Source organism: Pseudomonas sp. 22072 (assembly GCF_052046095.1).
GTDB lineage: Bacteria > Pseudomonadota > Gammaproteobacteria > Pseudomonadales > Pseudomonadaceae > Aquipseudomonas > Aquipseudomonas paracarnis.
Genome location: NZ_JBQEQE010000029.1, coordinates 2841 through 58703 on the forward strand (window position 1 = coordinate 2841; position 55863 = coordinate 58703).

Consider the following 55863-nt stretch of genomic DNA (forward strand, 5'->3'; position numbering starts at 1 on the left):
ACCGCTGGCGTGGTATTCGGTACCAGGTTCTCGAAGTTACCGCCCGTTGCGCCCGTGATCGTGGTGCTGACCGTCGAACCGCTGTTGTAGACGTCGTTAGCTGGCGTATCTACGACAACGCTGCCCGTCGATTCACCGGCCTTGATCGTGATCACCGAGCCATTGCTCAAGGTGACATTCACCGGCGTCTGCGCCGGGTTGGTCAAGGTGGCGGTGTAGGTGATTTGACCGCCTTCGGTCGCGGTCGAACCAGCCGTTAGAGTGACCGTGGTGGTGTCGATGGTGTCGGTGATCTGCGTCACGGCCGGGTTAGGGTCGATGGTCAATACCAGGTTGCCGCCACCGGTGGTGCCCGTAACGCCCACGCTGATCTGGCTCGGGTCGTTGTACGGGGTGTCGTTGGGCGCCAGGGGTACGTTGACCGTACCGGTCAGTTGGCCTGACGGGATAGTAATCACCGCGCCATTGGACAAGGTGACGGTAAGGTCGCTGCTGGATGGTCGCGTCACGGTCGCGGTGTAGGTCAGCACACCACCGGCTTCGGTGATGGTGGGCGTTGCGCTCAGGGACAGGGTCGAAGGCTGCAGCACCAGGTTGCCCGCATCAGCTGAGCCTGGGGCGCCGGTCAGCGCGTTGAGAGCCGAAGTACCCTGTCCAAGCGTACCGGTGGGGAAGCCGATGGTCGGATCGACACGGCCGGCGGTCGCGTCCAGCACCACGAAGCTGTGGCCACCCCCGGCTGCGCCGTTACCGGCAGCGTTTGCGCCGGCGGCAGTGGCTTCCAGGTCGGTGGTCGGGTCGGCGCCAGCGGCGATGGCTTGTTGCAGCTCGGCAACCGATGGCGCGGCTTGCTCGCTGGCAGCGGCGAGGTCGAGGCTGGAGTCCGGCAGGTCGGCGCTCCACTGGGTGTCACGGCCCAGGTCCAGAATGCGACCGTCGGCCAGCTCCAGGCTCACGGCGCCCGACATACCGGTGTCGATCTGGTCGCCCGCGAACAAGCGATCACCTTCAACGAGGACGCGCCGAGCACCTTCCGGAGAAATAACGAAAACTTGACCAACAATGCTTTTGACGATGGCAACAACACTGCTCATTAAAATTTTCTCCGGCGATCCGTTTCGACAAATTCCATTTCGCAGCGCGCTATTAGGGCTGCCAATTGGGAGGGCGTAGTCTATATATGCATTGACGTCAAATAATTGGCTAGATTTTTTAGCTATCTAGTTAGTGCCAAACTATTGACCTTAGGGCCGCCATCCTAAACAATCGGCCCCGTAATGTCACATTGATATTTATGCGGCGAACCGTCCTACATGTGTGTGAAGCAGTTCCGCTTTTTGAACTTTCCGACGTACGGTCATTACGGTAGCCATTATCCGACGCAGCGGTGCCAATCGCTGTGATTTGAGACAAGAAGTCCTAGGGAATTTTAAATGCGTCTGCACCTGTTCAAGGCAATACCGTTCGTTCTCGCCGCCAGTTTCGTACAAGCCCAGACACTGCCCCAAGCCATGCAACAGGCATTGGATGTACACCCGGAAATCCAGGCAGGTGTTAACAGCCGCATCGCTGCCGATTACCAATTGCGCGCCGCACAAGGCGGCTACCTGCCGCGTGTCGACCTGAACGCCGGTTACGGCCGCCAAGGAACCGACAACGCCACCACCCGCGCCAACAATCCTGGCGGCAATCACTGGGACACGCTCAACCGCGGTGAATCCAGCCTGCGCCTGCAGCAAATGATTTTTGACGGTTTCGCCACCTCCAGCGAAGTCGGGCGTCAACAAGCCAACGTTAATTCCCGCGCTTACTCTTTGCTCGGGACTTCCGAGCGCACCGCGCTGACCGTTGCCCAGGTTTACCTGGAAGTATTGACCCGTCGTGAGTTCGTACGCCTGGCCGAAGATAACCTGCGCAACCACGAACGCATCTACGACCAGATCAAGTTGCGCACCGAGCGCGGCGTCGGCAACGGTGCCGACCAGGACCAGGCCGAAGCGCGCCTGGCCCAGGCCCGTAACAACTTGATCACCGAGCAGACCAACCTGGCCGATGCGCAGGTCAACTACCTCAGCGCCGTCGGCCAGATGCCCGACGAACTCGAGCGTCCGGCCCCATTCATGGCCATGCTGCCGGCCGACCTGAATGAAGCGCGTCGCCAGATGCTCGACAACAGCCCGATCCTGCGTTCGGCCGAGTCGGATATCTCTGCCGCCGAGAAGCAGTACGACGCCGCCAAGTCCAACTTCTATCCGCGTTTTGACGCTGAATTGGGTACCAACGCCGACAACAACGTCTCCGGTGATCCCAACCACAGCAATGGTTGGGAAGCCATGGTGCGCATGCGCTTCAACCTGTTCGCCGGTGGTAGCAACAAGGCCGACCTGCAATCGAAGTCCTACCAGGCCAACCAGGCGCTGGACATCCGTAACAATGCCTTGCGCCAACTCAATGAAGAACTAGGCTTGGCCTGGAACGCCCTGAACAACGCCAATGCGCAATTGCCGGTCGCCCAGCAGTACGTGGATCACAGCACCCGCGTACGCACGTCCTACCAGCAACAGTTCAGCCTTGGTCAACGTACGCTGTTGGATTTGCTCGACAGCGAAAATGAATTGTTCACCGCTTCCCGCCGCCTGGAAGAAATCAAGAACATTCAGTTATTTACTCAGTACCGAATCAAGGCGACCATGGGCGAATTGCTCAAGAGCCAGGGAGTGGTTGCACCAATGGCCTCCGTCGTGCAGAACGACGTGAAACCTAAAGTCCAACTGCCTGGGATGAATTGAGCCACCCCAATAGCCCCATCTGTTAGTCGAGAGTGCCCCGCGTGGAACCTGAAGTCAGTCGAGTTCATCTCAGTCATGATCCACGCGCACTGCACGACGACCCGTTACTCGACGGGTTGTTGGCGCTCTGCGCCCTGCATCAAAAACCGGCCAGTGCGGCCATGCTCACCACCGGCCTGCCGCTGCCTTCGCAACGCTTGAGTGCCGAACTGCTGCCGCGTGCCGCTGCACGGGCCGGGTTGCAAGGCCGGCTGCTGCAACGCAAGTTGGAGCAGATCCCGACCATTGCACTGCCGGCGCTGCTGTTGCTCAAAGACGGTCGCAGTACCGTGCTGGTGGGCTGGGAGGGCGAAGATGAAGCGCGGATCCTGCTCAGCGAAAGCGACGGCGGTGAAGTGCTGATCAAGCGCGAAGCACTGGCCGACGACTACATCGGCAAAGTCTTCTTTGCACAGCCGCAGCACAAGTTCGACGTCAACCACGGCAGCCTGATTCCGCGGGCGCGCTCGTGGTTCCGTGACACCCTCATGCGTTCACGCTGGCTCTACACCGACGCCATCGCCGCCAGCTTCCTGATCAACATCATCGCCATGGCCGCGCCGCTGTTCGTGATGAACGTGTACGACCGCGTTGTGCCGAACCAGGCCACCGCCACCCTGTGGGTGCTGGCCGTGGGCATCTGCGGTGCCTACCTGTTCGACCTGATCCTCAAAAGCCTGCGCAGCCTGTGCCTGGACCTGGCCGGTAAAAAGACCGACCTGATCATCTCGGCCACGCTGTTCGAGCGCATCGTCGGCATGTCCATGAAATACCGCCCGGCGCGGGTCGGCAGCTTCGCGCAGAACATCCATGAGTTTCAAAGCCTGCGCGACTTCCTCGCGTCGCTGACCCTCACCAGCCTGATCGACTTGCCGTTTACGCTGCTGATCTTCCTGGTCATCGCCATTCTCGGCGGGCACCTGGTGTGGATCCCGGTGCTGGCGTTCCCACTGGCCCTGGGCATCGGCTACGCCTTGCAAAAGCCCTTGGTCGCGACCATGGAACGCACCATGGCGCTGGCCGCCGAGCGCCAGTCGAGCCTGATCGAAACCCTCGCCGGGCTTGATGCGGTCAAGGTCAACAATGCCGAGAGCGAGCGTCAGTACGGCTGGGAACAGACCATCGGTACCCTGAGCCGGCTTGAGCTTCGGGTGAAGTTGCTGTCGGGCCTGTCGATGAACATGACCCTGCTGATCCAGCAACTGGCCGGCGTGATCATGATCGTGTTCGGCGTGTACCAGATCATCGACGGCAACCTCAGCATGGGCGGCCTGATTGCCTGCTACATGCTCAGTGGTCGTGCCTTGAGCCCGTTGGCCTCGCTGTCGGGCCTGCTGACGCGCTATCAGCAAGCCAAGGTCACCATGACCTCGGTGGACCAGATGATGGAGCTGCCCCAGGAGCGCAACTTCGAAGAGCGCCCCATGAGCCGTCGCACCCTGCAAGGCGCCATCGAGTGCCGGGGCCTGAACTTCACTTACCCGAACCAGCAGAACCTGGCGCTGAAAAACATCAACCTGGTGATCAAGCCAGGGGAAAAAATCGGCATCATCGGCCGCAGCGGCTCGGGCAAAAGCTCCCTGGCCAAGTTGATCGTCGGCCTTTACCAACCCGACTCCGGCTCCTTGCTGGTGGACGGCGTGGACGTGCGCCAGATCGACGTGAGCGAGCTGCGCCACAACATCGGCTATGTCGCCCAAGACATTCAATTGCTGGCCGGCACCCTGCGCGACAACCTGGTCAGCGGTGCGCGCTACGTCGAGGATGAAATGGTCCTGCAAGCCGCCGAACTGGCTGGCGTGCACGAATTTGCCCGTCTGCATCCCCAAGGCTACGAACTGCAAGTCGGCGAGCGTGGGCAGAACCTGTCCGGCGGCCAGCGCCAGAACGTTGCCCTGGCCCGTGCGCTGCTGCTCAACCCGCCCATGCTGCTGCTGGACGAACCCACCAGCGCCATGGACAACACCGGCGAAGAACGCTTGAAGCAACGCCTGCAAGCCGTGGTGCAAAACAAAACCGTGGTGCTGGTCACGCACCGAGCCTCACTGCTCTCCCTGGTTGATCGTCTGCTGGTGGTCGACCGTGGGCAGATTCTCGCGGACGGCCCGAAAGCCGTGGTCATGGAAGCGTTGAAGAAGGGGCAGATCAGTGTTGCTTAATTCCATCAAGAGTGCGGTCGGCCGCTACTTCAAAGGCTCCGATTCGCTGCAGGGCCAGCCGCTGCCCGAGGTCAACAAGGCGCTGATCGAAGATGCGCCACGGGTCATCCGCCTGACCATTTGGGCAATCATCGCGTTCTTTGTATTTCTGGTGGTGTGGGCCGGTTTCTCCCAGATCGACGAAGTGACCCGTGGCGACGGCAAGGCGATTCCGTCGTCCAAGCTGCAGAAAATCCAGAACCTTGAAGGCGGCATCGTCGCCGAGCTGTACGTCAAGGAAGGCCAGATCGTAGAGGCCGGCGCGCCGTTGATTCGTCTCGACGACACGCGGTTTGTCTCCAACGCCGGGGAAACCGAAGCCCTGCGCCTGGCCATGCAACTGCGTGTCGAGCGTTTGAGCGCCCAGGTGGATGACCGCCCGCTGAACATCCCTGACGAGGTGCTCAAGGCCGCGCCGAGCCAGGCCGCCAACGAGCGCTCCTTGTATGAAAGCCGCCGCCAGCAGTTGAAAGACGAAGTCGGCGGCTTGCAGGAACAACTCGTGCAACGCCAACAGGAACTGCGCGAGTTCACCTCCAAGCAGGGCCAATACCGCAGCCAGTTGTCCCTGCAACGCCAGGAAATCAACATGTCCGAGCCGCTGGTGGCCCAGGGCGCGGTGTCGCCGGTAGAAGTGCTGCGCCTCAAGCGCGCCGAAATGGAAACCCGCGGGCAGTTGGACGCCACCACCCTGGCGATCCCGCGTGCTGAATCGGCGATCAAGGAAGTGCAACGCAAGATCGATGAAACCCGCGGCAAATTCCGCAGCGAAGCCCTGACCCAACTCAACGAAGCCCGTACTGAACTGAACAAGGCCGAGTCCACCGGCCGCGCGCTGGAAGACCGGGTCAGCCGCACCCTGGTCACCTCGCCAGTGCGCGGGATCGTCAAGCAGTTGCTGGTCAACACCGTTGGGGGTGTGATCCAGCCGGGCAGCGATATGGTTGAAATCGTGCCGCTGGACGACACCCTACTGGTAGAGGCCAAGATCCGCCCGCAAGACATCGCCTTCCTGCACCCAGGGCAGGAAGCGGTGGTCAAGTTCACCGCTTACGACTACACGGTCTACGGTGGCCTGAAGGCCAAGCTCGAACGCATCGGCGCCGACACCATCACTGATGAAGACAAGAAGACCACCTACTACATGATCACTCTGCGCACCGACCGCAGCCACTTGGGCACCGATGAGAAGCCGCTGCTGATCATCCCCGGCATGGTTGCTTCGGTGGATATCATCACCGGCAAGAAAAGCATCCTCAGCTACCTGCTCAAGCCGATCATCAAGGCGCGGGCCGAGGCGTTGCACGAGCGTTGATCTTCAGCGCCTGTCCGACCTTATCGCAGGCAAGCCAGCTCCCACATTTGAATGTGTTCACCAATCAGAATGTGGGAGGGGGCTTGCCCCCGGTGAGCCGTCAGCATCACGCTACAGCTCAAACCAAACGCCATATCCATATGCGCTAACGGTATTTAAGCTTCCATCCTTATGCCTATAAATTCACTCCCCTGTCCGCCGGGAATGAATCAAATGTCTGCCACCACCGCCCTCCAAACCTTCGACATCCACCCCTTCCCCGGCAGTGTCGGCGCCGAGATCATCGGCCTGGACTTGTCCCGCCCAGTCAACGAGCAGGACTTCGCCCGCATCCATCGCGCACACTTGGACTACCACGTCATCGTGTTCCGCGACCAACGCATCACCCCCGAACAACAGATCGCCTTCAGCCGCCGTTTCGGCGTGTTGCAGATCCATGTGCTCAAGCAGTTCCTGTTGGCCAACCACCCCGAGATCCTGATCGTTTCCAACATCATCGAGAACGGCCAATCCATCGGCCTGGGGGATGCAGGCAAGTTCTGGCATTCGGACCTGTCATACAAAGAACTGCCCAGCCTGGGTTCGATGCTGCATGCCCAGGAACTGCCATCTGAAGGCGGCGACACTCTGTTCGCCGATATGCACAAAGCCTGGGAGCACTTGCCAGGTCACCTGCGCAACGCGGTCGAAGGCCGCAGCGCCGCGCATTCCTACACGGCGCGCTACAGCGAGACCAAATTCGAAGGCAACTGGCGCCCAACCCTTACCCCCGAACAGCTCGCCCAGGTTGCCGAAGTGGTGCACCCCGTTGTGCGCACCCACCCGGAAAGCGGCCGTAAGGCGCTGTTCGTCAGCGAGGGCTTCACCACCCGTATCGTCGGCTTGCCCGATGACGAAAGCCGTGACCTGCTGGCCCAGCTCTATGCCTACAGCGTGCTGCCGGAAAATATCTACCGTCATCAGTGGCAGCCCCACGACCTGGTGTTCTGGGACAACCGCTCGCTGATCCACCTGGCCGCCGGGTGCCCAAGCCATCTGCGCCGCAAGTTGTACCGCACCACGATTCAGGGTGACGCGCCGTTCTAACCCGATAAAGCCTGCTAGGATTGCGCCCAGTTCACTCCCAACGGACCACGAGTGCTTGGCATGCAACTACCAGACATGAACCTGCTGGTCGCCCTCGACGCGTTGCTCGACGAGGGCAGTGTGGTGGGCGCCGCGCGGCGGATGAACCTTAGCCCGGCCGCCATGAGCCGCACCCTCACGCGTATCCGTGAAGCGGTCGGTGACCCGATCCTGGTGCGTGCCGGCCGTGGCCTGGTGCCGACGCCCAAGGCGCTCGAGTTGCAAGGCCAGGTGCGCAATGTGGTGGAGCAGGCTGCGTTGCTGTTCCGTTCGGCGGACCAAGTCGATCTGAGCACCTTGCGCCGCCGCTTCAGCGTGCGCGCCAATGACTTTTTCATCGGCGTGTATGGCGGGCGACTGTTCGACACCATGGAGCGCATGGCGCCGCTGTGCGAGCTGCGCTTCGTGCCCGAAGGCGACACGGACGATGAAGCCTTGCGCGAAGGGCGGTTGGACTTGCGGGTGAGCAACACCATGCCTGCCAGCCCGGAAGTGAAGGTGCAGAACCTGTTCTCCACCACCTTTGTCGGCCTGGCACGACAAGACCACCCGCTGTTCGACGAAGAAATCACGGCGGCACGCTTTGCCAGCTACTCCCACATCAGCATCTCCCGGCGCGGCATCGCCCGTGGGCCCATCGATACCGCGTTGAATGCCCAAGGCCTGGAGCGCCGTGTGGCCATGATCGCCCCAGGCTTTCACGGTGCGATGTTCATGCTGCCCGATTCCGACCTGCTGTTGCCGGTACCCAAGGAAGCCCTCCTGAGCGCCAAGCGTCTGAACCTGCCACTGCGCGCATTTGCCTTGCCGATTCCACTGCCAACCCTGGTCCTGGCGCAATCCTGGCACCCACGCTTCGACAAAGACCCGGCGCACAAATGGCTGCGTGAAACCATGCGCGAAAGCTGTCATGCCACCTGGCTAGAAGCCCAGCCGGTATAAAGCGAACGCGGATGAATGTGGGAGCTGGCTTGCCTGCGAAGGCGGCGTGTCAGTCACTGAATCTCTTACTGAACTGGCGCTATCGCAGGCAAGCCAGCTCCCACAGGGTTCAGTGTTGATGTTCAAAGTTGCGCCTGGCGCACTTATAACCTGCCAACAAGTAACTTTTTGTCATGAGAGTGCCTGATTAAACTGCTCGGGTATTTCTCATTCCGAGTTACCTGTTCATGACGTCCCTCGCTGCCCCCGTCCTCCAGGCCGCAGCCAAACCTACGGCCCCGAGCCCACCCGTGTTCGGCCCGCGCATCATCATCGGCTTGCTCGGCGTGTTGCTGGCGGTGCTGGTCTCCGGTCTCAACGAGATGGTCACCAAGGTTGCTCTCGCCGATATCCGTGGCGCGCTGTACATCGGCTTTGATGAAGGCACGTGGTTGGTCGCCGCCTATACCGCCACCTCCGTGGCAGCCATGGCCTTCGCGCCGTGGTGTTCGGTGACGTTTTCCCTGCGTCGCTTCACCCTGTGCGCTATCGGTTTGTTCACCGTGCTGGGCATCCTTTGCCCGTTTGCGCCGAACTACGAAAGCCTGCTGCTGCTGCGTACCGTGCAAGGCCTGGCCGGTGGCGCGCTGCCGCCGATGCTGATGACCGTGGCGCTGCGTTTTTTGCCGGCCAACGTCAAGTTGTACGGGTTGGCCGGTTACGCACTGACCGCCACCTTCGGGCCCAGCCTGGGCACGCCGCTGGCGGCGTTGTGGACCGAATACGTCGGTTGGCAGTGGGCGTTCTGGCAGATCGTCGCGCCGTGCCTGCTGGCCATGGCGGCCGTGGCCTATGGCTTGCCACAAGACCCGCTGCGCCTGGAGCGCTTCAAGCAGTTCAACTGGCGTGGTTTGCTGTTGGGCTTCCCGGCGATTTGCATGCTGGTGATCGGCCTGTTGCAAGGCAATCGCCTGGACTGGTTCGAGTCGGGCCTGATTACCTTCCTGCTGTGTGGCGGCACAGTGTTGCTGGTGCTGTTCATGCTCAACGAATGGTCACAGCCGCTGCCCTTCTTCAACCTGCAGATGCTCGGCCTGCGCAACCTGGCCTTCGCCCTGATCGTGCTGGCCGGCGTGCTGATGGTGCTGACCTCGGTGATCATCATCCCGTCCAGTTTCCTCGCCCAGGTCCAGGGTTACCGGCCGCTGCAAACTGCGCCGGTGATGCTGCTGATGGCGCTGCCACAGTTGATTGCACTGCCGCTGGTGGCGGCGCTGTGCAACCTGCGCTGGGTCGATTGCCGCTGGGTGCTGGGCATTGGCCTGAGCATGTTGGTGCTGTGCTGCATCGGCAGTTCTCACCTGACTTCGGCGTGGATTCGTGACGACTTTTACGGCTGGTACCTGCTGCAGATTTTCGGTCAGCCGATGGCCGTGCTGCCGCTGCTGATGCTGTCCACCGGCAGTATCCAGCCCATCGAAGGGCCGTTTGCCTCGGCCTGGTTCAATACCGTCAAAGGCCTGGCTGCTGTGATCGCCACTGCGGTGCTGGATACATTGACCACCCAGCGCGGGCATTTCCATTCAACCATGTTGGTGGACCGCCTGGGCAATTCGCCCCTGGCCGACGCTGACGCGCCGGGCCTCGCCCATCGCTTGCACGAGCAGACCGTGGTGCTGACCTCTTCGGATCTTTACGTCGTCATGGCCGGTGTCGCGGTGGCGTTGATCCTGCTGATTTTCTGGATGCCCACGCGGATCTATCCGCCTCGCGCTCCGGCCTGACCACAAGGACTCTCCATGAAACGCAAAGACAAAATTGCCGTCTCCGTTATTGCTGTATTTGCCGTCGGTGTGCTGGTTTACCTGGTTGCGCCGGGCGTACTGGGCAGCAAGCACCAGACCACCAACGACGCCTTCGTCGCGGCGGATTTCACCCTGGTCGCTCCCCGCGTTGCCGGCTTCATCAAGGAAGTGCTGGTGGAAGACAACCAGCGTGTCAAAGCCGGGCAACTGCTGGCGTTGATCGACGACCGCGATTTTCGCGCCGCCGCCCAGGCCGCCGATGCCGACACCCTGGTCGCCCAGGCCCAGCTGAAAAACGCCAGCGCGACCCTGGAGCGCCAAAGCTCGGTGATCGCCCAGGCCCAGGCCACCGTGGCAGCAGATCGCGCAGAAGTGGCGTTTGCCGAGCATGAACTGAATCGCTACAACCACCTCGCTGGCGTCGGTGCGGGCACCGTGCAGAACGCCCAGCAAGCCAAGACCCGCATCGATCAGGCTACCGCGCGCCTGGCCAAATCCACCGCCGTGCTGGCCGCCGAACGCAAGCAGGTGGAAATCCTCACCGCCCAGCGCGACGCCGCCGAAGGTGGGCTCAAACGCGCCCAGGCCGCGCTGGAAATGGCCAGTTATCAGCTGTCTTACACGCGCATTGTCGCACCGGTGGATGGCATGGTCGGTGAGCGTGCGGTGCGGGTCGGCGCCTATGTGACACCGGGCAGCAAGATCCTCGCGGTGGTGCCACTGGCCGAAGCCTACGTGGTGGCCAATTTCCAAGAGACCCAACTGTCGCATATGCACGCGGGGCAAGCGGTGCAAGTCAGCGTCGACAGCCTTGACGGCGAACTGCTCAAAGGCCATCTGGAAAGCCTGGCGCCTGCCACCGGGGTGACCTTCGCCTCGGTCAAGCCCGACAACGCCACCGGCAACTTCACCAAGGTGGTGCAGCGTATTCCGGTGAAGATCGTCCTCGAACCGAACCAGCCACTGACCGAGCGTTTGCGCGTCGGCATGTCGGTGGAAGCCAGCGTCGACACCCGGCCGGTCGCGCAACAGCGTGAGGTGGCCCAGCAATGAAACATCTCGCCTGGCTCACCTTGAGCCTGATCAGCCTGAGTGCCTGCACGGTCGGTCCCGACTTCCAGCGGCCCGAGAGCCCGCAGATCAATCAATGGAGCGAACCTCAGGGCCGACAAGCTGCCAGCCGTGCCGTCAGCGATCCCTTGCAGGAGCGCTGGTGGGACGTGTTCCACGACGCGCAGCTCTCAGCCCTGACACGCCGCGCCCTCAGCGATAACCTCGACCTGAAGTTGGCCAGCAGCCGCCTGCAACAGAGCCGCGCGGTACGTGAGGTAACCACCGCCGAGCGCTACCCGAATGTCGATGCGGGCGGCGGTTACCAGCGCAAGCGCAACAGCGGCAAAGGTTTGAACGACCCTTCCGGCGAGAATGGCCGCGCAGCCTTCAACCAATGGGACATGGGCTTCTCCGCTTCTTGGGAACTGGACTTCTGGGGCCGGGTCAAGCGCGAAACCGAAGCCGCCGACGCCACCCTGGAAGTCGCCGAAAACGACCGTCGCGCCGTGTTGTTGTCGGTACTGGCCGAGACCGCCCAGGACTACATCCAACTGCGCGGCGTACAAAATACCCGCGCCGTGACCGAGCAAAACCTCGACGTCGCTCGCCACAGCCTCAAGCTCTCGCAACTGCGTCTGGCCGACGGCGTCGCGACCGACCTGGACGTGGCCGAAGCCGCCGCTCAAGTCGCGGCTATCGAGGCGCGCCTGCCGGATTTACAACAGCGCCAGGACCAATTGATCAACGCCCTTAGCCTGCTGATGGGCGAGCCGCCCCAGGCCCTGCACGCGCAGCTGTCCAAGGATGCACCTGTGCCGCAAACACAGCGCCAGGTCGCGATCGGCCTGCCATCGGAACTCGCCGAGCGCCGCCCAGACATCCGTCAGGCAGAAGCTCGCTTGCACGCTGCCACTGCCAGCATCGGCGTGGCCAAGGGCGACTTTTACCCACGCATCACCTTGTCCGGCAGCCTCGGCTCCCAAGCCATGCAGCTCTCGGATTTCGGCTCCTGGGGTTCCCGCGCCTTTGCCTTCGGCCCGCAATTGAGCCTACCGCTGTTCAACGGCGGGCGCCTGCAAGGCATGGTCGATTTGCGTGAAGCCCAGCAACAGGAAGCGGCGCTGGCCTACCAGCAAACCGTGCTACGCGCCTGGCATGAAATCGATGATCAACTGTCCCGCTACAACGCCAGCCAACTGCGTCGCGACAGCCTGGCCGAAGCGGTGCGCCAGAACCAGATCGCACTGACCACTGCGCAACATCAGTACGTCGAAGGCGTGGCGGATTTCGTCAACGTACTCACCGTGCAAAGCGCATTGCTGGCGACGCAGGAGCAGTGGGTGGAAAGCTCCACCGGCGTGTCGTTGGCCATGGTCGGGCTGTACAAAGCGCTGGGAGGAGGGTGGGAGTCGGTGTACCCGTTGCAGACCGCTGTGCGCTGAGCGAGAAAGAGTTTTTGTCAGTCGCCAAATAAGATGTAATGATAATTGCTCTCAATAACACTTCTGAGCTTTTCATGGGCATCGCGACTGACGGCCAGCAACAGCTTCACATCCTGTACCGCGACCATCATGGCTGGCTGCAAGGCTGGTTGCGCAAGCGTCTGGGCGACCGGGAACAGGCCGCCGATGTGGCTCAGGACACCTTCCTGCGCCTGCTGGTGGCCGGGCGCTTCCCGGGTGACAAAGAAAGCCGCAGCTACTTGGCGCAGATCGCCCGCAACCTGGTGATCGACCAATGGCGCCGCCTGCGCATCGAGCGTGCGTACCTGGAAAGCATCGCGCACCTGCCCGAGCCCGAGTCGCCTTCCCTGGAAACCCGCGCGCTGATCCTCGAAACCCTGATGCAGATCGACGCCATGCTCGACCGCATGCCCGACAATGCACGCCGTGCGTTTTTACTTTCGCAGTTCGAAGGCTTGAGCTACGCGCAAATCGCCGAGCGCCTGGGCGTCACCGTCAGCTCCGTGCAAAAGTACATGACCCGCGCCATTGTCGCCTGCTACCAGGTGGTGTACGAAGAATGAAGCGCGACGCGCCCATCGCCCCCGCGATTGTCGAGCAAGCCAGTGAGTGGTTGATGCTGCAATGGGGCGGCGAGCTCAAGGGCGAGCAGCGCCAGGAGTTTGCCCGCTGGCAGGCCGCTGACCCGGAGCATCGTCGCGCCTGGCAGCGCTTGCAGCAGCTGCAACACACCCTGGGCGGCGTACCTGCCGACAGCGCTCGCGCAGTATTGCGCGACACCCCGGATACCCAACGCCGGGCCGCGCTCAAACTGCTCGGCCTGCTGTTGGTGGCCGGTGGCAGCGGCTACCTGGTGCAACGCAGCGAGCCCTGGCAAGCGGCCTTTGCAGAGCTGCGTACCGCCACGGGCGAAATTCGCCATATGACCTTGAGCGACGGCACGCAACTGGACCTTAACAGTGACAGCGCCGTAGACCTGCGTTTCAGCGCTACCGAGCGGCGTATTCGGCTGATCCGAGGCGAGGTCCTGCTGACCAGCGGCCACGACGCCTCGCGCCCGTTGATCGTCGAAACGCCTGCCGGTGATGTGCAGGCGTTGGGCACGCGCTTTGCGGTGCGGGAACTGCCCGACGGCAGCCGCGTGGATTTGTACGAAGGTCGCCTGCGGGTCACGCCGTTGCAGGGTGCGCCGGTGCATATGCAGGCAGGGGACAGCCTATGGTTCAACGCGCGTCAAAGCACCGCGTTGCCGGCAGTGAGCGCCAATGCCGGCAGTTGGACCGAGCACCGTCTGGTTGCCGAGCGCCAGCCGTTGGGTGAGTTCGTGGCGCAACTGAGCCGCTACCGCCCGGGCCTGTTGCGCTGTGATCAGGCGGTGTCGAAGCTGCTGTTGACCGGCGTGTTCCCGCTGAACGACACCGACGCGATCCTGGCGGCCTTGGAGCGTTCATTGCCCGTGCACGTGCAGGCGGTGACCCGTTACTGGGTAACGATCAAGGCGCGGGTCTGAAAATACTTTGTACAGGGCTTGTCGGTTTCTGCGGCCCGTTCGGGATACCTCTTGAAAGCCAATCAAGAAGCGTTCTCACGGGGAGTCCTGCCATGTCGCACCACCCAATCCAACCTTTGGCCCGCGCGCTGCGTCGTGGCCTGTTTGCCGGCCTGCTGGCAACGGCGCCTGTACTGCCGAGCATGGTTCAAGCCGAAGAAAGCACCGAAGCGCTGCGCAGCTATGACATTCCCGCGGGCAGCCTCGACCAGGCGTTGAACCGTTTCGCCAGTGCCTCAGGCATCTTGCTGTCGGTTGACGCATCGCTCACCGACGGCAAGCGCAGCGCCGGCTTGAAAGGGCGTTACGGCGTAGGTTCGGGGTTGCAGCGCTTGCTGGCGGGCAGCGGTTTGGCGGCGGTGCAATCCCAGGGCGGTTGGTCGTTGCAGGCCCTTTCCGGCGACGGAGCCTTGCAGTTGGGCGCGACCCAGATAAGTGGCCGGCAGGAGCAGGAAAGCGCCTGGGGCCCGGTGGACGGTATTGTCGCCAAGCGCAGCGCCTCGGGCAGCAAGACCGACTCGGCGCTGGTGGAAATTCCCCAGACGATCAACGTGATCACCGCCGCCGAGATCAAGGCACGTGGCGCCCAGAGTGTCACCCAGGCGTTGCTCTATACCCCCGGCATGACGGCCGGCGGCTTTGCCGACCGAGTCAAACTGTTCGACGAGCCGACGTCACGCGGCTTCTCGCCCACGCCGCTGTACCTGGACGGTCTGCACCTGCCTTATGGCGGTGGCAGCACCGGGGGCGCGTTGCAGATCGAACCGTATTCCTTGGAACGCATCGAAGTGCTCAAAGGCCCGGCGTCCGTGCTTTACGGCCAGAACCAGCCGGGCGGTATCGTCAATATGGTCAGCAAGCGCCCCAGCGAAACGCCGATACATCAAGTGGTACTGGAAGCCGGCACCTACGAACACAAAAGCGCGGCCATCGACCTGAGCGGCCCGTTGGACGAGGAGGGGCAGTTTCTCTACCGCCTGACCGGCCTGGCGAATGACGCGCAAGACGAAATCAACTACGTCGAAAACAAGCGCCAGTTCATCGCCCCCAGCCTCACCTGGCGCCCCAACGACGACACCAGCCTGACCCTGTTCGCCCAGTACCAGAAAGACAAAGGCGTGCCCGAAGCCCAAGGCCTGCCGGCGTCCGGCACGCTGTGGGACAACCCCAACGGCAAGATCAAGCGCGATGTGTTTATCGGCGAGCCGGGCGTCAACCAGTACAACCGCGAGCAATACGTGCTGGGTTACGAAGTTTCCCATCGCCTCAACGACATCTGGACCCTCAAGCAAAACGCCCGTTACGCCGAGGTCGACGACCGCTACACCGCGCCCTTGCACGGCTACCGCTTTGTCGCCAACCCCAACACCGGCGTGCAGGACCAACGCTACCTGCAACGCTTCGGCGTGGACTGGTCGCAGACCAACAAAGTGTTCGGCGTGGACAGCATCGCCCAGGCTGAATTCGACACGGGCGCACTGTCCCACACCTTCATCGTTGGCCTGGACTACTACCATTCCAACTCGCAGTTCCATGGCCTGTATGACCGCAACCCGCCGATCATCGACCTGTTCAAACCGGTGTACGGCCAGCCCTTGAACTTCGGCCAACCGTACCGCTGGGACCGCACCATTACCCAGACCGGCCTGTATCTGCAGGACCAGATCAAGCTGGATAAATGGGTGCTGGTACTCGGTGGCCGCTACGACTGGGCGAATGTGGTGAACAAGGAGCCGATACAGGACACCCGCTTTGCCAGCAAAGACCAGGCATTCACCGGCCGTGCGGGCCTGGTGTACCTGTTCGATAACGGCGTGTCGCCCTTCGTCAGTTATTCGGAATCCTTCTTGCCGCTGGCCGGCACTGATGCGAACCGAAAACCCTTCGAACCCTCCACCGGCAAACAATACGAAGTCGGCGTGAAGTTCCAGCCACCGGGCCAGAAGAGCTTCATCCAGGCCTCGGTGTACAAACTGGATCAGGAAAACGTGCTGACCACCAACCCGGTGGACACCACCTTCAGCACCCAAAGCGGCGCCCTGCGCTCGCGGGGTGTTGAGCTGGAAGCCAAGGCCGTCTTGAGCGACGCCTGGGAAGTGGTCGCCTCGGCTGCGCGCAATGACGTCAAATACACCAAGGACAACGATGGCCGCCAAGGTCGCCACCCGGCCGGCATCTCCCCACTCACCGCCTCGATGTGGGTCAACTACACCGTGCTCGGCGACACGCCCTTGGCGGGGCTGGGTGCAGGGCTTGGCGTGCGTTACGCCCGTCAAAGCCTGGGCGACTACTACGAAGGCGCCTTCAACGTGCCGTCCTACAGTGTCTACGATGCAAGCCTAAGCTACGACCTGGGCGCCTCGCCGCTCAAGCTCAAGGGCGTGAAGCTGGCGATGAACGTGCAGAACCTCAGCAACAAGACCTACGTCTCGCAGTGCACCAGTGATCTGGATTGCTACTACGGGGAAGGACGCACGGTGGTGTCGAGCCTGACGTACGATTGGTAACTTAGCGTTTAGGTGATATTTGCTGCGGCGCGCACCCTTCAAGGGTGCGCTCTGTTGCCGCCCTACACCAGGTCCGCTGCAAATCGTGTACACACATTGGAAAGCATGCGTACCTCGGCACCGCTGCAGCCTGCCGCTTCGAAAAAACCGGAGGCTTCTCGCACGACGGCATACATATCCGTGACGATGGACCTTGCTTCATCGGCCCCCAACCCAAAGCGTTCAGGCGTACTCAGCAAATTACTGACAGACGATAACCGGCCTTCATTGCCGATGATGAGCGCCTGCAAGCCTAGTTGGGTAGGGTGGGGCAACACGTCAAATACTGGCGCAAGGGAATAGCCCGAGGCGCTGGTCAGCAGTAGCCCGGTTTGTTTCAGGTGGTCGTCGCTATTGCCGATGAGCACATTGAAAGCCATACGCTTGTAAAGCTCACGCATGTCAAAGGTGGCATCGTCGCTGACCTTCTTCAATACGTCGGCGATCCTGGAGTAGGAAACGGCACCGTCAGCCGCATCAACCCGCATTCTCGGCTTCTCAGTGCTTACCAGAGAGTTGCAGCTGACATAGTGCTCGCGACCAGCGGCTTCATGTCGGTCAAAACGCTCGACCATCAACACCGGTTTGCCGGCGACCTCTACCAACTTGTGCTTGGCTGCGGGTAGACCTGCTGCATCCGCCATTTGAAGGCTGGCGAATTCCGCCCGTGGCTGGTCGAACACATCGTCGCTACGGCCGAGTTTAGCTATCCATTCCTTGCCTTCATGGGTCACGGTGACCTTCGGCCTGGCGCCGCCCATGGAACTCCCAAACTCGAATAACCGTGCGATTTCCGCAGGCAGGTCGACGTCACCCTTCTCGACTCGATCAAGGCCCACCATGATTTTCTCAAGGTCTTCAAATTGCGGGGGTTGGTGCAGGGTTGGCAGCTGACTTCTTGACGCACTGAACAGCAGGCAACCCACTCCTGCTCCCCGCGAGGCAAGCAGCCATTCAACTTCGTTTTGTGGATGCTGTTTGTGGGTCGCCAGCAGAACACGCCGACCCCAATTATCGGGCGTTGCATCGTCGAGCACACCAAACATGCGCGTCGAGGAATACTGGTTAGGGGTCAGTGGCAAACTCAGCGGGTCAATCGCAAATGCGTCGGGCCGCGCGAGCCAACTGTTGGCGTAGCGAAAAACGAATCCATTCCCATGCATGGCCACCTCGCCAACAGGGACCGGGTCACCGACTAAGTGAGCTGAAAAAACAAAGGCATTACCAATCGGCTTCCAGGACATCGGGTTCTCCTTCAGTGCGAATTCGCTCAGGCTCACGGGCGAGGCTCATGGTAATGCCAACCTGGTCAAGTTCTGGTGACGCAATGCTCGCCATACCTTCTTCCAAGTCCATCGCGCTAAGCACATTCATCAGCACGCCGAGGGATACGCCGGCCTCGCCCTGCCTCAGCCGCTGATACGTCTGCCGCGTAATGCCCGCGCGGCTGCATATGGTGGAGATTTTCAACCGGCGACGAATGCGGGCTATTTCGATACCGTTCCCGATACCTCTCATTAGCTCAGCGCTTCTCTCTGAGATGTACCCTTTGTGCGGGTAGGGCTTCGCTGTCTCTTGCATGATATATCACTCTTTAAAGCAATAAAGGTAACTTATATCATCCAAGCCTCTAAGGCCACCTGCAAAAAACCGGCTCGATGCTAAGGCTTTTTGTAGGAGCGAGCTTGCTCGCGAAAAACTCACAGGCGCCGCGTTCAATCAGNCACGCGTTGTCGTTGACGTTTTTCGCGAGCAAGCTCGCTCCTACTGGTGTTACCAAACTTCAAAGGTTCTGCAAAAACACCACATACCCCCGAAACCACTCATTGCCCCGCAGATACCCCGGCTCTTGCCACTCCCCGCCCTGAATCAAGCCAATCTTGAACGGCACGCCCAGCCGATTCATCCGCGGCAAATACGCGGCATAGTCAGGGATGCTGTGCCGCCCCTGATACGTCTGCACCACCACTTCATCCACCACGCCTTTGAGCTGGGCGATGGCGGCCGGGTCGGCGTTGCTGCTCCAGTCCATCAGCCCGGTGATGCTCAGGCGCAGGTCGGCGGGCAGGCGTTGGCGCAGGTCGCGCAGGAAGTCGGCGTATTCGTGCAGGTATTGGGTGCGGGCATCGAAGTCGATCTGGATACCGACCACCGGGTTGCCGGCGTCACGCCAGCGTTGCACCTGGCCCAGCACCTGGGTGTAGACCCGTTCCGGCCAGCGCAGGGTGTGGGCGCGGTACACCACCCAGACGTCGCCTTGAGTAATGCGCGGCACGCTCATGCCCTGGGCGATCAGTTGTACACCGCGCTGGGGTGCGCGGCGCGTGGCGTTGATCTGGCCTTGCAGGATGTACAGGGTTTTTGCCTGCTTGATGACCGGCTGGGGCATGACGCCACTCCACAGCCAGAAGGCGTCGTAGTCGCCTGCGTCAACGGCGCCAAAAGCCGGGCTTGCCAGCAACAGCAAGCCTAGCCACAGCGATTTCACCAGTAGTACTGCAGCGATTTGCCCCACTGGGTATCGGCAAAACCGCTCTTGAGTTGGCGGAACCATGCTTTGCGCACTGCCGGCGCAACGTCTTCGCCGCCGCAGCTGTTGTAGCCGGCCGGCGCGTAGCAGTTGATGGCGCGGAACAACGCATAGGCCTTGTCGGTTTTCGGCGCCTTGGCGTTGGCGATCACCTGTTTGTAGCCGTCCAGGCGCGAGAAGGTTTCACCCTTGAAGTCCGAGGCGGTACTGCCCAGGCTGCCGGCGGCGCGGGGTTGTTCCAACGGCATGCCGTCCAGGCCGTTGCGCAGGATGAATTCACCGAAGCAGTTCAACGCGTGCGGGTTTTTGGCCTCGTTCTGCAGGGTCGCCGCGGTTTGCGCGATGCTTGGGCACGCGTACCCAGATTCGGCCTTGTCGCCGTTCCATTGGAACAGCTTCAAGGTCTGGCCGCTGGTATAGGTGTAGCCCAGGCTGGTGCCGAGTTTGTCGTCAGAGAGCGAGGCCTGCTTGAGGTCATCGGCGAAGGTGGCGTACTGGCCGCGCAGCAGGTCTTTGTAGAGGAGCACGAATTGCGCGCTCTGACGCTCGATCGGGTCGCTGGCGTTGGCGATCTGCTGGCGTAGCAGGTCGGGGCCGGCGACGTTGCGCAGCAGGATGTAGCGCACTTGCTTGGCGCTGATCGGTGAGTCGGCGGCGAACACCTTGGCCAGTTGGCCGCTGCGCTCGTAGTTCATGGCCAATGCCAGCTCCAGCTGGTCACGTTGCAGCGGTTGCTTGGCCAGCGGCAGCAGTTGCAGCCACAGGGCTTCGGCGCCTTTCCAGTCCTGCTTGGCCTCCAGGGCGAGGGCGCGCAGGGTCTGTTGGCTGAAGGCGAAGTAATCCAGGCTCGATGGCACATCCGCAGGCAGGTGCTTCAAGGCCGTGTCGGGTTGGTGCTCGACGTACAGGGCATAGCTGGCTTGCAGGAAGTCAAACAGCGCGGGCTCAGTGGCGAAGGTGCTCTTTTGCTTATCCAGGTCTTCGCGGCTCAACAGCGGCGGGGTGTGGGCCCGCATCGCCATCAGGTCGCTGACCACTTGCAGCATCGGGCTGTTCGCGGCTTTGTTGCCGACCATCAGTAACTTGAGGTCGGCCTCTTCCACCAGTTCGTCCACGCTCACATTGCGCTGGGCGTCGGTGGCCTCGGTGAATTGCCAGGTGAAGTCTTCGGCAAGCTTGGCATCGTCGTTCGCCAGCCAGTGCACACGGCGCAAGAGCCCACGGGCGGAGGCGACGTAATCGCCCTGTGGGTAAGTTTTCAGGTAACCGAGAAAGCCTTGCTCGGCATCGCTCAGGGCCGACTTATCCACATGCTCGCGTTGCGGCATGCCGTATTCGTCGAAGGCTTCGGCCTGGGCCTGATTCAGCGACGTACGCGCAGTCATGTACAGCGCCGTTTCCTTCAGCCACGGCACATCGCTGGTGGCGGCGGCGGCGAACCCGCGCTCGGCGTAATCGAAGCGCCCGCTGTAGAAATCGCCGGCGGCCTGCAAGTAGGTACGAAACAACTGAGCATTGGCCGACGGGGTCAGCTGCGCGTCCACCACCTGGCGGCTCCAGTCACAGGTGCTCAGTAATTGCAGGCGTGCTTTGACCAACACATCGCGCTCGGCGGGCGGCATCTGGGCCTTGATCACCTGGCTGATAAACGCCGTGGCGCTGTCATCGTCATTGCTGCGGCAACGGCTGCCTTCGCCATTCAGGAAGGCCTGGCCTGCGGTCTTGTACTCCTCGCGCTTGATGCCCAGGGGCTGGAGCAGCGTGTCGAGTTCGGCTGTGCGTGAATCGTCAGCCTTGTTGTCAGGCTCCTCATTCGTGGCCGGAGCCGGCACCAGGCGGTACACCGGAAACGGCACCGGGCCGAACCCTTGCGCCAAATCGTCTTCGCCCAAGGCATTGGGGGCCAGGGGCGCTGCTTTCTTGTCGGCCAGCAACAGGCGCAGGTTCACTCGGCTGTCGTTGCCCGGGCTGAGAAAGGGCTGGTTGCTGCAAGGCTCGTAGCTGTCACGCGATACCCGCCAGTCGGGGTAGCACGAGTCGTCAGAACTGGCCTGGGCCGGTAGGGAAAAACCGGCCAGCAGGGCCAGGGCCAGAGGTGACAACAAACCGATGCGCATAACGTTTCCTTGATCCTGAGTCCTTGGAGAAGGGGCAATAATAGCCTGATCCGGCGAGTGCTTCGGTGAAGGCCTACACAAATTGCTGATTTGTCCGATTCCAGCAGCGAGGCCAGGGCTTTTGGCCTAGAGTGGCGGTGTTTGCGCATGCGCAGTGTTTGTCCTGTAAGAGGGCAGTAGTAGCGGAGTCGATATGCGTCGGTCTGTGGTAGAGCAACACGAAAAAGTCGAGGCATTGCCTGCCTTTCATCGCTTGAGCTGGGAGGGCGCCGGCTGGCTCAGCCGTTTATGGTGGGTACCGATCCTGGCGCTGGCCATGGCCCTGCGGTTTTACCACCTCACCTCGGCGGCGATCTGGGGCGACGAAGGCTCCAGCCTGTTGCTCAGCGAATACGCCCTGGCCGACCTGTGGTTTCACGCGGCCCATGATGTGCACCCGCCGCTGTACTTCTTGCTGCTGCGCGGTTGGATCGAGGTGTTCGGCGACAGCATCGGCTCAATTCGCAGCCTGAGTGCGATCCCCGGCGTGGCCGTCGTGGGCCTGGGCATCTGGCTGACACGGCAACTGTCCACCCGACGCGCAGCCGTGCTGGCGGGGATCCTGCTGGTTCTACTGCCCACTGCGGTGCGCTACAGCCAGGAAGTGCGTATGTATTCGCTGCTGGGCGTGTGGCTACTGGGCGCCACGCTGGCGCTGGTGTACTGGGTGAGGCAGCCCGAACGCGCGCGCTATTTGGCTGTGTATGTGCTGCTGATGAGCGCCGGCTTCTATACCCACTACTTCACTGCGCTGTGCGTGCTGGTGCATTGGGCGTACCTGGGGTTGCAGGCGCCGGGTCAGCGCTTGATCACGCGACCTGCCTGGTGGGTCGCCAACGTGGCGATAGTGTTGCTGTATCTACCCTGGCTGCCCAACCTGCTGGACCTGGTGCAGCACGTCGAACAGCTCAAAGTCGGCGGCGACATTGGTTGGGAAGAGCCGGTCAATCTGCTGTCGCTACCGTCGATGGTCTGGCAGTTCCTTTTGCAGGATGACGGTCTCGGCCTGTGGCCGCCGCTGTTCTGGCTGTTACCCCTGCTGCTGGCCGTGGTGGTTGTATCGACGGCCTGGCGCAATAACGCGGCGCGCCTACCGGCACTGTTTTGCCTGCTACCGCTGCTGCTGGTCTATGGCGTGTCCTTTATCTCGCCCGTGTTTATCGAGCGCTACCTCACGGTGTATGCGTTAGGCCTGCCGATAGTCCTGGCGCTTGCCATCGACCGTTTGCCGTCCCGTTTGTCCTGGCTGGGCGTGGCGTTGTTCGCACTGTTTGTTGGCGTAGAACTGCTGGGGTTAAAAAACAACTTCGAGGTGGATGAACACGACCAGTTCAACGTGCCGGTGGAGTTCGTCAATCGCAACTACCAGGAAGGCGACCGCATCGTCCTCAGCGACATGATGTGGTACCTCAGCTACGTGTATTACGACCAGACCGACGCGCAACTTCAGCTCTACACCCCCCCCAAACCCGACGGGACTGCCACTCGCCCGAACGCCTATGGTTTCGGCACACTGGTGGACCAGGACGGTGGCCGCATCTATCTGGACCGCCTCTCAGCACTGCCTGCTCAAACGCGACGGGTATGGTTGATCAGCAGCAACGAAGCCCCGGATGAATTCGCGCCGCTGCCCACCAGTTGGCACGAACTCAGTCGCCAGGACGGCGGTGGCGCCAGGGCGCGGTTGTTCGTGCTATGCAACGCACCGGCGCCGCAACCTGAAGGCTGCCGCTAGACTCACTTCAACCTACTTATGAGGAACCCTCCATGGAATCGCCAGTGCACAGCCTACCGGCTTTGTTCAAACAGCTTGGCTTGCCGCACGACCCGGTCAGTATCGAGCAATTTGTCGCCTCTCATTCGCCGCTCAAGCCGGAGTTGAAACTGGCGGATGCGTTTTTTTGGAGCGACGCCCAGAAGGCATTTTTGCGTGAAGAGATTCTGGATGATGCGGATTGGGCGGTGGTGGTGGATGAGTTGAATCTGATGTTGCGGGGTGGACGAGGGGTGTAAAAAAATATCCAAATAAGGGCGAGTATGTAAAAAAAAATGGTGAGCGGTAAAAAAAACTGGGCTTTAATCGCCTAAGTGAATTTTTTCTGGAAAGCATCGCCATGCCAACAGTCGGATACGCTCATCTGTGTGAGGCGCTGGATCTAAAGGTTATCGCACCCTTGAGGACTGCGATGATCAAGCCGGTGACCAGGATTACCTTGATCGGCGACTGCCTGGCAGTTCCCCATTCGGTGGCGCCCGCCCAACATGCGCTGTTTGAGCATGTGTTATTTGCGCTTAAGCATGAAGGCGTGAACCTGGCGATACTTGCCCAGGTGTTTGAACAGCTCGGCCCAGAACCGTTTTTGGACGCGCTGGCCGACTCGCCTAACGGTGCGTTTATCCGAAAAGCCTGTTTTCTGTGGGAAGGCTTTACCGGGAAAATGCTGGATCACACCCTTCCTGTTCGTGGTCGCGTTGTTCCCTTGTTCGATCCCCAGCGCTATGTAACCGGCCCGAGCATTCGCAACAGTCGTTGGCGAGTGGATTTCAACGGTTTGGGCTCTTTGCATTATTGCGCCACCGTAGAGCGAACGCCTGAGCTGGAAGCGTTGTTGGCGTTTGATGTATTGGCTCGTGCCAAATCCTTCATGGCCACCCTCCCTCCGGAAATGATGGACCGCGCCATCCAGTGGGCATACCTGCACGAAACCCGCGACTCATTTGCCATCGAAAAAGAACAACCCAGCGAAGAAAAATCCCGCCGCTTCGTCCAACTCCTGCGCCAGGCCCACGAAGGCCGGTTGCTCACCGAGGACTACTTGGTCGAGCTGCAAAACAGCACCATCTCCAATCCGTTTGACAAAGCCGTCGCGTTTCGCCACGAACAGAACCATCTGCACAACGGGCTACGCGGCGCAGCCGGTGTGAGCTACGTGCCGCCAGCTCCCGCGCTTTGCCAGGAATTGATGGAAGAGCTGATGGCCTTCGCCAACCAGCCCGTGCGAGACGTCGATCCTTTAGTGGCGGCCGCGGTCACCGCTTTTGGTTTCGTCTTCCTGCACCCGTTCATGGACGGGAATGGGCGCCTGTCTCGCTTCCTGATTCACCAGACGCTCTGCCACTACGGCGCACTGGAAAATGGCTTGCTGCTACCGGTCTCTGTCGCCATGAAGCACGAGGAACAAGCCTATCTGGAGGCACTCAAGACCTTCTCCCAGCCGACTCGGGAATTCTGGAACGTCACCTGGCTGGACGCCGACCACATGGCGTTCGACTTCATCGGCCACCCCTCGATCTATCGCTACTGGGATGCGACCCGCAGCGTCGAATTCACCCTGCAAATGGCCCGCCGCGCGCTGGAAGTGGAACTGCGCGAAGAAACCGAATTCCTCGACCGTTATGACCAAGTGATCAAAGCAGTGAACCAACGCTACGACGTGCGCGGCAGTGATTTGTCGAAGCTGGTGATGATGTGCCTGGATAACGGTGGGAAGCTTTCCAAGCACCGGCGTAAGCAGTTTCAATACAGCGTGGCGGATGAGGTGTTTGGTTTTATCGAAGAGGAAGTAGAACGGGTAATCCAGCACCATCAGGATAGCCAACCCGAACAGCAGTCTTGAAATCAACACAAACCCTTGTGGGAGCTGGCTTGCCTGCGATAGCGCTCATCAGTTGAGATGNCTCCGCAATCGCAGGCAAGCCAGCTCCCACACCAATATGTGCGGTGCTGAACATCCCGTGTCCGTGCCAAATTCCGCTTTACTCATTCACAACAGTTCCACCCATCCAAAAAGTTGTTACAAAACTTGACGATGCTTCATGCATCGACCATATTGATAGTTAGCAAACTAACTGTATGCGAACTATCCAGTGCCTCAATCCCTCGAACAACTCCAGATGAGCCTCAGCAGCAGCATGGTGGTGGGCGCCCGTAATTGGCGCAAAATCTGCCAGACCACGCTGGTCAGCTATGGCATCTCCGAAGCCTGCGCCGTGCCGTTGTTGATGATCGGTCGCTTGGGCGACGGTGTGCACCAGGTCAAAGTAGCCCAGGCTTCCGGTATGGAAAGCCCATCACTGGTGCGCCTGCTCGACCGGCTGTGCGGTGACGGTTACGTCTGCCGCACCGAAGACATCCACGACCGCCGCGCCAAGGCCCTGAGCCTTACCGAGCGTGGCCGTGAGCTGGTGCAGGCGGTGGAGGCGCAACTGGTGCGCCTTCGCAAGGACGTGTTGGCGGATATCGCCCCCGACGATCTGCAAGCGGCACTGCGTGTATTGCGCGCCTTCGAAGCGGCCGAGGCTGTGTCGCCTTGAACGGATTTTTTACCGGCTTCCCGCCTGCCCGCGATTGGTTCTACGGGGTGCGTACTTTCGCCGCGTCGATGATCGCGCTGTATATCGCCATGCTCATGCAGATGCCGCGTCCGTACTGGGCGATGGCCACGGTGTATATCGTATCCAGCCCGTTTGTCGGCCCTACCAGTTCCAAAGCCCTGTACCGCGCCATCGGCACCTTGATGGGCGCGGCGGCGGCGGTGCTGTTTGTGCCGATGTTCGTGCAGTCACCCTACATTCTGGTGGTGGTGATTGCGTTGTGGACCGGCACCTTGCTGTTTCTGTCCATGCACCTGCGCACCGCCAATAACTACGCCCTGATGCTGGCCGGCTACACCTTGCCGCTGATTGCCTTGCCGGTGGTGGATAACCCCTTGGCGGTCTGGGATGTGGCGGAGGCGCGTACCGAAGAAATCTTCCTCGGCATCGCAGTCGCAGCGGTGGTGGGCGCGATGTTCTGGCCTCGGCGGCTGATGCCGGTGTTCGATGGCTCGGTGGCCAAGTGGTTCAGCGACGCGCAGGTCTATAGCCAGCGCTTTCTCAGCCGCAAGGTCGACCCGCAAGAAGTCAGCAACCTGCGCGGCGGCATGGTCGCCACCTTCAACACCCTTGAATTGATGATCGGCCAGCTGCCCCACGAAGGCGCACGCCCGCAGACGGTACGCAACACCAAGGAACTGCGCGGGCGCATGATTCACCTGCTGCCAGTGATCGACGCTTTGGACGATGCGGTGTACGCCATTGAGCACCGTGCGCCAGAGTTTCTCGATCAGCTCACGCCGCTGCTGGAAGATGCCAGCGCCTGGCTGCAAAGCACCACCGAAGCCGCGCCACTGGAAAGCTGGCGCCTGCTGCGCGACAAGATCGACGCCGCTCAACCCCAGGGCGAAGCGCTGGATGACCGTCATACGTTGCTGTTCTCCAACGCCCTGTACCGCCTGGGCGAATGGGTCGACCTGTGGCAAGACTGTCGTAGCCTGCAAGCCGCCATCCAGTGTGAAAGCCAGGACACCTGGCGCGCCGTCTACCGCCACTGGCGCCTGGGGCGGCTCACGCCGTTCCTCGACCGTGGGCTGATGTTCTACTCGGCGTTCTCCACCGTGACCGCGATCATTGTCGCCTCGGTGCTGTGGATTTTGCTGGGCTGGACCGACGGCGGCAGCGCCGTGATCCTTGCCGCCGTCGCCTGCAGCTTTTTCGCCTCGATGGACGATCCGGCACCGCAGATCTACCGGTTCTTTTTCTGGACCGCCATGTCGGTGCTGTTCGCCAGCTTGTATCTGTTTCTGGTGCTGCCCAACCTGCATGACTTCCCCATGCTGGTGCTGGCCTTCGCCGTGCCGTTTATCTGCATCGGCACCCTTACGGTTCAGCCACGCTTCTACCTGGGCATGTTGCTGACGCTGGTGAACACATCGTCGTTCATCAGCATCCAGGGCGCCTATGACGCGGACTTTCTCAACTTCGCCAACGTCAACCTGGCCGGGCCCGTTGGCCTGCTGTTCGCGTTCGTGTGGACGTTGATCGCCCGACCCTTCGGCGCTGAATTGGCGGCCAAGCGCCTCACCCGTTTCAGCTGGCGCGACATCGTCAGCCTCACCGAGCCCGCCACCCTGGCCGAGCACCGGCACATGGCCGTACAAATGCTCGACCGCCTGATGCAACACCTGCCGCGCCTGGCCCTCACCGGCCAGGACACTGGCATCGCTCTGCGCGACCTGCGCGTGGCGCTGAACCTGCTCGACCTGCTGGCCTACTCGCCACGCATCCTCGGTGTGCCACGGGTGTTGCTCAACCAGGTGGTGGAAGGCGTGGGCGGTTACTTCAAGGCCTGCCTCAAGGCGGGTGAACGCTTGCCCGCGCCCAGCGGTCTGCTGATGACCCTGGACCGCACGCGTCGCGCCCTCAATGGCCAGGGCCTGCAAGACGAAGACGACACGCGCCTGCATCTGCTGCACGCCTTGGCCGGCCTGCGTCTGGCGCTGTTGCCCGGTGTGGAGTTCATTGGCGGTACAGAGATGCAAGCGCCGTTACCTGATGGAGCGCCTTTATGATCGGTGACCTGGATATCAGCGGGGTGTTCCTGCCCACGCTGCTGGTGCTGATGGGCATTACTTATGTGTTGTTTCTGGTGGTGCACGGGCTGTTGACGCGCATGCACTTCTATCGCCTGGTCTGGCACCGGGCATTGTTCAATGTGGGGCTCTACGCGCTGTTGCTGGGCGCGGTGGACTCACTCAGTCGATATTTGATGACATGAAAAAACCTTTTTTGACTATCGGCCGTGTCGTCCTGACGTTGTTGATCGTGAGTTTCGCGGTCGTCGTTGTGTGGCGCATGGTCATGTACTACATGTTTGCGCCCTGGACCCGTGACGGCCACATCCGTGCCGACATCGTGCAGATCGCCCCGGACGTTTCCGGGCTGATCCAGCGCGTTGACGTGCGCGACAACCAGTTGGTGACCAAGGGCCAGGTGCTCTTCGCCGTCGACCAGGACCGCTTCAAGCTGGCCCTGCGCCAAGCCCAGGCCGCCGTGGCCGACCGCCAGGAAACCCTGGCCCAGGCCCAGCGCGAGTACAAGCGTAACCGTGGCCTGGGCAACCTGGTGCCCAGCGAGCAACTGGAAGAGAGCCAGTCCCGCGTCGCCCGCGCCCAATCGGCACTGGCCGAAGCGCAAGTGACGGTGGACTCCGCCCAACTCAACCTCGACCGCTCGGTGATCCGCAGCCCTGTGGACGGCTACGTCAACGACCGCGCACCGCGTACCCAGGAGTTCGTCACCGCCGGGCGCCCGGTGCTGTCGGTGGTAGACAGCAACTCCTTCCACATCGACGGCTATTTCGAAGAGACCAAGCTCGACGGCATCCACGTCGGCATGGGCGTGGACATCCGTGTGATCGGCGACAACGCGCGCCTGCATGGCCACGTGCAGAGCATCGTCGCCGGTATCGAAGACCGCGACCGCAGCAGCGGCTCCAACCTGTTGCCCAACGTCAACCCGGCGTTCAGCTGGGTGCGCCTGGCCCAGCGGATCCCGGTGCGTATCGCCTTCGATGACGTGCCGGCGGACTTTCGCATGATCGCCGGGCGCACCGCGACGGTGTCGATCATCGACGACAAGGTCAAAGACGGGGACAAACCATGAAGCGGCTTCTGGCAACCGCTTCCCTGGGGTTGTTGCTGTCGGCCTGCCAAGTGGTGGGGCCCGATTACAAACTGCCGGAACAGGCCGCCGTCAACCGTGGCGACCTGCAAGGGCCGATCATGGGCGAGGGCAGCAACGTCGTCTCGGCACCGGTGCCGGCCGATTGGTGGAAGCTGTACAAAGACCCGCGCCTGGACGAACTGGTGCGCCAGGCCATGGCCTCCAACACCGACCTGCGCGTGGCCGCCGCCAACTTGCAGCGCTCGCGTTATCAGGTGCAGCAGGCCGAATCCGCTGGCGGCTGGAGTGCCGGCGTCAAGGCCGAGGCCCAGCGTTTGCAGGAATCTGGCGAGGCCTTCTTGCTGCCGGACAAAGTCCCGGTAGGCAATATCGGTAGCGTCGGGATTACCACGTCCTATCAATTCGACCTGTTCGGCACCTTGCAGCGCGGCATCGAAAGCGCCCAGGCCAGCGCCGATGCCACCCAGGCCGCGGCGGATATCGCCCGCATCACCCTGGTGGCCGATGTGGTGCGCTCCTATACCCAGGTGTGCGCGGCCAACGAAGAACTGGCGATTGCCAACGAGTCCCTCGACCTGCAAGCCCAGAGCACCAAACTGACCCAGCGCTTGCGAGATGCCGGGCGTGGCGATGAGACCCAGGTGACACGTTCGCAAACCCAATACAAATCCCTGCGTGCCGACATACCGCGTTATGAAGCCTCGCGTCAGGCGGCGCTGTTCCGGCTGTCGATGTTGCTGGCCAAACCTGTCGACCAACTGCCAGCCGGCACGGGCACCTGTGCCGAGCTGCCACATATTGCTCAACTGCTGCCGGTAGGCGATGGCGCCACGCTGCTCAAGCGTCGCCCTGATGTGCGCCAGGCCGAACGCCAGCTGGCCGCCGCCACGGCGCGTATTGGCGTGGCGACCGGCGCGTTGTACCCGGATATCAGCATCGGCGCCACGGTCGGCACCGTCGGCCTGCTGGAAAACCTCGGCACGCCTGCCACCAACCGCTGGGGCTTTGGCCCGATGATCAGCTGGACTGTACCGACCAACGGCGCTCGCGCCCGCGTGCATGAAGCTGAAGCCGCGACCCAGGGCGCCCTGGCCCACTTCGACGGCGTGGTGCTCAACGCCATCCGCGAAACCCAGACCGGCCTGGCCCAATACACCGCCGTGTTGCAACGCCGCGACGCCCTGGCCGACGCCGAACAGTCGGCGCGAGAAGCCGCCGGCCAGACCCATCGCTTCTTCCAGGCCGGCCGCGAATCCTTCCTGGCCGACCTGCAAGCCACGCGCACCTACACCGATATGCGTGCGCAACTGGCGGCGGCCAACACCCAGGTTGCCATGAGCCAGATCGACCTGTTCCTGGCCCTGGGCGGCGGTTGGGAAAGCGGACGAACGCAAGGGGAAAAACCCGGCAAACCGTGAGGTGATTGCTATGCTTTCTTGGGTGAGGCCCGCTGGCGCCTCACCCGACAAAGCTCGCGTTTGCTCATGGGGATTCCAAGAATGAAAAACCCTTATGCTCCCGCTTTCTGGTGCGTGCTCTTCGCACTGGTTTTGTTATCGGCCGCGTATTTTTACGGCGTCATGCTCGCCCATCAACTCGACAAGGCCATGGTGTTCCTCGACAGCGCCTGCCTGGTGATCGGCACCTTGTCCATCGGCGTGGTGGCCTGGGCGTCGTATCAAAACCAGCGCGTGAAGAAAAAACTCCTCGAACAGGGCAAGACCCGCGTGGCGATCTGGGACACCAAGGTCGCCCTGCGCCGTGTCGAAACCGTGTTCGATCGCTATTTCTGGGGCAGTTACTGGCAGCCGGGGCGCACGTTCCAGGAAGTCATGGGCGACCTCACCGGCACGCCGCTGGAAAAAAGCCTCGAAATCCTGAAAAAACAATGTGTGCTGCTGGATCGGCAGGTTGCCGACGGTAGGCACTGGCTGGATAACGCGCGGGAATTGTCCGACGTGGCCACGCAAATGGCCCGCGAGCGCTACCAGCTGGACTTTTGCGACCCCAAGGCCGACACCCCCGGCAATGCCGTGATACATCGCGAGTTCGAGGTGCTGGTGTACACCTGGACCGCACGCTTGAAGAGTTTTGATCACCAACTGGATGAAGTCGAACAGGAGTACTCCTGAACTCCTGCTGAACTGATCCCTCTGAAAGGTTGGGCCGTTTACGCCCGCCAGTGCTAATCTTCCCCAGCCTTTGGCCACACGGGCCACGACTGTAGGAGCGAGCTTGCTCGCGAAAGACGCCAACGATAACGCGGGCATTCTGAATGAACGCGGTGCCCATGCGTTGTTCGCGAGCACGCTCGCTCCTACAGGAACCCCTACAGGGTTCAAGGAAGACAGCCCACTTCTCACAGGATTTGATCAGGTCACTTCATGAATAAGCCAGCCGTTGTTTTCTTGGGTTTTGTTGTCGCCGTCGGCGCCGTCAGTGCGGGCGGTGCCTGGTACACCGGTAAACAACTGGAGCCGGTCCTGCAAACCGCTATCCAGAGCGCCAATAAAGAACTGCAGACCTCCATGGCCGGCGTCGATGGCAGCGTGACCCTGGAGCTGGTGTCCCTGGACCGTGGCGTGTTCAGCAGCACCGCGCACTATCGCCTCAAGGGCCAAGGCAGCGTGTTCGGCGAAGACAACCCGAACCCCGAATTGCTGTTCGTCGACCATATCGAACACGGCCCGCTGCCGTTCTCGCGCCTGGTGACCCTCAAGTGGTTGCCGGTCATGGCCACCAGTCACTACGAACTGGAAAAGAACCCCACCACCGAAAAATGGTTCGCCGCCAGCAAAGACGTGTCGCCGCTCAAAGGCGTGGCGAATATCGGCTATAGCCGTTCGGTCAGCGGCAACATCGAATTGCTGCCCCTGGAGTTCAAGGACGCCACTTCCTCGGTGAGCTTCTCCGGCGCCAACCTCAACTTCGACAGCAGCGCCGAAGGCCAGAAGGTCAAGGCCGAAGGCTTCATGAACAGCCTCAAGGTTGCCGCAGTGGACGCCGAAGGCGCACCGTTCGAAGCGGAGCTGGCCGGCCTGACCGTCGCCAGCAACCTGGAAAAAACCACCTTCGGTTTCTACACCGGCCAGAACACCGTGGAGCTGACCGACACCAAGGTCACCTTCGGCCCGCAGAAAGCCGTGCTGACCCTCAAGGGTTTCGAGCAGAAAGACTCCAGCGAAACCAAGGACAACAACCTGGCTGGCCGCGTCGACTACAAGATCGACGAGATCGGCTACCAGGGCAAAGCAGTCGGTTCGGCCGCCATGGCCGTGAGCATGAAGAACGTCGACATTCCGGCGATGCTGGTGCTGACCAAGCTCTACCAGGACAAGATGCAACCGGTGCAAGCTGCCGCTGCTGCCGGTCAACCGGTGCCGGAGCTGCAAATGACCGAAGCCGAGCAAGCCCTTGCGGAAGCCAACGTCAACCAGGTGCTGGCCGCCAAGCCGCAACTGGCCGTGGAAAACCTGTCGCTCAAAACCACCCGTGGCGAAAGCAAGTTCAACCTGGTGGTGGACCTGGCCAAGCCAACGTCCATGGAGCTGCCGCCGGTTGAACTGGGCAAGCAAATGGTCTCGCTGCTGGATGCCAACCTGACCCTGTCCAAGCCGATGATCAGCGACGTGGCGGCCCTGCAAGCCCAGGTGGGCGGCGTGACCGACCCGCAAGCCATCGAACAGCAATCGCAGATGGCGGCTGAGATGGTCAGCAGCATGGCGGTCGGTACTCAACTGGCGACCCTGGTGGGCACCGACGTGGTTTCCAAGCTGCACTACGCCAACAACGAGGTGACCTTCAACGGCCAGAAGATGACCGTTGAGCAGTTCCTCAGCTTTGTGATGTCCAAAGCCGGTGCGGTCAGCGGCGCCCAATAAACCTGAAATGCGATAAAAAAAATGTGGGAGCTGGCTTGTGTGGGAGCTGGCTTGCCTGCGATAGCATCGCCCCGGTCTGGCTGGACGACCGAGGTGCCTGCATCGCGGGCAAGCCCGGCTCCCACACAAACCCGGCTCCCACTTTTGTTTTGTGTGAGGGCAAAAAATCGCGGTCGTACAATTCTGAACAATTGTTCTGAATTGTGCTTCCCCCTACTTCCCTAAGGGATAGTTCCTACAGGAAAGCTAGGTCGGGTCCCGAGACGCCGACACCCTGAAGCGTTTCGCTCAGGACCATCTATCGTTAGAGCTTTCCGTGTGTAAGGAAGCTCACGACATGCTGCGAAACCACCCCTACAGTGCCTCAGGCCGGTTGCGTCTGCTTATCGGAGCCGCACTGTGCAGCCAATTGCTGGTCCCAGGCCTTGCATTTGCCGACCCTGCCTACGACGCCCTGATCATCCAGGCCCGCAACGGTCACTTCACGCCGGCGCTGACCCAACTTCGCCAACTCTCCGCCGAACGCCAGACCCCAGGCCAGGTCAGCGACCACCTGGTGATCGCCGGCTGGGCCGGGCAAGATGCTGAAGTGCTCAAGGTTTACGAGGCGCAAGGCAAGCATCGCAACCTCACCACCCAGGCACTCGCCACGGTGGCGCGCACTTATCGCAATCAAAAGCAGTGGGCTCAGGCCGAAGCGGTCTATCGCCAGGCGCTGCTGCGTGAACCCAATAACGTCGACCTGCAACTGGGCCAGGCCCTCACCCAGGCCGATGGCGGCAAAGCCAACGAAGCGGTACAACGCCTGCGCACGCTGGTGGCGGCGCAACCCAATGACCCCAATCGCCGCATGGCCCTGGGATATGCGCTGACACGTGCCGGCCTGAACTACGACGCGCTGTTCGAATTCGACCAAGCCTTTATCCGGGCGGGCGATAAACCCGAAGTGGCGCGTGAATACATCGTTGCCCTGCAAAAGGCGCGGCTGCCGGAGCCGGCACTGCGCCTCTCGGCCAAGCGCCCGGGGCTGGTGGACGCAGTCACCCAGCGCCGCCTCGAAGGTGACCTTGCCGCCGAGCGTGTGCGCATGGCTGAGTTCGCCACACGCAGCGAGAAGGAACGCTACGTCATCGCAGACCGTGCCCTGCAGGACTACGACAAACTGATCAGTCGCTGGGCGCCGGACGCCACAGCCAAGGACGACGTCATCCGCTGGCGCATTGACCGCCTGGGCGCGCTCAAAGCGCGAGCACGGCATGCCGAGGTGATCCGCGATTACCAGACCCTCACTGGCGAAGGCGTGCAACTACCTACCTACGCGTTGCGTTGGGTTGCCGGCTCTTACCTGGAACAGCGCCAGCCGGAAAAGGCCGAGCCGTTGTACCGCCAGGTACTCACCGCCCCCGACACCGATGCCAGCTATCGGGTCGATGACAGCACGGCGCTGTTCTACGCCTTGTTGGAAAGCGACAAGGTCGAAGAGGCTCGCCAGGTCGCTAACAACCTGGCCAAGGAGCAAAACCCCCGCGTTGAGCTCAAGGGCTTGCCCATTGGTAACCCCAATGACAACTGGATGGACGCCCAACAATTATCCGCCCAGGCCGGTACCTATGGCGGTGACCTGCCCGGCAGCGAAGCCAGCCTGGAAGCCCTGGTGGCCAAGGCACCGGGCAATGTGGGCCTGCGTCTGGCCCAGGCCGACATGTACCGCGCCCGCGACTGGCCGCGTCGCGCCGAAGGCACGCTCAAGGAAACCGAAACCCAGGCTCCCCGCGATATCGGCCTGGAAGTCTCCCAGGCCTATACCGCCATGGACTTGCAAGAATGGCGGCAGATGGACGCGCTCACCGACGACGTGCTCGCCCGTAACCCGGACAACCGTCAGGTGCAGCGCCTGAGCCGCCTGCGCGATGTGCACGACATGGCCGAGTTGCGTGTCGAGGCCTACACCGGCAAGAGCTACGGTGGCGGCAATAACAACGACGCTGGTGCCGTCTCCGGCAGCCGAGACTGGGGCATTGAAAGCGTGATCTACACGCCTCCCATCGACGAAGATTGGCGCCTGTTCGCCGGTGCCGGCTATGCCACCGCCGACTTCCAGGAGGGCACTGGTCAACATCGCTGGCAGCGCGTGGGCGTGGAGCGTCGCACCCGTGACATGACCATCGAAGCCGAAGTGTCCAACCATTCCTATGGCGACGGTTCCAAGCAAGGCGCCAGCGTGTCGATTGCCCGCGACATCAACGACCACTGGCAATACGGCGGCAGCCTTGGCTATTTGCTCAGCACCACGCCGTTGCGGGCCCTGAATGACGGTGTCACAGCCAACGGCGGCAGCGGTTTTATCCGCTGGCGCGCCAACGAAAGCCGCGAGTGGAAACTGACCCTCAGCCCGTCCCATTTCAGCGACGGCAACGACCGCTTCGAAGCCTTGCTCACCGGCCGCGAGGGCCTCTACAGCTCGCCCCATGTGCAAGTGGACCTGGGCCTGGAAGTGGGCGCCAGCCGCAACAGCAAGGAAGACACCGTGTACTTCAACCCGAAGTCGGACTTCACGGTGTTGCCCATGATCAACGTCAATCACGTGCTCTATCACCGCTACGAAACCCAGTGGAGTCAGCAGTTCCAAATCGGCGCGGGTACCTACAGCCAGCGTGACTACTCCACCGGCGGTATTGGCCTGATTGGCTACGGCCAACGCTATCGCTGGAATGACGTACTGGAAATGGGCGCCAACCTCAGCCTGATCAGCCGACCTCATGACGGTGATCGCGAACGCGATCTGCGCCTGCTCGTCGACCTCACTTACCGTTTCTAAAAGAGCCTGACCATGACCGTCCTCAGCCGTTGCTTGTTGGTCCTGGGTGTAATGCTGGCCGCCGCCTGCGCCCAACAACCCGCGCCCTACACTCCACCCGCCGAACGGCCGATAGCGCCCAACGAAGCGCCGTGGCCGAAGAACCACTTTTTGGGCATTGCCTATCACGACGTAGAAGATCGCGACCCCGATCAAGCCGTGGTGGCGGTGCGCACCGAGCGTTTGATCGAGCAGCTGGCGTGGCTGCGTGAAAACGGCTACCAGGCGGTCAGCGTCGACCAGATCCTGGCAGCCCGGCGCGGCGGCCCGGCATTGCCGCCCAAGGCGGTGATGCTCAGCTTCGATGACGGTTATTCCAGCTTCTACACCCGCGTGATGCCGATTCTGCGTGCCTACCACTGGCCTGCATTGCTGGCACCGGTGGGGTCCTGGATCGACACGCCGTTGAACCAACCGGTGGATTTTGCCGGTACGCCACGACCACGGGGAGAGTTCCTGACGTGGCAGCAGATTCGCGAGGTGTCGCAGTCTGGCCTGGTGGAAATCGCCGCCCACACCGACGCCAATCACAAAGGCATCCTGGCCAACCCCCAGGGCAACCTGGAACCGGCCGCCACCACGCGAAGTTTTGACCCCAAAACCAACGGCTACGAAAGCGAAGCGCAGTTCCAGGCGCGTATGCGGGCTGACGTCGCCGCGATTTCGAACAAAATCCGAACCGTCACCGGCAAGGCGCCGCGTGTATGGGTGTGGCCGTACGGGGCCGCCGATGGCACCTCGTTGGCGGTGGTCGGCGAGCACGGCTACGAGATGGCGCTGACCCTGGAAGACGGGCTCGACGACCTCGGCAACCTGATGAACAGCCCACGCTTTCTGGTGGCCTCAGACCCGGACGGCGAGCATTTTGCCAACAGCATGGTCGCCGTGCAGACCAAAGCGCCGATGCGCGTGCTGCACGTAGACCTGGACAACGTGTACGACCCCGACCCGGCCCAACAGGCGCGCAACCTCGACGTGCTGGTTCAGCGCGTGGTGGACATGGGTGCTGGCACCGTGTTCCTGCAAGCCTTCGCCGACCCCAAGGGCGACGGCCTGGTGCATTCGCTGTACTTCCCTAACCGTCACCTGCCGATGCGGGCCGATCTTTTCAACCGTGTCGCCTGGCAGTTGCACACCCGTGCCCGTGCCAGTGTGTACGCCTGGATGCCGGTGCTGAGTTTTGCCCTGGACCCCAAGCTGCCGCGTGTCACCCGCTGGGACCCGGAAACCGGCCAGGTCGGCCCCGACCCGGATCAATACAAGCGCCTGTCGCCGTTTGATCCCAAGGTGCGGCAGATCATCGGTGAGATCTACCAAGACCTGGCGCGTGTAGGGCCGATTGACGGCATCCTTTACCACGATGATGCGGTGTTCAACGACTTCGAAGACGCCAGCCCCGCAGCGCTCAAGGCCTATGCGGCCCAAGGCCTGCCGGACACCATCGCCGCCCTGCGTGCCGACCCGGCCGTGATGCAGCGCTGGACCCGTTTCAAAAGCCGCTACCTGATCGACTTCACCCATGAGCTCACCGCCAAGGTCCGCGCTGTCCGTGGGCCGCAGGTACTCACCGCGCGCAATATCTTCGCCGAGCCGATGCTCAACCCTGGCAGCGAAACCTGGTTCGCGCAGAACCTTGATGACTTCCTCCAGGCCTACGACTGGACCGCGCCGATGGCGATGCCGTTGATGGAAGGCCAGGAAGTGAAGACCTCCAACGCCTGGCTGGAAAAACTCATCGCCACGGTCAAGGCGCGCCCCGGCGCCATGGAAAAAACCATCTTCGAATTGCAAGCCAAAGACTGGCGCACCCAGGCCGCACCGGATATCAGCGCTGAGCAATTGGCAGAGTGGATGGGTGTACTCAAACGCCAGGGCGTCACCAGTTTCGGCTACTACCCGGACAACTTCCTGGAAAACTCCCCGGACTTGAAAACTATTCGTCCGGCCCTCTCCAACCAATGGAACCCTTGATCATGGTTGACAGAATCCTGGCTCTATTCGTGTTGGCACTGGTACTGGGCTTGCCCCTGGGCCTGATCTTCCTGGTGACCGGGCAGTTCCTGATGGACTTCGTGTTCTTCTACCCGTTGTTCATGTCGGCACTATGGATAGCCGGTGGCCTGTATTTCTGGCTGCACTGGGAACGCCACTGGCCGTGGAAAGAAGACACGCCGGCGCCGACCCTGGCCGGCGAGCCGCTGATCTCGATCATCATCCCTTGCTACAACGAGGGCGATAACGTCGCTGACACCATTGGCGCGGCCCTCGGCCAGTTGTACCCGAACATCGAAGTGATCGCGGTCAACGACGGCTCCAGCGACAACACCGCCGCAGTTCTCGATGCCCTGGCGTTGCAACACCCGCGCTTGCGCGTGCTGCACCTGGCGCAGAACCAGGGCAAAGCCGTGGCCCTGCGCATGGGCGCCGTGGCCGCCCGCAGCGAATACCTGGTGTGCATCGACGGCGATGCCTTGCTCGACAAAAACGCGGCCGCCTACATGGTCGCGCCGATGCTCGACAACCCGCGCCTGGGGGCCGTCACCGGCAACCCGCGCATTCGTACCCGCTCGACCCTGATCGGCCGGGTGCAGGTGGGCGAGTTCTCCTCGATCATCGGTTTGATCAAGCGTACCCAGCGGGTATTCGGTCGGATCTTCACGGTCTCCGGTGTGGTGGTGGCGTTTCGCAAGAAGGCCCTGGACCGCATCGACTACTGGAGCACCGACATGATCACCGAGGACATCGATGTCAGTTGGAAGCTGCAACTCGATCACTGGGCGATCTTCTACGAGCCGCGCGCGCTGTGCTGGATCCTCATGCCCGAAACCGTCGGCGGCCTGTGGAAACAACGCCTGCGTTGGGCCCAGGGCGGCGCTGAAGTGCTGTTCAAGAACATCCGTGGCATCTGGCAATGGCGCCACCGCTACCTGTGGCCGCTGCTGTTCGAGTACTGCCTGTCTACCGGTTGGGCCTTCACCTTCCTGCTGTCGGTGATCTTCTGGGCCGTGGGTAAATTCGTCACGCTGCCGGCGGCGATCACCGTGAGCTCGTTGGTGCCGCCCGCGTTCACCGGCCTGGTGCTGGCGATGGTGTGCCTGCTGCAGTTTGCGGTGAGCATCCTGATCGACCGGCGCTACGAAAAAGACCTGTGGAAAACCCTGTTCTGGACCGTGTGGTACCCGATGGTGTTCTGGCTGGTGAGCCTGCTCACCACCCTGGTCAGCTTTCCCAAGGTGTTGTTCAACCAGCATCAGAAACGCGCACGCTGGGTCAGCCCGGACCGCGGTATCAAACCTGCACAAGAGGAGGCGTGATCATGAAACTGGTCAGAACTCGCCAAAACACACTGATGTGGATCGTCGATGTGCTGCTGACCCTGCTGGCCTGGGGTGGGTTGATCTGGCTGCTGGCGCGAGGCATCAGCGCCATGCTTGAAACCCACGGCGGCCCACGCATCGAGGCGCCGATCTTTGCGGCGCTCAACACCTTGCAGGTTTACCTGTGGATCGCGCTGTTCAATGCGGTGATCCTGATCAGTTGGGCACGTTATCAGCAGCATCGCGGGCGCAAATTCGCCCAGCGCCGCGCCGAGGCCAATGCGCTGAGCGACCAGCACCTGAGTGAAAGTTTCAACTTGGGCGATGGCGACCTCGAACAACTGCGCCGCCCCGGCGTGCTGGTCATCCACAACGACGAAGAAGGCGGCGTCGAAGAAGTGAAATCCCATGTCTCCCGCGACGTCGAACGCCCCGGCCTGACCCTGGTGCCCGACAAAGTCAAGGGCATTATGTAGGAGCGAGCTTGCTCGCGAAAAACGCCAACGATAACGGGTGCTTTCTGAATAAACGCGGCGCCTGTGAGTTTTTCGCGAGCGAGCTCGCTCCTACAAAATGGCGCGAGTGCTCCCCACCTGATTCAACGCACGTGTCGCAATTCCGATAAATGGGATCCAATTCACAAAACCCCCGCGAACTTTTCCCCCTTCTCCGGTACTAACCTAACTCGGCGAACATCTGATGGCTAAGTAATGGCAGTCGGAAAGTCATTCGTCGAATCGCCATCAAAACAGTTGCCACTTGTCGGAATAATCACTGCAAGTGCCCGACTTAAACTCTTTTGATGAAAAATTATCATTAATAATCAACAGGTTAGAAAACTAATCAGTCGAACGGCCCCACGTCGCCCGTTTCTAGGCGGGCTGGAAGTTCGATGTTAGTTTCGCGGCCCTTGATTTTCGATGGATCGAACATGTCTTCGTTATTGCCACGGACCCGGTTACTGCTCTGCACCCTCCTGCTCACCTGCATGGGCCTGAACAGTGCATCCGCCGCCCCCACGCCTGGCGATCAAGACTTGATCCGCGACCGGCAGAACCGCCTGCTCGAAGAGCAACAGCGGCGCCTCCAGGAGCTTCAGGATCTGCCCGGCAAAGCGGACAAGCCCCAAGCCCCGGCAACCCCGGCCGACACCCGTTGCTTCCCGATCAAAACCATCGAACTCAAAGGCGCCGACAGCCTGCCGGCGCCCGACCGCGAGCGCTTGCTCAAGCCCTACATCGGCCAGTGCCTGGGCGTGTCCCAACTGAACGACCTGCTCAAAACCATCACCGACTACTACCTCGGCAAAGGCCGCGTCACCAGCCGTGCCTACCTGCCGCAGCAAGACCTCTCCACCGGCCATCTGCAAGTGCTGGTGGTGGAAGGCAAACTCGAAGCGTTGCGCAGCGCCGAAGGCAGCACGGTGACCGACCGCGAACTGGCCATGGCCTTTCCCGGCAAAGTTGGCGAAGCACTTAACCTGCGTGAAATCGAGCAACTGGTGGACCAGCTCAACCGCCTGCCGTCCAAACAGGCGCAGATGGAACTCACCCCCGGCAAGCAAATCGGCGGCAGCGACGTGGTGGTCAAGAACACCGCGCAAAAGCCCTGGCGCGCCAGCCTGTCGCGCAACAACGATGGGCAGAAAAGCACCGGCGAACAGCAATGGGGCGCTGGCCTTGAGTGGGACAGCCCACTGGGCCTGGGTGACCAACTGATGCTGCGCGGCGGCCATGACGCCATCACCGACCACCAGAAAACCTCGAAAAACACCATGCTCTACTACAACCTGCCCTGGGGCTGGTGGAACTTCAGCTACACCTACAGCGAGAGCGACTACCGCACCTACGGCCTGACCGACGGCTTCAAATTCAAGCAGGACGGCGACAACCAGAACCACCAACTGCGCGCCGAGCGGGTGATCCATCGCGACGATGTGAGCAAGACCTCGGTCAACGTCGGCCTGGCGCACCTGCGCACCAACAACTACATCCTCGACGCACGCACCGAGGCCAGCAGCAACCGCCTCAGCGAACTGCAACTGGGCGTCAACCACGGTCGGCGCATCGGCAGTGCCTTCGTCAACCTGGACCTTGGCATGCAAAGCGGCATCGGCCTGCTCGACGCCCAGTCTCAAGACGAGCGTGACCCGCTCGGTCGGCGCCAGCCCAATTCGCGCTACCGCAAATACACCGCCACCGTCAGCTACCTGCAACCGTTCAGCCTGTGGGGCGAGTCGTTCAGCTTCAGCAGTTTGGCCACCGGCCAACGCAGCGAAGACATTCTGTTTTCGCCCCAGCGCATGAGCCTCGGCGGCTCGGCGTCGGTGCGCGGTTTCAAGGACCAGTTGCTGACCGGCGACAGCGGCGGCTACTGGCGCAACGAAGTGCGCTGGGCGCGCCCGGTGACCCTCGACTGGATGCGCCCGGCCTTCGCCGAGTACGGCGCCAGTGTCGGCTACGACCAGGGCGTGATCCGCAACGACCGCTACAACGACAACGTTCATGGCCGGGTGTCCAGCAACTCCCTGGAGCTGTTCGCCCGTGGCAAACACGTCAGCACCAGCGTGACCTTTGCCCATTCGTTAGAAAGACCCGGTGTGGTTACCGAGCGCGAAGCGCCGATCTACTTCCGCATGGATTTTTTCCTGTAATTCAACGCCCCGCTGCATGAGAGCCTGACAATGGATGTTCGCCAATTCGCCTTCCTGGCCCGCCAACCTTCTGCCGCCCTGAAGCGCCGGGACGCGTTCTTCGGCCTGCCCAAGCGCGGGCTGGCGTTGATCCTTGCCAACGCACTGTTCTGGCAGCCGCTGCTGGCCCAGGCCGAGGGCATTGTGGTGAGTGCGCCGGGCACCACCGTGGGCGCGGCGGGCAATGGCGTGCCGGTGGTAAACATCGCTACCCCCAATGGCGCGGGCTTGTCCCATAACCAGTTCAAGGACTACAACGTCGGCCCCAACGGCGTGATCCTCAACAACGCCAACGGCACCATGACTAACACCCAACTGGGCGGGATCATTGTCGGCAACCCCAACCTCAAGGGCGGCGCGGCGAACGTCATCCTCAACGAAGTCAACGGCGGCAGCCCCAGCCAGTTGCGCGGCTATACCGAAGTGGCGGGGCAGTCGGCCAAGGTCATCGTCGCCAACCCGTACGGCGTGACGTGCAGCGGTTGCGGCTTTATCAACACCCCCAACGTCACCCTCACCACCGGCAAACCGGTACTCGATGCAAGCGGCCAGTTGCAGCGCTATGAAGTGGATGGCGGCGCCGTGACCATCGACGGCGAAGGCTTGAACGCCAGCAATGTCGAACGCTTCGATATCATCACCCGCTCGGCCAAGATCAACGCACAAATCAACGCCCGCGAACTCAACGTGATCGCCGGGCGCAACGACGTCGACGCGCAAAGCCTGAAAACCACCGCCCGTGCCGATGACGGCAGCGCCAAGCCCGAGCTGGCGATCGACTCCTCGGCCCTGGGCGGCATGTATGCCGGCGCGATCAAACTGGTGGGCACCGAGGCCGGTGTGGGCGTGAAGCTCGACGGCACGCTGGCGGCCAGTGGTGGCGATATTCAGCTCGACGCCAATGGGCGCCTCAGCATGGCGCAGGCGGCGGCCACCGGTAACGTCAAGGTCACCGCGCAAAACGTCGACCTCACCGACAAGGTCTACGCCAACGGCAACGTGCAGGTCACCAGCGCCCAGGCCCTGGTCAACCGCAAGAGCATCGCCGCCGGCCAGCGCATCGAAATCAACGCGGCCAGCGTGAACAACCCGGGCATCATCGAAGCCGGCGTCGCCGCCGATAACAGCCGCAACACCACGGGCGACCTGGTGGTAAACGCGCAAACCGTCACCACCAGCGGCAACCTGTTGGCCAGCCGCGCCCTGGCGATCACCGCCGCACAAGCGCTGACCAACCAGGGCGCGATCATCCAGGCCAAGAGCGTCGAGGTCAGCAGCGCCAAGCTCACCAATCAGGGCGCCACTGCGCGCCTGTTCGGTGAGCAGAGCCTGGCGATCAACTCGCCGGCCATCGTCAACCTCGGCGGCCTGATCCGCTTCGGCGAAGGCCAGGCCGCCACGCTCAACAGCGCCTCCCTGGACAACCGCCAGGGCCGTATCGAAATGGCCGGTGGCAGCCTGGTGCTCACCAGCGCCAACCTGAACAACAGCGGCGGCCAAGTCATCGCCAACGACCTGACCGTCAACGCCGGCAACCTGAACAACCAGAACGGCGTGCTGGTGGCCAAAACCGCGACCGTCACTGCCAGCAACCTCGACAACAGCCTCAAGGGCCTGATCCAGGCCGACGGTGGCGCGCTCAACCTCGCCGTTACCAACACCTTCAATAACAACCAGGGTTTCGCCCAGGCCAGCACCGACCTGAACGTGAAGGCCGGCACCCTCAGCAGCAACGCAGGCGGCGTACTGAGCGCCGACACCGGCAAACTCACCCTCACCGCTGCGCAACAGCTCAACAACGCCCAGGGCCGCTTGCAGGCCGGGCAGGGCGATATCGAACTGCACGCCGCGAACCTGGATAACCAGAGCGGCACGATCGTCGGCAAACAACTGCTGCTCGACGTGGCCGGCGGCGACATCGACAACCGCGCCGGGCGCGTGTTGGGTGACCACCTCGACGTACGCGCCTCGGGCCTCGACAACCGCAACGCCGGCCTGCTGGCCGGTGGCGCCCAGGGCGTAAGCCTGCTGCTCAAGGGCCCGGGCCAGTTGCTCAACGCCCAGGGCCGCATCCAGAGCGAAGGCTTGCTGCAACTGCAAGGCGAGCGCTTGGACAACAGCGCCGGCATCCTGCTGGGCCAGACCGTCGACGTCACCGCGCAAACCTTCGACAACAGCAACAAAGGCGCGCTGGTCAGCGATGGCGGCGACGTGGTGCTCAAGGTCAGCGACCTGCTCACCAACGTCGGCGGCCAGATCGACGCGGGCGAACGCAGCGTGCTGGTCAAGCAGCTCACCACCCTCAACAACGACGGCGGCACCCTGCGCGGCAAGCGCCTGGATATCGCCGCCCAGCACCTGAACAACGACAACGGCCAACTGCTGGCCGGCGCCGAAGGCCTGAGCTACAGCGGCCAGGATGTGAGCAATCGCAAGGGCCTGATCCTCAGCGGCGGCGCCCTCACCGAACTGAACACCACCCGCCTGGATAACCAGGGCGGTACCGTGCAGGGCGACAGCCTGAGCGTCACCGCCAACAGCGTCGACAACGCCAGCGGCGGCCTGATGGCCAGCCTGGTCGGTAACCTGCAACTGACCGTAGAAGCCCTGGCCAACCGTGGCGGCAAACTGTTCGGCAAAGAACAAGTGACCGTCAGCGGCGCCAGCCTCGACAACAGCGCGGGCGGCCAGGTCAGCGGCAATCAGATCAACCTGACCTCACGCGACACCCTCACCAACCAGGGCGGCCTGATCGAAGCCAACCAGGGCCTGGCCCTCACCGGCGGCAACCTGGACAACAGCGCCAACGGCCAACTGCGTGCCCTGGGCGGCGCCAGCAGCAAACTCAACCTCAGCGGTGCGTTGAACAACCAGAACGGCACCCTCGAATTCGGCAGCCAGGCCTTCAGCCTTGACGCCGCCAGCCTCAACAACCAGAACGGCATGCTGCAACACGCCGGCACCGGCCTGTTCCACCTCAACACCGCCAGCCTCGCAGGCAGCCAGGGCAATATCCAGGGCATGGGCAGCGCCGACTGGGCATTCGGCAAGGTCGACGGCCTGGGCCGCGTGCAACTCAACGACGTGCTCACCTACAAGAGCGCCCAAGGGCTGGCCCTCAAGGCCGGTGACCGCATGGCCAGCGCCAAGGGCTTGATCCTCAACGTGGCCAGCCTGGACAACGGCGGCGAACTGCTCAGCGACGGTGACATCAGCATCACCACGGGCGATATCACCAACAGCGGCCGCGTCTCGGCCCTGCAAACACTTACCGTCGCCGCCAACAACCTCAGCCAGAACGGCGGCCGCCTGGCCGCAACCAATGCGCGCCTGACCCTGGACGGCACCCTGGACAACCTCGGGTTCCTCACCGCCCGCCAGCAACTGGATATCGCCGCCGCGCAAATCAACAACCGTGGCACCCTCGGTGCCCAGGGCGCGGTGAACCTCACCGCGGTCAACGGCATCACCAATGCCGCCGACACGCTGCTGTTCAGCGGCGGCGACATGACCTTGCGCAGCAATGGCTTCAGCAACAGCTATGGCGATGTCTACAGCAAAGGCAACCTGAGCTTCGCCGCCCGCGATGGCGGGCGTGCCGTGCTGTTCAGCAACCGCTCCGGCACCGTGGAAAGCGAAGGCTCGATCGGCATCAATGCGGGCTTTATCGAAAACGCCAAAGATGAGTTCGAACTCGGGCAAACACTGACCACCGGCAGTTTGAGTTGGATCTGTGGCCAGCACTGCGGCGAGAGCGACAACTGGGAACGTGGCGAGATCACCATCTACGAGACGTACCTTGAGGCGGCGACCAAGGACTCGGTAGCGGCGCGCCTGGTGGCGGGCAAAAACATGCTGCTGCAAGGCGACAACGTGCAGAACCGCTACAGCCTGATGGCCGCCAATGGCGACCTGAGCATCACTGCCGGTGACCTGCTCAACCAGGGCGCCGCCACGCGCACGGGCCAGCGCAAGCTTGTCATCGGCACGCCAGGTCACGTCTCCGACGATTTGTTTGAACGCATGCAATACGTCGACGTGCCCGCGTTCAATGCGGCCACGGCGGCCGGGAATTTCGACAAGGCGCGCTTCGAAGAACTCAAAAGCCGCTCACCCAACAGCCTGCCGTTCGCCTACGCAAGTGACGTCACCACCTGGACCAACAACAGCGGCCCCGGCTACGACGCCACCCTGCAAGCGGGCGGCACGGTCAACCTCAACGTCGCCCGCACCCTGCAAAACGGCACGCTGCACAACAACACCCTGGCCCAATTGACCGGCACCCTCGGCGACGACCAGACCGGCATCCCCGTCGGCGGCATCAACATCAACCTGAGCAAACACGCCAACGACCCGAGCGCCCAGGCGCCCGGCAGCGTATTGCCCGTGGTAGGCGTGGCCCCTGGTGGCGGCTTCGTGCCCGTGGACTACACCGGCACCGCGTTTGCCCCGGTCGACCCCACCACCTCGCCCACCTTCCAACTGCCCAAGGGCGAGTACGGCCTGTTCGTCAAAAACGCCGACCCCGCCAGCCACTACCTGATCGAAACCAACCCCGAATTCACCTCGGTGTCGGGCTTCTTCAGCTCCGACTACATGCTCGGCAAACTCGGTTTCACCGCCGACAACGCCTGGCGCCGCCTCGGTGACGGCCAGTACGAAACCCGCCTGATCCGCGACGCCGTCCTCGCGCAAACCGGCCAACGCTTCCTCGCCGGCGGCCTGTACAGCGACGCCGACCAGTTCCGCTACCTGATGGACAACGGCCTCGCCAGCAAAGACGCCCTGCGCCTGAGCCTGGGCGTGGCCCTCACCGACCAGCAAGTCGGCGCCCTGACCCACGACATCGTGTGGATGGAAAACCGCGTCATCGACGGCCAGACCGTGCTCGTACCGGTGCTGTACCTGGCCCAGGCCGACTCGCGCAACGTGCGCGGCAACAGCCTCATCCAGGGCCGCGACCTCAACCTGGTCACCGGCGGCGACCTGATCAACGTCGGCACCCTGCGCGCCAGCAACAACCTCTCCGCCATCAGCAGCGGCAGTATCTACACCGGCGGCCTGGTCGAAGCCGGCAACAACCTCAACCTGCTGGCCCAAGACAGCATCCGCAACGCCATGGCCGGGGAAATCCGCGGCAAACAAGTCAGCCTCACGGCGCTCAAAGGCGACATCACCAACGAAACCACCACCATCCAGGTGCGTGACGGCGCCGGCATGCGCACCCTCACCGACACCAGCGCCGGCACCATCGTCGCCCGCGAAAACCTCGCCATCGACGCCGGCCGCGACCTCACCAACCGAGGTGCCCTGGTAGCGGGCAACGACGCTAACTTAACCGCCGGCCGCGACCTCAACCTCATCGCCGCCAGCGACACCCGCGTCAAACACGAGACCCGCGACGGCGGCGAGAAATCCAGCATCACCACCGACGTCAAAAACCTCGCCGCCAGCGTCACGGCGGGCGGCAACCTCAACATGCAGGCCGGGCAAGACGTCAACATCATCGGCAGCACCGCCACCGCCGGCAAAGACCTCAACATCGCCGCCGGCCGCGACCTCAACGTCGCCTCGGTCAGCGATATGCACAACGTTGAGGGCAAGGAAAAGGACGGCAAAAAACGCATCAAGACCTCGGACGACCAGACCACTCAAGTGGCGAGCGTGCTGACGGCGGGTGGGGATTTTGTCAGCCAGGCGGGGCGTGACACCACGATCGTGGCGAGCAGGATCAGCGCGGGGAATGAGGCTTATCTGTATAGCGGGGACAAGTTGAGTTTGTTGGCTGCGCAGAACAGCACCTACAGCCTTTACGACATGAAGGAGAAGGGGGGCTGGGGCGCGAAGAAGACCAAGCGTGATGAGGTGACCCACGTCACGAATGTGGGGACTGAGATCAAGACTGGTGGTGATCTGTCACTGGTCAGTGGCGGTGATCAGTTGTATCAGCGGGCCAAGCTTGAGAGTGGTAACGACCTGGCGATCACCAGTGGCGGTGCGGTGACGTTCGAGGCAGTCAAAGACCTGCACCAGGAGAGTCACGAGAAAAGCAAGGGTGACCTGGCTTGGACCAGCGCCAAGGGCAAGGGTAATACCGACGAGACGTTGCGCCAAAGTGAGTTGAAGGCACAGGGTGAGTTGGCGATCAAGGCGGTTAACGGGCTGAAGATCGACATTAAACAGATTGATCAGAACACGGTTAGCCAGACGATTGATGTGATGGTCAAAGCAGACCCACAGTTGGCTTGGTTGAAAGAAGCCGAGAAGCGTGGGGATGTGGATTGGCGGCAAGTGCAGGAACTGCATGATTCGTTCAAGTACAGCCATTCCAGCTTAGGCCAAGGAGCCATGCTGGCGATCATCATCGTAGTGACAGTTTTGACGGCTGGGGCCGCAAGTAGCGTCGCGGGCGCTGCTGCGGGTGCCAGTGCCGGGTCTGGTACGGCAATGGCTGCGGCAGGCAGTTCGGCTATGGTCTCAGCTGGTACGGCGGTTGGGACCGCAGCAGCCGGTTGGGGCAACGTTATGGCAACTGCTGCGTTAACTTCAGTTGCCAGTGGAAGCACCGTCAGCTTCATCAATAACGGCGGAAACATCGGTGCAACTTTTCAAGACATTACGTCAAGCAAAGCCTTGAAGGGGTATGCAACTGGGGCGTTAGCTGCAGGTTTTACCGCTGGCGTGCTTGATCCTGCGTTTGGTGTAACTGGCGACAACGTCAATCACATTACAAAAGGGTTTGACCTCAGTTCCGCGTCTGACATCGGTAGGTTTGCCGTCTATTCGGGGGCGCAAGGAGTTGCCCAAGCAAGTTTAAGCACTGCTATTCAAGGCGGTAGTTTTGGAGACAATCTCGGTAGTTCCCTACGGTCGCAGTTGCAGAGCACGTTGCAAGCGGTCGCCTTTAACGCTGTAGGCGATTACTCGAAAGGCCAAAAATGGTCAGAATCAGGGCCTCAAAAAATCGCTCTGCATGCTTTGGTTGGCGGGCTTTTGAGTGAAGCTGGCGGCGGCAGTTTTGCTACGGGCGCTCTCGCTGCTGGAGCTAACGAAGCACTGGTAACCTCACTGGCGAAAGTGGTAGATGGCGATCCAGCGTTGTTGCTAGCCGCTTCGCAATTGGTCGGAATTGCGGCCGCTGGTGCGACTGACGGTGACGTGCAGAAAGGTGCTGAAATCGCGAAAAATGCCACGGCCTATAACTACCTAAATCACCATGAAGTTGATGATTTAGTTAAGGATTTGAAAGGGTGCCGTGGGGCAGCCAGCCCTTCATCCTGCCGTAGCGATGTGGCTACTAAGTACGCAGGAATCAGCGATAAGAAAACTGGCATTACGCTGCTGAAGTGTAATGATCCTACGAGTTGTAATGCGCAGCGCCTAGACGTGGAGGCGGGTAATGCAGCGCTGGATAAATATGATCAGAGCGGCGGGCTCAACAAAGCAGAACAGTCTATCGTTCGGGGCTTCCAAGATAAGAATCAGGACGACACGCGCCTCGCGGTGCAGCAAACTATGAAGGGTGATCATGCCGAAATGGTTGGCATGATGTTCGGCGGTGGGTTAGGAGGGGCAGGTAAGGTTGCTGGGCGAGTCGTTGAAGGAGCAGAGTTAGGAGCAGCCAAAGGCGCTGCGTCTAAGAATGCAAACGCAACAAGCATGTTTACGGATTCCGAAACCGCTGCACTGGCCGAGAGGAATGTTATAGAAGGGGCGGCTAAGGGCGCGGCTCCGAAAGTAGCCGCAGAGGGAAAGGTAGGTGGACAAACCTTCCAAGACGTCAATCAGACCTCTCGTCCGCTCAACGAGGCAGACCCGAAAATACCTTCGTTGATCACGGATAGGATTGCAGATAAAGCTGCTACGAATCCTGGCAAGCTTTATCCAAACGGAAATATGAAAGATGCCCACGCAGAAATAGGTGTGATTCAGCAAGCATATAGCTCTGGTAAAACTGCGGGGGCGGACATGTCCATGACGGTCGCAGGAAAAGATGTATGCGGTTTCTGCAAAGGTGACATTGCTGCTGCCGCAGAAAAAGCTGAGTTGAAATCGCTCACCGTGAAAGCTATAGATGATAAAACGGGACTTCCGAAAAACTATTACTGGGAGTCAGGCATGAAGTCCATTAAGGAGAAAAATAGATGATAATTGGAGGGTATACACTTAATCCTGAACACGGTAGATTGCAAATCCCTCTTGTTCGCCAACCGTCCCTGGAAGATGTGAAGTCCATTATAAGCAAGTATAGAAAATTTGACGGTGTCGCTTCGTTGTCTATTTCACCGACGCCTGAATATGGACCGTATGAAATCAATCTTTACGCTGATTCTGGAAATTATCTTTTGATGCTAAATCAATACCTTGAAGATGGTGAGCACGTCGTGCGTACTCTTAATAATACGTCGATGGGGACAAGTTCAGTTGAGATTTTGGGCGACTATTACCCGGCGAGTTTCATAACTAGAGATATAGGTGTCGTTACTTCTTGTTTTCAAGAGTTTTTGAATTTTGGTGATGTGAGTTCGTTCGTCTTGAGTGCATAGAAATAATAAAAATGTAATAAAAGAGTAAAAGGGGACAGATTTATTTTAATTCGAGATGGCGGTAAAGCCCTATTAAATAAATCTGTCCCCTTTTGTTCGTGCCGCCTGCTCTGCTTGTAAATTATGGAGCACTGTACGATAAGTACCGCCCAGCAATTGAGTCGGAGAAAAAGCGTGAAAATTAATAAATGGCTTTTAGTAGTATTATTGTCGGCCTTGGCTGGCTGCGCACCTTCCCATTCCAATTGGGAAAATGGAATGAATCTATGGGTAGGTACTCATTTCGATTCCCACCTTTACAAAGACTGCACTCGAGGATGTGGCGACTCATATTGGTCGCCTGTAAATAAAAATAAGACCTTTGATAAGGTTGTTGATGAAAACGGAGGCAGGCGGTATTACATAACTTGGATTAGGGATTGCCGATATTCGGTTTTTGTCGCTGCGGATCGGCTAATAAAGTCATGGAGATACGAAACTTCTAACGTAAAAGGATGTTATGTCGTTTAACTGCTGTTTTAAGGGTAAAGAAAAGAGAGAAAAGGGGGCGGATTTATTTAAATTAGAGTTTAAAGGTGCATTAAATAAATCAGTCCCCTTTTGTTGAGAAGAACGAATTAGTATGGTTTCCAATTTCGGTGAGCTGCAGAAAACCGTGAGTTTGATAGGCGCTAAGTTGGGAGCGCCTAAGTCTATGCTGTTGGTTAGAGAGAGCTCCCCCGAAGATGGTACTCCTCACGTGGAGTTTAAAAGTGAGGGTTTTGAATATGTCTCCTCAGAAAGAGGTTATGAGAAAGGGGACAGATTTATTTAAATTAGAGTTGAAAAGCATATTAAATAAATCTGTCCCCTTTTGTTATGTTCAGGGTTCGCCACTTACTGTGCCACTGCCTGATACACGGCATTTGGATGCGCATATGCCAGGAGGGTATAGATATAATCCAGGCGGTCCAGGGTCGGCTCTCCCGGCATACCCTCCAAAAAAAGGAGCTGAATAATGCATTCCGTACCGCTAGAACATGAGAAGCAAAAGTTGATTTTCTACGTGGCTCAAGACTTAGATCAGTCTATTAGATCTAATGTGCAGCAGCTCGTGAATGAGCTCGCTGCGTCAAGAATATGGAGCATTGCCCCGCCAACCTTTATTTACGCGATAGACGAAGGGGGCGCGGAAGTGGTGGGTGGAATGTTGGAGATTTATTCAGCACTGCAACCGAATATACTGTCTGTTGATATGGATTCAAAAAATCTAGATGAAGTGGAAGAAATAGTCTGTGCCGTAAAAAAGTTATCGGAAAAGGAAGATATTTCCTTTGAGTTTCAGTTGGATACAACTTTTGTCGGCGCCATTGATGATGGTGTTGTTGATCGAGTCTTGTTGGAGGGACTGCTCGTGCCGTGGCGAAATCATATAAATGGAAAAAGTTGAGTCGGTGCCAGAGCGGAGATGAATAAAAAAGTGAGAAAAGGGAAAGGCTTATTTAGAATTAGAGTTGAAAAACGTATTAAATAAATATGTCCCATTTTTCACATTTTCACGGAGAGAAAACGTGAAAAAAATTAGCGTAATAATGGTAGTTGTATTTCTGATTGTGGGTTGCGCGCCGTCACGGTCTGCGTGGGTATCCAGTAAAGATGGATGGGTAGGTACCACCTTTTAATCTCACGAGAAAAGGGGACAGATTTATTTAATATTAGAGTTTAAAGGCGCATTAAATAAATCTGTCCCCTTTTGCAGTGATCCTCATGGTAAGCAGTACTTTAGCCCCGCGACTACTTTTGAAAAGAATTTTTCAGGTTATGTTGTTGTTCCAAAGGATGCTCTGAAATGAAATTAAGCATTAAGTTTCCCGAGAATTTGTTAACCCACAGCCTGCTCGAGCAAAGGCTGATTCCTTGCATTTGCAAAATTGCAACGGAGTTTGAAATTGAATTTTTGGACCCTTTGCCAGAAGCTGCAGGAACCGTTCTGGAGTGGGATCGTGCAGAACTTGAAAAAAGAGCGATAGGTGGGGTAGGTGGGCAATACTCTCACTATGCACACGGTCGGGTGTCGTTAAAAAAAGTTGATATTGATATCTACCAAATATTGGATCTTGAAATGTTTTATAGGCTTTTTGGATGGTGCAGCATCTTGGAAGATGGTAACTATGCGCCGCCGGGGCAGTTATGGGATGATGAATAAGTTGAAGAAAAGGGGACTGAAGAAAAGGGACAAGAAAAGAGGGCAGATTTATCTAGACTAGAGTTTAAAGGCTGTCTAGTCCTGAAGCAGGTGTAAACCTATTTCAGGACTAGACAGTCCCCTTTTTTCGTTGATTCGTGACAAAAATATTGGAAGGGATTAAGTCAGAAGCAGTAATCGTGGGTAGTGAAGTTAATAAATGGCTTACGAGGGACTGAAATGAGATATTACTTAATGCGACAAGATGTAACTGTCTGCGATAGGTGGGTGCTCGGAGATGTACATCATGTAGATAACTGGCATTTCAGTGATCCTCCAGTTAATTTTATGGAGCCAGGCACATATACCCTCGATGTAAGGTTCGACGGTAAAGAAGTTGATTATTCCCTCGCTGGATACGCCAGTATTCCTGTTTTAAGCGAGAGGGCAAAAAATTCGCTCGCCGGTTTGCCAGAGACAGACGAACTTTATCAGCATGTCGTTTTTGAGCCGGTGAAGATAAACAATAAAGTGGTTTGCCAGAGCTATTTTTTGATGATTATTGAAACGCAAATTGATTGCGTGGATGAAAAGCGCTCTCGCTATAAAAAGTTTGAGGTAGATGATCCTGTTAGGCCAGATATGGCCGGCAACTATCGTGCTTTCTACAATTTAGTGGTTGACCCGGGCAGGGTCGGATCAAGTCATATATTTAAACTTAAAAAATATTTGGGTGCGGTCATAGTAAGTGAAGAAGTGAAACGGCGATTTATGGCGGCTGGTGTTGTCGGCGTACTGTTTGATTCTGTTAATGGCGATCAAGAAACCGTTGCCTAGTTAGTCAGGTAGTTGTGAGGGCGGCGAATTTACTTAATTCGTGGTGGTAGTACAAAGGCTATTGAGTAAATCTGTCCCCTTTTGTTGAATTAAGGTGGTGGGCTAATGGCTGGGTTTAGAGAAAGTATATATTTGTCTTATTCGCAATTTTGCGTGTTTTTAAGCTCGCTTGATCAGCCGTATAATGATTGGAGTGATCGTAGTTATGCGCAAGGATTTGCGTGGAGGTTAGGAAGTGCCTCTTTTAGAGCTTTGATCGACGAAGGGGATCATATAATTAGCGTTTTCATTAACGAGCAAGTGCCCGCTATTAGCGCAGACGTGGTTCGGGCTCTTAAAGTTCCCTTCACGGTGAAAGATAGAAATGTTGAGCTTGGTAGTATTTCGAGTACGGTTCCTCTAGAACTGCCTGAAGGAGATTATTCTCTTCAGGTCGAATTTATAAGACCCTCCTCAAGTGGAGCGTATGAAATAAATGTCCATTTGAATTTAGGGGGCTGCGATTTTGAGGTGTTGAGAGCAGACGCCGAAATTGACGAGCAAGGTGAGTTTGATATCGATGCGGTTCCAGCAGGATAAAAATTCGGAGAAATGGGTAGAAAAGGGACAGATTTATTTAAATTAGAATTGAGAGCCTATTAAGTAATTCTGTCCCCTTTTGTTGTATTTAATTACATAGGGGGCGATTTGTGTCGGACAAACAAGTATATGAGCTAACGATTGATGATCTTGATAGCTATAGCGTTTGGTTTTTTCCGATGGACGAAACAGTGGAGGATGAGTCAACTGTACGCCCCCTCGCCGAACAGGAAACGTGCTCAGATTTTCAGATTATCGTTCTAACTGATTTTCTTGGTGAAAGTGGCGCTGTGTATCGCGGTTATTTATATTGGGACTCCAATGCCGCAATTGAATACGTAAAGCCTGTTATATTGTCTGATAAGGGAGACGCAGTAAGTTTTTGGAGCGGTATAGTCACTCCAACGTGGGAAAGTTCGGAGTTTGCCTGTTCGATTAGAACCGAGCTGCCTATTTCTTATGCCTCAGAATCGGTTTTCGGTCTTCCTTCCATTTGCGGAAAGCTGGAGGGACTTTATTATCTTTCGGATGATCAGGTTTGCTGCGTGAAATGACGAAAAAAGTGGACCGGTTTATTAAGTTGAATTGCTCACGCATAAAGGGGGCGACACTAAGGCCGCCCGATTTTCACTCAGGACGGATCGGCATTCAGCCTGCGACTGATGACATCCAGCAAGTCACACCCATCGCGCAGCGGAATGGCCAGCAAATGGGCGAAGTCTGAAAGCACGACGGCATCGCTGCTGAGTTGTTCGCGGAAGGCCAGGTTTTCCAGCAGTTGGGTGACGGCCCGAATGCGGTGCACGGCGGCGTCGTGAAGGACGTCGAGAGGTGCCTGGGTGTCGATGATCAGGGCTGGGACGGTGCAGTCGTGGCCGGTTAGGGGAATGTATCGATTCATCATTAAGCTCTCTGGATTATTGAGGGCTCGTTCTTCGGGTCGCCAAACCCGGTCGCTTTTTGAGCGACGGCCGGACTATAAGCCGCACCACCAAGCCCGCGCAAGGCATCAAAATGCCGCTGCTTCGGAGCGTGTACGCAGCTACTAACGTCTTGCCACCCATTGCCGACATACTGCTCACGAACAAACGCACTACGACTATGCAAATCTGAAAGCCTCACCCCAAACATTAAAGGACCAATGTGAAAAACCTCCTCCTCATTCTCCTCACCACCCTCATCCTCGGCGGCTGCGTCAGCCACCCCCTCACTCCCGAAAACCGCGCGCAGATCAAGACCGTCAAAGTCCTGCCCGTGAAGTGGGAAAAGAACATGGTGTACTTCGGCCGCGAACAGGCCTGGGGCGCGGCCCTGGGTGCCGGGGTTGGCGCGGGTGTTGGCATGGCCAGCGGGGCGTCCAAGGTGGGTACTGCGGCGTTGAGTGGTGCCGGGTTTGCCGGCGGCATGAAGCTTGGGCAGTTGGCCGAGATGCCGACGCCGGTGGCTATTCTGACGGTGATGGAGGCGGAAAAACTCGATGTTGGCGTGTTGCTCAAGCAGGGCTTTGTCGATGAGTTGGGTAAGACGTCGACGCTCAAGGTGGTCGGCGACGATGAGCCGGCTGATGCGCAGATTCAGCTGACCGTGTCCGAGTGGGGCTTTCGCCTGACCCAGGGTTTCAGCAGTGTGATTTATCCGACCCTTAACGTGTTAGCGCAGATGGATCGCGGCGATGAGATGATCTGGCGCACCTTTGAAGCGGTCACGCCGTTTAATGGTCAGAACGTTTATGGCTATACGCCGTTAACCTACCGCACGGACCCGGAAGCTTTGCGCCGGGCGTTGACCGGGATTACGCAGATTTCTGCGCAGTACCTGGTGAAGGAGCTCAAGTAGGGCTGTGCGAAGGCAGGCTGCTGTTGGTGGGCGGGCTTGGACTAATACCAGTCAGGGTTAAACGCAGTTCCCCTGTGGGAGCGGGCTTGCCCGCGAAGGCGGTGTGTCAGTCGCTGCATCTGTTGCTGCACTACCGCTTTCGCAGGCAAGCCAGCTCCCACA

Annotated in this window: 40 protein-coding genes; 34 read left to right on the forward strand and 6 right to left on the reverse strand. The window is 60.0% G+C overall.

The genetic code is table 11. The annotated features are described in order from the left end of the window. Positions 1–1094 (reverse strand): retention module-containing protein (locus ACTJLA_RS23035; protein WP_440842200.1); only part of this gene is annotated, 1094 nt, incomplete at its 3' end. Positions 1095–1433: 339 nt separating this feature from the next. Between ACTJLA_RS23035 and ACTJLA_RS23040 the strand changes: the two genes are divergently transcribed. The 11 genes from ACTJLA_RS23040 (at position 1434) to ACTJLA_RS23090 (ending at position 16764) form a co-directional block, all read left to right on the forward strand. Beyond that, the gene (locus ACTJLA_RS23040; protein WP_034125411.1) at positions 1434–2789 is read left to right on the forward strand and encodes a TolC family outer membrane protein; all 1356 of its coding nucleotides are present in this window, start codon (positions 1434–1436) and stop codon (positions 2787–2789) included. Between the two features lie 41 nt (positions 2790–2830). Beyond that, the gene (locus ACTJLA_RS23045; protein ID WP_034125412.1) at positions 2831–4987 is read left to right on the forward strand and encodes a type I secretion system permease/ATPase; all 2157 of its coding nucleotides are present in this window, start codon (positions 2831–2833) and stop codon (positions 4985–4987) included. Beyond that, entirely contained in the window at positions 4977–6341 is a 1365-nt protein-coding gene (locus ACTJLA_RS23050; protein ID WP_014716369.1) for an HlyD family type I secretion periplasmic adaptor subunit, read from the forward strand. The genes ACTJLA_RS23045 and ACTJLA_RS23050 overlap by 11 nt, the downstream gene beginning before the upstream one ends. A 213-nt stretch (positions 6342–6554) precedes the next feature. Continuing rightward, positions 6555–7427, forward strand: coding sequence for a TauD/TfdA family dioxygenase (locus ACTJLA_RS23055; RefSeq protein ID WP_314551130.1), 873 nt, complete (start codon positions 6555–6557; stop codon positions 7425–7427). Positions 7428–7487: 60 nt separating this feature from the next. Further along, positions 7488–8408 (forward strand): LysR family transcriptional regulator, encoded by a 921-nt coding sequence (locus tag ACTJLA_RS23060; protein ID WP_054922447.1) that lies wholly within the window; start codon positions 7488–7490, stop codon positions 8406–8408. Positions 8409–8635: 227 nt separating this feature from the next. Beyond that, positions 8636–10171, forward strand: a complete 1536-nt coding sequence (locus ACTJLA_RS23065) for an MFS transporter (RefSeq protein WP_034125415.1) — start codon at positions 8636–8638, stop codon at positions 10169–10171. A 15-nt stretch (positions 10172–10186) separates the two neighbouring features. After that, positions 10187–11245, forward strand: a complete 1059-nt coding sequence (locus tag ACTJLA_RS23070; RefSeq protein WP_032878511.1) for an HlyD family secretion protein — start codon at positions 10187–10189, stop codon at positions 11243–11245. Next, the gene (locus tag ACTJLA_RS23075) at positions 11242–12687 is read left to right on the forward strand and encodes an efflux transporter outer membrane subunit (protein ID WP_314551134.1); all 1446 of its coding nucleotides are present in this window, start codon (positions 11242–11244) and stop codon (positions 12685–12687) included. The genes ACTJLA_RS23070 and ACTJLA_RS23075 overlap by 4 nt, the downstream gene beginning before the upstream one ends. A 74-nt stretch (positions 12688–12761) precedes the next feature. Continuing rightward, entirely contained in the window at positions 12762–13271 is a 510-nt protein-coding gene (locus ACTJLA_RS23080; protein ID WP_314551137.1) for a sigma-70 family RNA polymerase sigma factor, read from the forward strand. Next, positions 13268–14218, forward strand: coding sequence for a FecR domain-containing protein (locus tag ACTJLA_RS23085; protein WP_314551140.1), 951 nt, complete (start codon positions 13268–13270; stop codon positions 14216–14218). Before ACTJLA_RS23080 ends, ACTJLA_RS23085 begins: the two co-directional genes overlap by 4 nt. A 92-nt stretch (positions 14219–14310) precedes the next feature. Beyond that, positions 14311–16764 (forward strand): TonB-dependent siderophore receptor, encoded by a 2454-nt coding sequence (locus tag ACTJLA_RS23090; RefSeq protein ID WP_314551142.1) that lies wholly within the window; start codon positions 14311–14313, stop codon positions 16762–16764. Between the two features lie 62 nt (positions 16765–16826). Here ACTJLA_RS23090 and ACTJLA_RS23095 read toward each other — a convergent pair whose 3' ends face one another. The 4 genes from ACTJLA_RS23095 to ACTJLA_RS23110 form a co-directional block, all read right to left on the reverse strand. Then, the gene (locus tag ACTJLA_RS23095; protein ID WP_256220344.1) at positions 16827–18083 is read right to left on the reverse strand and encodes a type II toxin-antitoxin system HipA family toxin; all 1257 of its coding nucleotides are present in this window, start codon (positions 18081–18083) and stop codon (positions 16827–16829) included. Further along, a complete protein-coding gene (locus ACTJLA_RS23100) occupies positions 18025–18384 on the reverse strand; it encodes a helix-turn-helix domain-containing protein (RefSeq protein WP_054922434.1) in 360 nt (119 codons plus the stop codon). Before ACTJLA_RS23100 ends, ACTJLA_RS23095 begins: the two co-directional genes overlap by 59 nt. A gap of 202 nt (positions 18385–18586) precedes the next feature. Continuing rightward, positions 18587–19291 carry a DUF3142 domain-containing protein gene (locus tag ACTJLA_RS23105; protein WP_054922432.1) on the reverse strand — a complete coding sequence of 235 codons (705 nt, stop codon included), beginning with the start codon at positions 19289–19291 and terminating at the stop codon, positions 18587–18589. Then, a complete protein-coding gene (locus tag ACTJLA_RS23110) occupies positions 19288–21450 on the reverse strand; it encodes a hypothetical protein (RefSeq protein ID WP_054896850.1) in 2163 nt (720 codons plus the stop codon). Before ACTJLA_RS23110 ends, ACTJLA_RS23105 begins: the two co-directional genes overlap by 4 nt. A gap of 193 nt (positions 21451–21643) precedes the next feature. Between ACTJLA_RS23110 and ACTJLA_RS23115 the strand changes: the two genes are divergently transcribed. The 22 genes from ACTJLA_RS23115 (at position 21644) to ACTJLA_RS23220 (ending at position 54419) form a co-directional block, all read left to right on the forward strand. Next, entirely contained in the window at positions 21644–23224 is a 1581-nt protein-coding gene (locus ACTJLA_RS23115; RefSeq protein ID WP_057977812.1) for a glycosyltransferase family 39 protein, read from the forward strand. Between the two features lie 32 nt (positions 23225–23256). Beyond that, a complete protein-coding gene (locus tag ACTJLA_RS23120) occupies positions 23257–23502 on the forward strand; it encodes a DUF2789 domain-containing protein (protein WP_057977813.1) in 246 nt (81 codons plus the stop codon). Positions 23503–23603: 101 nt separating this feature from the next. Further along, positions 23604–25106, forward strand: coding sequence for a Fic family protein (locus tag ACTJLA_RS23125; protein WP_440842207.1), 1503 nt, complete (start codon positions 23604–23606; stop codon positions 25104–25106). A gap of 277 nt (positions 25107–25383) precedes the next feature. Continuing rightward, positions 25384–25803, forward strand: a complete 420-nt coding sequence (locus ACTJLA_RS23130; RefSeq protein WP_034125424.1) for a MarR family winged helix-turn-helix transcriptional regulator — start codon at positions 25384–25386, stop codon at positions 25801–25803. Beyond that, positions 25800–27878, forward strand: a complete 2079-nt coding sequence (locus tag ACTJLA_RS23135) for an FUSC family protein (RefSeq protein WP_089042755.1) — start codon at positions 25800–25802, stop codon at positions 27876–27878. The genes ACTJLA_RS23130 and ACTJLA_RS23135 overlap by 4 nt, the downstream gene beginning before the upstream one ends. Beyond that, entirely contained in the window at positions 27875–28084 is a 210-nt protein-coding gene (locus ACTJLA_RS23140; protein ID WP_003187469.1) for a DUF1656 domain-containing protein, read from the forward strand. Before ACTJLA_RS23135 ends, ACTJLA_RS23140 begins: the two co-directional genes overlap by 4 nt. Continuing rightward, on the forward strand, positions 28081–28971 hold the full coding sequence (locus tag ACTJLA_RS23145) for an efflux RND transporter periplasmic adaptor subunit (protein ID WP_032878498.1): 891 nt from the start codon (positions 28081–28083) through the stop codon (positions 28969–28971). The genes ACTJLA_RS23140 and ACTJLA_RS23145 overlap by 4 nt, the downstream gene beginning before the upstream one ends. Further along, positions 28968–30410, forward strand: a complete 1443-nt coding sequence (locus tag ACTJLA_RS23150) for an efflux transporter outer membrane subunit (RefSeq protein WP_032894227.1) — start codon at positions 28968–28970, stop codon at positions 30408–30410. The genes ACTJLA_RS23145 and ACTJLA_RS23150 overlap by 4 nt, the downstream gene beginning before the upstream one ends. An 81-nt stretch (positions 30411–30491) precedes the next feature. Next, the gene (locus tag ACTJLA_RS23155; RefSeq protein WP_054896844.1) at positions 30492–31124 is read left to right on the forward strand and encodes a hypothetical protein; all 633 of its coding nucleotides are present in this window, start codon (positions 30492–30494) and stop codon (positions 31122–31124) included. Positions 31125–31376: 252 nt separating this feature from the next. Then, positions 31377–32873, forward strand: coding sequence for a YdgA family protein (locus ACTJLA_RS23160; protein ID WP_034125427.1), 1497 nt, complete (start codon positions 31377–31379; stop codon positions 32871–32873). Positions 32874–33210: 337 nt separating this feature from the next. Further along, positions 33211–35691, forward strand: coding sequence for a poly-beta-1,6 N-acetyl-D-glucosamine export porin PgaA (gene pgaA, locus ACTJLA_RS23165; RefSeq protein WP_440842212.1), 2481 nt, complete (start codon positions 33211–33213; stop codon positions 35689–35691). 12 nt (positions 35692–35703) lie between these two features. Continuing rightward, complete coding sequence (pgaB, locus tag ACTJLA_RS23170) at positions 35704–37701, forward strand: poly-beta-1,6-N-acetyl-D-glucosamine N-deacetylase PgaB (RefSeq protein WP_314551178.1); 1998 nt, start codon at positions 35704–35706, stop codon at positions 37699–37701. Positions 37702–37703: 2 nt separating this feature from the next. Next, the gene (gene pgaC / locus ACTJLA_RS23175; RefSeq protein ID WP_054896841.1) at positions 37704–39044 is read left to right on the forward strand and encodes a poly-beta-1,6-N-acetyl-D-glucosamine synthase; all 1341 of its coding nucleotides are present in this window, start codon (positions 37704–37706) and stop codon (positions 39042–39044) included. A gap of 2 nt (positions 39045–39046) precedes the next feature. Next, the gene (gene pgaD / locus ACTJLA_RS23180) at positions 39047–39523 is read left to right on the forward strand and encodes a poly-beta-1,6-N-acetyl-D-glucosamine biosynthesis protein PgaD (protein ID WP_314551183.1); all 477 of its coding nucleotides are present in this window, start codon (positions 39047–39049) and stop codon (positions 39521–39523) included. Between the two features lie 455 nt (positions 39524–39978). Further along, complete coding sequence (locus ACTJLA_RS23185; protein ID WP_314551185.1) at positions 39979–41700, forward strand: ShlB/FhaC/HecB family hemolysin secretion/activation protein; 1722 nt, start codon at positions 39979–39981, stop codon at positions 41698–41700. A gap of 30 nt (positions 41701–41730) precedes the next feature. Further along, positions 41731–49887, forward strand: a complete 8157-nt coding sequence (locus ACTJLA_RS23190) for a cytidine deaminase-like fold-containing protein (RefSeq protein WP_089042759.1) — start codon at positions 41731–41733, stop codon at positions 49885–49887. Continuing rightward, positions 49884–50285 (forward strand): DUF6911 family protein, encoded by a 402-nt coding sequence (locus tag ACTJLA_RS23195; protein WP_054896839.1) that lies wholly within the window; start codon positions 49884–49886, stop codon positions 50283–50285. The genes ACTJLA_RS23190 and ACTJLA_RS23195 overlap by 4 nt, the downstream gene beginning before the upstream one ends. A gap of 997 nt (positions 50286–51282) precedes the next feature. Continuing rightward, the gene (locus tag ACTJLA_RS23200) at positions 51283–51714 is read left to right on the forward strand and encodes a hypothetical protein (RefSeq protein ID WP_089042760.1); all 432 of its coding nucleotides are present in this window, start codon (positions 51283–51285) and stop codon (positions 51712–51714) included. 399 nt (positions 51715–52113) lie between these two features. Continuing rightward, positions 52114–52470 (forward strand): hypothetical protein, encoded by a 357-nt coding sequence (locus ACTJLA_RS23205; protein ID WP_054896836.1) that lies wholly within the window; start codon positions 52114–52116, stop codon positions 52468–52470. A 234-nt stretch (positions 52471–52704) separates the two neighbouring features. Next, entirely contained in the window at positions 52705–53286 is a 582-nt protein-coding gene (locus tag ACTJLA_RS23210) for an imm11 family protein (protein ID WP_232241662.1), read from the forward strand. 105 nt (positions 53287–53391) lie between these two features. Then, a complete protein-coding gene (gene comJ / locus ACTJLA_RS23215) occupies positions 53392–53865 on the forward strand; it encodes a competence protein ComJ (RefSeq protein ID WP_072445731.1) in 474 nt (157 codons plus the stop codon). Between the two features lie 110 nt (positions 53866–53975). Further along, on the forward strand, positions 53976–54419 hold the full coding sequence (locus ACTJLA_RS23220; protein ID WP_072445732.1) for a hypothetical protein: 444 nt from the start codon (positions 53976–53978) through the stop codon (positions 54417–54419). A gap of 77 nt (positions 54420–54496) precedes the next feature. Here ACTJLA_RS23220 and ACTJLA_RS23225 read toward each other — a convergent pair whose 3' ends face one another. Further along, positions 54497–54754, reverse strand: a complete 258-nt coding sequence (locus tag ACTJLA_RS23225; protein ID WP_005783616.1) for a hypothetical protein — start codon at positions 54752–54754, stop codon at positions 54497–54499. A 254-nt stretch (positions 54755–55008) separates the two neighbouring features. Here ACTJLA_RS23225 and ACTJLA_RS23230 point away from each other — a divergent pair, with 254 nt between their 5' ends. After that, positions 55009–55701: a hypothetical protein gene (locus ACTJLA_RS23230; protein ID WP_054920389.1), complete on the forward strand. Its 693-nt coding sequence runs from the start codon at positions 55009–55011 to the stop codon at positions 55699–55701. Positions 55702–55863: the final 162 nt, after the last annotated feature.

Bases quoted from the DNA above. Each gene is read 5' to 3' on its own strand.
- ACTJLA_RS23040 (WP_034125411.1), top strand. From the start codon at position 1,434: ATGCGTCTGCACCTGTTCAAGGCAATACCGTTCGTTCTCGCCGCCAGT.
- ACTJLA_RS23055 (WP_314551130.1), top strand. From the start codon at position 6,555: ATGTCTGCCACCACCGCCCTCCAAACCTTCGACATCCACCCCTTCCCC.
- ACTJLA_RS23060 (WP_054922447.1), top strand. From the start codon at position 7,488: ATGCAACTACCAGACATGAACCTGCTGGTCGCCCTCGACGCGTTGCTC.
- ACTJLA_RS23065 (WP_034125415.1), top strand. From the start codon at position 8,636: ATGACGTCCCTCGCTGCCCCCGTCCTCCAGGCCGCAGCCAAACCTACG.
- ACTJLA_RS23070 (WP_032878511.1), top strand. From the start codon at position 10,187: ATGAAACGCAAAGACAAAATTGCCGTCTCCGTTATTGCTGTATTTGCC.
- ACTJLA_RS23075 (WP_314551134.1), top strand. From the start codon at position 11,242: ATGAAACATCTCGCCTGGCTCACCTTGAGCCTGATCAGCCTGAGTGCC.
- ACTJLA_RS23080 (WP_314551137.1), top strand. From the start codon at position 12,762: ATGGGCATCGCGACTGACGGCCAGCAACAGCTTCACATCCTGTACCGC.
- ACTJLA_RS23085 (WP_314551140.1), top strand. From the start codon at position 13,268: ATGAAGCGCGACGCGCCCATCGCCCCCGCGATTGTCGAGCAAGCCAGT.
- ACTJLA_RS23090 (WP_314551142.1), top strand. From the start codon at position 14,311: ATGTCGCACCACCCAATCCAACCTTTGGCCCGCGCGCTGCGTCGTGGC.
- ACTJLA_RS23100 (WP_054922434.1), bottom strand. From the start codon at position 18,384: ATGCAAGAGACAGCGAAGCCCTACCCGCACAAAGGGTACATCTCAGAG.
- ACTJLA_RS23110 (WP_054896850.1), bottom strand. From the start codon at position 21,450: ATGCGCATCGGTTTGTTGTCACCTCTGGCCCTGGCCCTGCTGGCCGGT.
- ACTJLA_RS23115 (WP_057977812.1), top strand. From the start codon at position 21,644: ATGCGTCGGTCTGTGGTAGAGCAACACGAAAAAGTCGAGGCATTGCCT.
- ACTJLA_RS23120 (WP_057977813.1), top strand. From the start codon at position 23,257: ATGGAATCGCCAGTGCACAGCCTACCGGCTTTGTTCAAACAGCTTGGC.
- ACTJLA_RS23125 (WP_440842207.1), top strand. From the start codon at position 23,604: ATGCCAACAGTCGGATACGCTCATCTGTGTGAGGCGCTGGATCTAAAG.
- ACTJLA_RS23130 (WP_034125424.1), top strand. From the start codon at position 25,384: ATGAGCCTCAGCAGCAGCATGGTGGTGGGCGCCCGTAATTGGCGCAAA.
- ACTJLA_RS23140 (WP_003187469.1), top strand. From the start codon at position 27,875: ATGATCGGTGACCTGGATATCAGCGGGGTGTTCCTGCCCACGCTGCTG.
- ACTJLA_RS23145 (WP_032878498.1), top strand. From the start codon at position 28,081: ATGAAAAAACCTTTTTTGACTATCGGCCGTGTCGTCCTGACGTTGTTG.
- ACTJLA_RS23150 (WP_032894227.1), top strand. From the start codon at position 28,968: ATGAAGCGGCTTCTGGCAACCGCTTCCCTGGGGTTGTTGCTGTCGGCC.
- ACTJLA_RS23155 (WP_054896844.1), top strand. From the start codon at position 30,492: ATGAAAAACCCTTATGCTCCCGCTTTCTGGTGCGTGCTCTTCGCACTG.
- ACTJLA_RS23160 (WP_034125427.1), top strand. From the start codon at position 31,377: ATGAATAAGCCAGCCGTTGTTTTCTTGGGTTTTGTTGTCGCCGTCGGC.
- pgaA (WP_440842212.1), top strand. From the start codon at position 33,211: ATGCTGCGAAACCACCCCTACAGTGCCTCAGGCCGGTTGCGTCTGCTT.
- pgaB (WP_314551178.1), top strand. From the start codon at position 35,704: ATGACCGTCCTCAGCCGTTGCTTGTTGGTCCTGGGTGTAATGCTGGCC.
- pgaC (WP_054896841.1), top strand. From the start codon at position 37,704: ATGGTTGACAGAATCCTGGCTCTATTCGTGTTGGCACTGGTACTGGGC.
- pgaD (WP_314551183.1), top strand. From the start codon at position 39,047: ATGAAACTGGTCAGAACTCGCCAAAACACACTGATGTGGATCGTCGAT.
- ACTJLA_RS23185 (WP_314551185.1), top strand. From the start codon at position 39,979: ATGTCTTCGTTATTGCCACGGACCCGGTTACTGCTCTGCACCCTCCTG.
- ACTJLA_RS23190 (WP_089042759.1), top strand. From the start codon at position 41,731: ATGGATGTTCGCCAATTCGCCTTCCTGGCCCGCCAACCTTCTGCCGCC.
- ACTJLA_RS23195 (WP_054896839.1), top strand. From the start codon at position 49,884: ATGATAATTGGAGGGTATACACTTAATCCTGAACACGGTAGATTGCAA.
- ACTJLA_RS23200 (WP_089042760.1), top strand. From the start codon at position 51,283: ATGCATTCCGTACCGCTAGAACATGAGAAGCAAAAGTTGATTTTCTAC.
- ACTJLA_RS23205 (WP_054896836.1), top strand. From the start codon at position 52,114: ATGAAATTAAGCATTAAGTTTCCCGAGAATTTGTTAACCCACAGCCTG.
- ACTJLA_RS23210 (WP_232241662.1), top strand. From the start codon at position 52,705: ATGCGACAAGATGTAACTGTCTGCGATAGGTGGGTGCTCGGAGATGTA.
- comJ (WP_072445731.1), top strand. From the start codon at position 53,392: ATGGCTGGGTTTAGAGAAAGTATATATTTGTCTTATTCGCAATTTTGC.